The 45,469-nt window shown below is 63.1% G+C and carries 34 protein-coding genes and 2 pseudogenes; 17 read left to right on the top strand and 19 right to left on the bottom strand.

Features of this window, described 5'->3' with window-relative positions; all coding sequences use genetic code 11:
- From ACQZ2L_RS24350 to ACQZ2L_RS24315, 8 genes and pseudogenes are all read left to right on the top strand, one after another.
- Positions 1–770: pseudogene (locus tag ACQZ2L_RS24350) on the top strand (hypothetical protein); the annotation flags it as partial.
- Positions 770–1,975 carry a DUF6708 domain-containing protein gene (locus tag ACQZ2L_RS24345; RefSeq protein ID WP_430328201.1) on the top strand — a complete coding sequence of 402 codons (1,206 nt, stop codon included), beginning with the start codon at positions 770–772 and terminating at the stop codon, positions 1,973–1,975. The pseudogene ACQZ2L_RS24350 and the gene ACQZ2L_RS24345, both read left to right, overlap by 1 nt.
- On the top strand, positions 1,941–2,198 hold the full coding sequence (locus ACQZ2L_RS24340) for a PAAR domain-containing protein (protein WP_430328200.1): 258 nt from the start codon (positions 1,941–1,943) through the stop codon (positions 2,196–2,198). The genes ACQZ2L_RS24345 and ACQZ2L_RS24340 overlap by 35 nt, the downstream gene beginning before the upstream one ends.
- Before the next feature lie 68 nt (positions 2,199–2,266).
- Positions 2,267–2,950, top strand: coding sequence for a class I SAM-dependent methyltransferase (locus ACQZ2L_RS24335; protein ID WP_430328199.1), 684 nt, complete (start codon positions 2,267–2,269; stop codon positions 2,948–2,950).
- Positions 2,951–3,087: 137 nt separating this feature from the next.
- Positions 3,088–4,068, top strand: a complete 981-nt coding sequence (locus ACQZ2L_RS24330; protein ID WP_430328198.1) for an aliphatic sulfonate ABC transporter substrate-binding protein — start codon at positions 3,088–3,090, stop codon at positions 4,066–4,068.
- 18 nt (positions 4,069–4,086) lie between these two features.
- Entirely contained in the window at positions 4,087–5,451 is a 1,365-nt protein-coding gene (locus ACQZ2L_RS24325) for an LLM class flavin-dependent oxidoreductase (RefSeq protein ID WP_430328197.1), read from the top strand.
- Positions 5,452–5,584: 133 nt separating this feature from the next.
- Positions 5,585–6,421, top strand: a complete 837-nt coding sequence (locus tag ACQZ2L_RS24320) for a bifunctional allantoicase/(S)-ureidoglycine aminohydrolase (RefSeq protein ID WP_103437516.1) — start codon at positions 5,585–5,587, stop codon at positions 6,419–6,421.
- A gap of 159 nt (positions 6,422–6,580) precedes the next feature.
- Positions 6,581–6,907: a hypothetical protein gene (locus tag ACQZ2L_RS24315; protein ID WP_430328196.1), complete on the top strand. Its 327-nt coding sequence runs from the start codon at positions 6,581–6,583 to the stop codon at positions 6,905–6,907.
- Positions 6,908–6,923: 16 nt separating this feature from the next.
- On the opposite strand, the gene ACQZ2L_RS24310 is transcribed toward ACQZ2L_RS24315, so the two are convergent.
- The 3 genes from ACQZ2L_RS24310 to ACQZ2L_RS24300 all read right to left on the bottom strand — a co-directional run bounded on the left by ACQZ2L_RS24310 (position 6,924) and on the right by ACQZ2L_RS24300 (position 9,281).
- A complete protein-coding gene (locus ACQZ2L_RS24310) occupies positions 6,924–7,190 on the bottom strand; it encodes a DUF1652 domain-containing protein (protein WP_430328195.1) in 267 nt (88 codons plus the stop codon).
- Positions 7,191–7,406: 216 nt separating this feature from the next.
- On the bottom strand, positions 7,407–8,291 hold the full coding sequence (locus tag ACQZ2L_RS24305) for a pirin family protein (RefSeq protein WP_430328194.1): 885 nt from the start codon (positions 8,289–8,291) through the stop codon (positions 7,407–7,409).
- 108 nt (positions 8,292–8,399) lie between these two features.
- A complete protein-coding gene (locus ACQZ2L_RS24300; protein WP_430328193.1) occupies positions 8,400–9,281 on the bottom strand; it encodes a LysR substrate-binding domain-containing protein in 882 nt (293 codons plus the stop codon).
- Between the two features lie 157 nt (positions 9,282–9,438).
- On the opposite strand from ACQZ2L_RS24300, the gene ACQZ2L_RS24295 reads away from it, so the two are divergent.
- Both ACQZ2L_RS24295 and ACQZ2L_RS24290 read left to right on the top strand, forming a co-directional pair.
- The gene (locus ACQZ2L_RS24295; RefSeq protein WP_430328192.1) at positions 9,439–9,840 is read left to right on the top strand and encodes a MerR family transcriptional regulator; all 402 of its coding nucleotides are present in this window, start codon (positions 9,439–9,441) and stop codon (positions 9,838–9,840) included.
- A 20-nt stretch (positions 9,841–9,860) separates the two neighbouring features.
- The gene (locus ACQZ2L_RS24290; RefSeq protein ID WP_430328191.1) at positions 9,861–10,760 is read left to right on the top strand and encodes a hydroxymethylglutaryl-CoA lyase; all 900 of its coding nucleotides are present in this window, start codon (positions 9,861–9,863) and stop codon (positions 10,758–10,760) included.
- Between the two features lie 542 nt (positions 10,761–11,302).
- Here ACQZ2L_RS24290 and ACQZ2L_RS24285 read toward each other — a convergent pair.
- The gene (locus ACQZ2L_RS24285; protein ID WP_430328190.1) at positions 11,303–11,824 is read right to left on the bottom strand and encodes an MgtC/SapB family protein; all 522 of its coding nucleotides are present in this window, start codon (positions 11,822–11,824) and stop codon (positions 11,303–11,305) included.
- Between the two features lie 127 nt (positions 11,825–11,951).
- On the opposite strand from ACQZ2L_RS24285, the gene ACQZ2L_RS24280 reads away from it, so the two are divergent.
- The 4 genes from ACQZ2L_RS24280 (at position 11,952) to ACQZ2L_RS24265 (ending at position 17,303) form a co-directional block, all read left to right on the top strand.
- Entirely contained in the window at positions 11,952–12,191 is a 240-nt protein-coding gene (locus ACQZ2L_RS24280) for a DUF3203 family protein (RefSeq protein ID WP_103437523.1), read from the top strand.
- 120 nt (positions 12,192–12,311) lie between these two features.
- Positions 12,312–13,721 carry a cytochrome c oxidase accessory protein CcoG gene (gene ccoG / locus ACQZ2L_RS24275; RefSeq protein ID WP_430328189.1) on the top strand — a complete coding sequence of 470 codons (1,410 nt, stop codon included), beginning with the start codon at positions 12,312–12,314 and terminating at the stop codon, positions 13,719–13,721.
- Positions 13,722–13,760: 39 nt separating this feature from the next.
- A complete protein-coding gene (gene mapR, locus ACQZ2L_RS24270; protein ID WP_430328188.1) occupies positions 13,761–15,170 on the top strand; it encodes a GntR family transcriptional regulator MpaR in 1,410 nt (469 codons plus the stop codon).
- Between the two features lie 57 nt (positions 15,171–15,227).
- Entirely contained in the window at positions 15,228–17,303 is a 2,076-nt protein-coding gene (locus ACQZ2L_RS24265) for a PAS domain-containing protein (RefSeq protein ID WP_430328187.1), read from the top strand.
- A gap of 24 nt (positions 17,304–17,327) precedes the next feature.
- On the opposite strand, the gene ACQZ2L_RS24260 is transcribed toward ACQZ2L_RS24265, so the two are convergent.
- The 9 genes from ACQZ2L_RS24260 to ACQZ2L_RS24220 all read right to left on the bottom strand — a co-directional run bounded on the left by ACQZ2L_RS24260 (position 17,328) and on the right by ACQZ2L_RS24220 (position 30,155).
- On the bottom strand, positions 17,328–18,074 hold the full coding sequence (locus ACQZ2L_RS24260; protein ID WP_430328186.1) for an SDR family oxidoreductase: 747 nt from the start codon (positions 18,072–18,074) through the stop codon (positions 17,328–17,330).
- Positions 18,075–18,132: 58 nt separating this feature from the next.
- The gene (locus ACQZ2L_RS24255; protein ID WP_430328185.1) at positions 18,133–19,668 is read right to left on the bottom strand and encodes a DHA2 family efflux MFS transporter permease subunit; all 1,536 of its coding nucleotides are present in this window, start codon (positions 19,666–19,668) and stop codon (positions 18,133–18,135) included.
- The gene (locus tag ACQZ2L_RS24250) at positions 19,665–20,858 is read right to left on the bottom strand and encodes an HlyD family efflux transporter periplasmic adaptor subunit (protein WP_430328184.1); all 1,194 of its coding nucleotides are present in this window, start codon (positions 20,856–20,858) and stop codon (positions 19,665–19,667) included. Before ACQZ2L_RS24250 ends, ACQZ2L_RS24255 begins: the two co-directional genes overlap by 4 nt.
- A 30-nt stretch (positions 20,859–20,888) precedes the next feature.
- Complete coding sequence (locus tag ACQZ2L_RS24245) at positions 20,889–21,362, bottom strand: MarR family winged helix-turn-helix transcriptional regulator (protein ID WP_430328183.1); 474 nt, start codon at positions 21,360–21,362, stop codon at positions 20,889–20,891.
- A gap of 194 nt (positions 21,363–21,556) precedes the next feature.
- The gene (pgm, locus tag ACQZ2L_RS24240) at positions 21,557–23,194 is read right to left on the bottom strand and encodes a phosphoglucomutase (alpha-D-glucose-1,6-bisphosphate-dependent) (RefSeq protein ID WP_430328182.1); all 1,638 of its coding nucleotides are present in this window, start codon (positions 23,192–23,194) and stop codon (positions 21,557–21,559) included.
- A gap of 86 nt (positions 23,195–23,280) precedes the next feature.
- Positions 23,281–25,542, bottom strand: coding sequence for an ATP-dependent DNA helicase (locus tag ACQZ2L_RS24235; protein ID WP_430328181.1), 2,262 nt, complete (start codon positions 25,540–25,542; stop codon positions 23,281–23,283).
- The gene (locus tag ACQZ2L_RS24230) at positions 25,539–27,191 is read right to left on the bottom strand and encodes a VRR-NUC domain-containing protein (RefSeq protein WP_430328180.1); all 1,653 of its coding nucleotides are present in this window, start codon (positions 27,189–27,191) and stop codon (positions 25,539–25,541) included. The genes ACQZ2L_RS24235 and ACQZ2L_RS24230 overlap by 4 nt, the downstream gene beginning before the upstream one ends.
- A 25-nt stretch (positions 27,192–27,216) precedes the next feature.
- Complete coding sequence (locus ACQZ2L_RS24225) at positions 27,217–28,626, bottom strand: hypothetical protein (protein WP_430328179.1); 1,410 nt, start codon at positions 28,624–28,626, stop codon at positions 27,217–27,219.
- 506 nt (positions 28,627–29,132) lie between these two features.
- Positions 29,133–30,155, bottom strand: a complete 1,023-nt coding sequence (locus ACQZ2L_RS24220; protein WP_430328178.1) for a zinc-dependent alcohol dehydrogenase family protein — start codon at positions 30,153–30,155, stop codon at positions 29,133–29,135.
- Positions 30,156–30,367: 212 nt separating this feature from the next.
- On the opposite strand from ACQZ2L_RS24220, the gene ACQZ2L_RS24215 reads away from it, so the two are divergent.
- A complete protein-coding gene (locus ACQZ2L_RS24215; protein ID WP_430328177.1) occupies positions 30,368–31,282 on the top strand; it encodes a LysR family transcriptional regulator in 915 nt (304 codons plus the stop codon).
- Positions 31,283–31,660: 378 nt separating this feature from the next.
- On the opposite strand, the gene ACQZ2L_RS24210 is transcribed toward ACQZ2L_RS24215, so the two are convergent.
- From ACQZ2L_RS24210 to ACQZ2L_RS24195, 4 genes are all read right to left on the bottom strand, one after another.
- Positions 31,661–34,039, bottom strand: coding sequence for a TonB-dependent siderophore receptor (locus ACQZ2L_RS24210; RefSeq protein ID WP_430328176.1), 2,379 nt, complete (start codon positions 34,037–34,039; stop codon positions 31,661–31,663).
- 20 nt (positions 34,040–34,059) lie between these two features.
- Positions 34,060–34,767: a siderophore-iron reductase FhuF gene (gene fhuF / locus ACQZ2L_RS24205; protein WP_430328175.1), complete on the bottom strand. Its 708-nt coding sequence runs from the start codon at positions 34,765–34,767 to the stop codon at positions 34,060–34,062.
- The gene (locus ACQZ2L_RS24200) at positions 34,764–36,431 is read right to left on the bottom strand and encodes a cyclic peptide export ABC transporter (protein WP_430328174.1); all 1,668 of its coding nucleotides are present in this window, start codon (positions 36,429–36,431) and stop codon (positions 34,764–34,766) included. The genes fhuF and ACQZ2L_RS24200 overlap by 4 nt, the downstream gene beginning before the upstream one ends.
- 112 nt (positions 36,432–36,543) lie before the next feature.
- Positions 36,544–37,476: a FecR family protein gene (locus ACQZ2L_RS24195; protein ID WP_430328173.1), complete on the bottom strand. Its 933-nt coding sequence runs from the start codon at positions 37,474–37,476 to the stop codon at positions 36,544–36,546.
- Positions 37,477–37,729: 253 nt separating this feature from the next.
- On the opposite strand from ACQZ2L_RS24195, the gene ACQZ2L_RS24190 reads away from it, so the two are divergent.
- Positions 37,730–39,058 (top strand): lysine N(6)-hydroxylase/L-ornithine N(5)-oxygenase family protein, encoded by a 1,329-nt coding sequence (locus ACQZ2L_RS24190; RefSeq protein WP_430328172.1) that lies wholly within the window; start codon positions 37,730–37,732, stop codon positions 39,056–39,058.
- Positions 39,052–39,672: pseudogene (locus tag ACQZ2L_RS24185) on the top strand (GNAT family N-acetyltransferase); the annotation flags it as partial. The gene ACQZ2L_RS24190 and the pseudogene ACQZ2L_RS24185, both read left to right, overlap by 7 nt.
- A gap of 136 nt (positions 39,673–39,808) precedes the next feature.
- Here the strand turns inward: ACQZ2L_RS24185 and ACQZ2L_RS24180 are convergent.
- Together ACQZ2L_RS24180 and ACQZ2L_RS24175 are read right to left on the bottom strand one after the other, a co-directional pair.
- Positions 39,809–40,756: an alpha/beta hydrolase gene (locus ACQZ2L_RS24180; RefSeq protein ID WP_430328171.1), complete on the bottom strand. Its 948-nt coding sequence runs from the start codon at positions 40,754–40,756 to the stop codon at positions 39,809–39,811.
- Between the two features lie 32 nt (positions 40,757–40,788).
- Positions 40,789–45,469, bottom strand: a 4,681-nt coding sequence (locus ACQZ2L_RS24175) for an amino acid adenylation domain-containing protein (RefSeq protein WP_430328170.1), incomplete at its 5' end; no start/stop codon positions are given.

The following is a 45,469-nucleotide window of genomic DNA, read 5'->3' as shown; positions in this document are numbered from 1 at the left end:
ATCTGAACGGCGCGCACAGCAACAGCTTCTACCGGCTGCGGGTCAGCAGCGCGCTGCTGTTGCTGGAAGCGAGTCTGTTGCTGCTGCAAGGCAGGCGAGAAGACAAGGACCGACGGTTCTGGAGCGAAGTGGCTGCGGGGGCGTTGACGAGCGCGGCGGCGGGGATGGAGTTGTTGGCAGTTGGGACAGAGCAGGCACTGGCATCTCTTGACCGGAGGAGTGCCTCGGCGAAGGGAGCGAGTATCAGCCTGGGGCGGTATCGTGTCTGGGGGGCCGCAATGGCCAGCGCAGGAGGAGCAGTGAGCATCGCGTGGGACATCAACGATGCCCTCAGCGCAGGCGCCAATTACAGAGACACACGCGATCTCAAAAAAGGCATGTTAGCCGGAGCCTACTCAACGAGGGCTTTCGCGACCTTTACCCTTCTGAGCGGGCAAGGGGGGATCGCGTTCTCCCAAGCTGGCGCCTACTTCCGGTGGCTAGCGCTAAATGCATCTAGTAAACACATAAGCGGCCCCGCAAAACTTTTGGCTGCATTCTCCAAGACGCTAGCAGGGAACCGCGCACTGCTATTGCTACTAAGTCGAATGGGGTGGATAGGTGGCGTACTAGCTATCGGAATGACGTTTACACTTTTGATAATAGATGAGAACGAACTGGAGAAATGGTGTGAAAAATGCTGCTTCAGCCGAAGCAAAAACACCAAATCTTATGAGCTAGACCAAGAAGAGCTTGCATCATTTATTAATGCCGTATCGGAGACCCTCTAATGTTCTTATTTGAATGGGGCTACTGGCAGACTGTAATACGATCCGAGACTGATGAACCACGAAACAAGCTCCCCAACGACATTGACATTACGGACATACCCGCGTATGAAGGCGACGAAATCGCAAGCCTTGCTGCCGCAAGATTGAGTGCTAGTTTGGCACCCGCTTCAAGGGGGGCGGTTTATGTATACGATGATACGAACATAGAAATGAGGTGCGGTATGGGAGAAGGTAAGCGCGGCCTTATCACCATATTGTCCTTAGCGTTGTTTGCCACTATCACAGCAGGGATAGCAGGCTCGGTAAATTTCGCCTTAGCCGTACTGTATGAAGATCCCGTCGACGGTTCTACCGTGGATTTTTTCGCACTTGCACTCAGCATCTACCTTGGACTTCTGAGCTCTGGCTTTACCATTGCATACGTTAAACTAGGATTACCAATATCGCGACTAGAGATATTCACGTCACGACATTTAATCATACGCTTCAATCGCAAAACTCAACAGGTCTATCTACATCGACCGCATTACTGCGGTGGTCTAGTGACACTCCCATGGATTGGCGTAAGCAGTTCTGGCGCTAATCACAACTCTGCAATCGCAGGAGGGGTTGGGTTTCCGCTATTCCTATATTGGTCACAATCGTTTACACGAAGCCACTATCCAGAGTGTGCGTGGGTCGGCAAAGCAGGAAACAACCAAGCTGAAATCCAAGCCGAATGGGAATTCATCCGCCGCTTCATGGACGAAGGCCCCGAGGGCCTACCCCGCCCACGCATCACTTCACACTTCCCTTGGCCATGGCAGGCATTCACTCCGCAGTTCGAGGGCCTTACCCATTACTTCTGGAATTCGTCGCGGATCATCAAGTTAGGCCTTGTTCTTATCTCGCCCGCCTTCCTCATCATCGGCCTGGGCCACTGGCTAAGCCTGCTGCTGTGCTGGAAGCCGCGCTGGCCAAAAATCATCCGCGAAGCAGGACTGCCCGGTAAACCAATCCCGCCGCTCACCACCTTGGCCGACAGGCCGACTCATATCCAGGAGCGCCTGCGTGCGAACGCCCATCTTTGGGCCATACGCCCGGGCCAGCGGCCGGCGAAAAAACCACGCGCCACCCGTAGGCGAGCCAAGCCCGGCAACCAATCCACTACAGCCAAGGAGTCCTCCACCGATGAAACCCATTGTGCTGATCGGCCACAAACATGACTGCCCTATTCACGGCATCGGCGAAGTGGTCTCGGGCACATCTGCGACAATGGTCAGCGGGCGCGAGGTCGCTTGTGTTGGCGACCGCACAAGCTGTGGCGCCGTCATTGAAAGCGGCTCGCCAAGTTATGCCATCGCAGGCAAGGCCGTGGCGCGACTTGGGGACACCACTGACCATGGCGGCACGCTGATTGAAGGCGACAGCGGCTGGCTGGTCGGGTGAAGCATCGATGTCGCTAGGCCTAGTGCACCGCCTAAGCTTGTACGTATCTATCACTACCGGAGCCAACCATGCCCTCCCCCAACCCTGAAACCCGCCTCCAGCAAAGCTGGCATGACAACGCCCACGCCTGGATCGAAGCTGTACGCAGTGGCTGCATCGAAAGCCGCCGCCAGGTCACCGATCAAGCGATCCTGCTGGCCATCCTGTCACGCCAGCCACAGCGGGTTCTCGACCTTGGCTGCGGTGAGGGCTGGCTGTTGCGCGCCCTAACTGCTCGGGGTATCGAAGCCGTAGGCGTGGATGGCGACTCAACCCTGGTCGCGGCCGCACGCGCAGCCGGCTCATCACCCGTTCACCATTGCAGCTACGAACAACTCGCCAGCGGCGATGTAGAAATCGGCAACGGCTACGACGCGATTTGCGCCAACTTCGCATTGCTCCATCAAGACATCATCCCGCTGCTCAGTGCGATGACCGCGCTACTGGCTCCGGGCGGCGCGCTTGTGATCCAGTCGCTACACCCATGGAGCGCCGCCAACGGCGTTTATCAAGATGGCTGGCGTGAAGAATCCTTCGCTGGGTTCGAGGGTGATTGGAAGCCGATGCCGTGGTACATGCGCACATTGACAAGCTGGCTCACCGCGTTGGACATGGCCGGACTAAACCTCATCCAACTGCAGGAACCGCAGCATCCTCAAAGCCCCGTGCCGCAATCGCTACTGCTGGTCGCAGCGCTGAAAAACAACGAATAACGCTGAAACCCTGAAAACACAAAAGGATATAAAAAGAACAAAACAATCTAACCAAATGGAATTAAAAAATTGAAAGCCCTGAGCCGCCTCCCTTACGCTGGAGCCCACCTTCCAGCCTTCGCTCAGGAGCACCCGCCTTGTCCAACCGTGCCTTTTCTCCTCTTCGCCGCCTCTTGCTCGGCGGCCTGCTGGCCAGTGTCGTCGGCTCCCTACTGCCCTGGTCACAAGCCATCGCCGACGATGCCAAGACCTTGCGCATCGGTTACCAGAAATTCAACAGCGTAAACATCCTTAAGGGCACCGGCGCCTTGGAAAAGGCCCTCGCAGCACAGGGCGTGAAGGTCAGCTGGCACGAATTCGCCGCCGGCCCGCAACTACTCGAAGCGCTGAGCACCGGTGCCATCGACCTGGGTCACGCCGCTGACGCACCGTCGGTGTTCGCCCAGGCCGCCGGCAAGCCTGTGGTCTATCTGGCGGCTGAACAACCCTACCCGCGCGGGATTGGGCTGGTGGTACGCGAACAGGATCACATCACCAGCGTTCAGGAGCTCAAAGGCAAGCGAGTTGCCACCGGCCGCGGCTGGAATGCCCAATACCTGCTGGCCGTTGCTTTGCAGCAAGCCGGCTTGAGCTACCAGGACATCACCCCCGCTTACGTCAACAACGCCGCCGATGCGGTCGCCGCGCTGCAATCGGGTAGCGTGCAGGCTTCGACGCTGTGGGACCCGTTCCTGGCAGCAGCCGAACAGCAACCGGGCTTGAAAAATCTGCGCGATGGCAGCGGCCTCACCAATAACCGCACCTTCTACCTCTCCACCGCAAGCTTTGCCGACCAGCACCGCGAATGGCTGAAGACCTTCTTCAGCGAGCTGGCCAAGGTCAGCCAGTGGGCCAATGCCAAGCCAGCGGAAGTCGCCAGCCTGCTGGCCCCGCAACTGGGGATCAAGCCCGAAGTGCTGGAAGTGGCCAGCGAGCGGCGCAACTACAACGCCGTGCCGATCACCCCGGCCATCGTCGCCGAGCAGCAAAAACTGGCCGACACCTTCCAGGGCCTGGGGCTGATCCCGCACAAGTTGAACGTAGCTGACGCGGTGTACCCGACCGCCGTCCTGCCCTGACGCCAAGGAACGCCTCGCATGCCCCGCCCGATTCGCTTCAACGCCTTCAGCATGAACGCCGCCAGCCATCAGTCCCCCGGGCTGTGGCGCCATCCGCGCAATACCAGCGTGGCGTTCAATCGGCTGGACTACTGGACTGACCTGGCTCGTCTGCTTGAACGTGGCCTGTTCGACGCGCTGTTCATTGCCGATGTCATGGGCATCTACGACGTTTACCAAGGCGGCCCCGAAGCGGCCCTGCGCGGTGGCGTGCAGGTCCCGGTCAACGATCCCCTGCTGCTGGTCCCGGCCATGGCCGGGGTCACCGAGCATCTGGGCTTCGGCGTGACCTTCTCACTGACCTACGAGCACCCGTATCCGTTCGCACGGCGCATGTCTACCCTGGACCACCTGAGCAATGGTCGGGTCGGCTGGAATATCGTCACTGGCTACCTGGACAGCGCTGCACGCAATCTTGGCCTGGCTCGGCAGTTGGGCCATGACCAGCGCTACGACCTTGCGGATGAATACCTGCAGGTGCTGTACAAGCTCTGGGAAAAAAGCTGGGATGACGATGCAGTACTGCTGGACCGCGAATCGGGCCGCTACATAGAACCCTCGCGGGTCCATCCGATTGGCCATCACGGCGAGCACTTCCAGGTCCCTGGGATGCACCTTTGCCAACCCTCGCCGCAGCGCACGCCTGTGCTGTTCCAGGCCGGCGCCTCCGCGCGCGGTCAGGCCTTCGCTGCAGAGCACGCCGAGTGCGTGTTCATCAGCGGGCCGACGCCGACCGTACTGCGGCGCTACGCCGACGGCGTGCGCCAGGCCAGCGCCGCGGCAGGACGTGGCCCTGACGAGGTGCTGATTTACGCGCAGGCACTGCTGATTGTCGCGGACAGCCATGAGCAGGCGCAGGCGCGCTTTGCCGAGTACCGCAGCTATGTAGATCTCGACGCCGCGCTGGCGCTGCTGTCCGGCTGGACAGGCATCGACTTCGCCGGCCTCGACCCAGATGCGCTGATTGAATACGTCGAGAATGATGCGGGCCGCGCGGCCCTGGCCGCCTTTACCGCGGCCGACCCAAGCCGGCAGTGGACCGTGCGCGAAGCCGCCGAATTCATCGGCCTTGGCGGGCGCGGCCCAGTCTTGATCGGCTCTGCCAGCGAGGTTGCCGACCAATTGGAGCGCTGGCTCGACCAGACCGGCGTCGATGGTTTCAACCTCACTTACGCCGTACAACCGGATGATTTGAGCAATGTCGTAGAGCTGCTGATTCCAGAGCTGCAGCGGCGCGGCCGCTACCCGCTGACCTATGCTGAAGGCACCTTGCGCCACAAGCTGTTCGGCCAGGGTGATCGCTTGCCCGAACAACACGCGGGGCGCAAAGTGAGCATTCAGTAATCGAATAGCGGGTATTTCAACATTTAATTTGTGGATGGCTGTGCACGGACCCTATCCTGTCCGTGCATCCCCTGCGGCGCACCGGCCGGTGCGGTTTCCGGCACGGGGAGAGAACAACAAGTCGAGACTGTCCATGTCGAACCATTCCTACTTCGCCCCTCACGGTGGGCACCCCGCTCAAACCGAGCTGCTGACTGACCGTGCCATGTTCACCGAAGCCTATGCCGTTATCCCCAAAGGCGTGATGCGTGACATCGTCACCAGCCACCTGCCGTTCTGGGACAAGATGCGCATGTGGGTTATCGCTCGTCCGCTGAGCGGCTTTGCCGAAACCTTCTCGCAGTACATCGTTGAAGTCGCCCCGGAAGGCGGCAGTGAGCGTCCAGAGCTGGACCCGAATGCCGAAGCGGTATTGTTCGTGGTCGAGGGTGAAATCGACATCACCCTGCAGGGCAAGCATCACACCCTGGCTCCTGGCGGTTATGCGTTCATTCCACCAGGCGCCGAGTGGAGCCTGCGAAACCACAGCAAGGCCAACGTCACCTTCCACTGGCTGCGCAAGCATTACCAGCGCGTCGAAGGCCTGGATATTCCAGAAGCGTTCGTTACCCACCGCGACAACGCGACCAAGATCGAGATGCCGGGCACCAACGGTGGCTGGATCACAACGCGCTTTGTCGACATGGCCGATATGCGCCATGACATGCACGTCAACATCGTCACCTTCCAGCCCGGCGGCGTGATTCCGTTCGCCGAGACGCATGTGATGGAGCACGGTTTGTACGTGTTGGAAGGCAAAGCCGTGTATCGCCTGAACCAGGATTGGGTCGAAGTCGAAGCTGGCGACTTCATGTGGCTGCGCGCGTTCTGTCCGCAAGCTTGCTATGCCGGCGGTCCGGGTCCGTTCAGCTACCTGCTGTACAAGGACGTCAACCGCCACGTGCACCTGACACTCAATCCGCAGCGCTGAATCTCGCAAGGTTGAATACAGGTACATCGGGGCTGCACAGCAGCCCCAACATTACCCAGCCCCACACCTCATCTTCAACAAACGCTCATTTAACTGAACGTCTGCCCGCCCCCAGCTTCAATATCCTGATACATGCCTCAGCCAGTCAGGAGTCTCGAAATGCCTGCTTCCGAATGCCCACCCGAGCACCGCCCTGCGAGTAAAAGCACCTACCGCGCCGCCAGCGCCTGCCTGGAGCTGAATTACGTGCGCGACACGCTGTTTGGCCCCGTGGCACACCGCGCCGAATGCCATGTGCAATTTGCCCCGGTTAACCTGCAAGGCGCGCCAGCACTCAGGCTGCATGTATCGCCGCCGCTGCCCGCGAAGTTACAGAGCGCTCACAGCGTAGCGTTCAGCTTTGACGGGCGCAGCTATCACGGAGTGGTACGCCGACACGGCAAGTGCGGCGACGGCGGGATCAACCTGCTGGTCGAACTGCAGTGACTGGAAGCAGTTGCGATCAGGCGATCCGCTTGGTCATGACCGGCTGCTGAGCCTGACGTTGCTGAGCACGAAGCTCCTCGACCAGGCCTACCAGGTCACGGCAGCTATTGAGGCTGTCGATCGGTACATCAGTCAAGATCACGCAGTCCTTAAGGCTTGGACCTTCGCCCAGGCGAATGGTCAGGCTGGCCCCATCAGGGCAGCTGACCTCGCACCGATCAGGCAGGCAGGCCTGTTCGATGATTTGCCGCATTTCCAGCATTGAAACACCTATCAACGACATGGTACGACCCTCTACATGGGATGGCCTGTTGTCTTTGAGTACGCCGTCTAGGGCGAGGCGTCAGCCGATGTTGCTCGCGTTCAAGCGGCGGTCCATTCGCCAGAACATCCAATGCGCAGCAATCCACTAGCACCTTAGTGGAAGATCGTCAGGCGGCGGCGACCGTTCGTTCTGCCAGAGACATGGCGCGACGGGCGGTCCGCCTGTGGCTGGCGATCAGTGCGCAGGGCCGTGTCCACCACCCATCTGCCCAAAGCGGCCAGCCTGATAGTCGTCGAAGGCTTCGGCAATCTGCGCCTCGCTGTTCATCACGAAAGGCCCATAACCGATGATCGGTTCGTCGATAGGCTCACCGCTGAGCAGCAGCAGTACCGCCCCTTGCTGCGCCTCAAGGTGAACCCCGGTACCGGCTCGGTCGAGCAGTACCAGGCTGGCCGGACCCGCCTCGCGGTCGCCATTGACCGTTACACTACCGCGCAGCACGACGACAGCGGCGTTACGTCCGGCGGCTACCGGCAGTTGCAATGCTGCGCCGGCATTCAAGCGCACATCCCACACGTCCATCTCGGTAAACGTGCGCGCGGGGCCGGCGGCGCCATCGAACTCGCCAGCGATCACCCGCAGGTTGCCTGCCTGGTCGGCCAGCGGCACAACCGGGATATTCGCTGCCAAAAGCGTCTGGTAGCCCGCCGGGGCACGCTTGTCCCGCGCTGGCAGATTGACCCACAGCTGCACCATTTCAAGTGCTCCGCCGCTGCGGGCGAACGCTGGCGAATGGAATTCTTCGTGGATGATGCCATCGGCAGCGGTCATCCACTGCACATCCCCTGGCCCGATCAAACCGCCGGCACCCGTGGAGTCGCGATGCTCGACTTCGCCCTGGTAGACGATCGTCACGGTCTCAAAGCCGCGGTGCGGGTGTTCGCCCACCCCGCGCCGAGCGGTTGTGGGCGAAAAGTCATATGGGCCGGCGTAATCCAGCAATAAAAATGGGCTGATATGCCGGGCCAGCTGGTCATAGGTAAACAGGCTGCGTACTGGAAAACCGTCGCCCACCCAGTGCCCGGCCGGGGCCTGATGAACACCCAGAATGTCTTTCATGAGAGGTCTCCTTTTTGACTGGCTACAAGCTTACCCGCGGTGACAATCGTGCAGTAGACAGCGTGAATAGCACTGATTGTCTCGCTGACAGGACAATCTACGTGCCTGTCAGATGGCATGAACCACTAACAGCTCGGTAAGCACCTGCGCCAATGAGCGCACCATCTGCTCGGCAGTTGGCCGGTGCACGATGACGATCTCGTAGCTGTCTACCTCTGGCAAACCGTGCTCGGTACCCAGTACGCGGTGCTCAGAGGTTGCAGCACGGGGCGGCAGCAGGCTCACACCCATACCATCGGCAACCGCCGCTTGAATCCCGCTCAGGCTGGAGCTGGTAAAGCTGATGCGCCAGCGCCGGCCCATGCCTTCGATGGCGTTGATCATGTCATCGCGGTACAGCCCACGCGGGGGAAAGGTCACCAGCGGAATCGGGTCCAGCTCGAATGCCGGCAGCCGTGCACTGTCGATCCACTGCAGACGCTCGGGCCAGCAGGCCACTCCTTCGCGGCTGTTGCGCCGTTGTTTGAGCAGCACCAGGTCCAGCTCTCCATTGTCGTAGGCTTGGCTGAGGTCGCGACACAGCCCGCTGGTCACCTCGAGTTTGACCTGCGGATGGCGCCGGCTGAAATCAGACAGCGCATTGGTCGTGCGCCCGCCGACAAAATCCTCCGGCACGCCAAGCCGCACTGTAGTGCCGACCATCGCGCCGGCCAGGGCCTCGAGCATCTGATCGTTGAGCGCCAGCATGTGCCGGGCATAGCCGAGCAGGGTCTGCCCGGCATCGGTAGGCAACACATCACGATTGCCACGCACCAGCAAGCGGTGGCCGACCATTTCTTCCAGCCGCCTGACTTTTTGGCTGATGGTCGATTGAGTCGAGTGCAAGCGGGCTGCAGCAGTTGTGAAGCTGCCGCAATCGGCCACCACGACGATCGCCCGCAACAAGTCGAGATCGAACAACGCCCTATTCGATTTAACGCTGATAGACATCAGAGGATTCAATTTATAAATGATCAACCTGACTTGTAGCACGCCTGCCAGCGCTGAACCACCCGCGTACTGCGCCAAGCGCCGATAAGGTCAGGACACCTTGACGTAAACGTAAAGCTCCCAGTAGCTTAGTGCGATGAATCTTCCGAGCCCAAGCATGAGCACCCAGACCTACAGCATCTCCGACCTGTCCCGTGAGTTGGACATCACGACACGGGCCATCCGCTTCTATGAAGAGCAAGGCTTGATCAGCCCTGAGCGGCGCGGGCTGGAACGCATCTACAGTGCCCGCGACAAGGTTACGCTCAAGCTGATTCTGCGCGGCAAGCGCATCGGCTTCTCCCTGGCCGAGTGCCGCGAGCTGATCGAGCTGTACGACCCACGCGGTGGCAACTTCAAACAGCTCAACAGCATGCTGGTGAAAATTGCCGAACGCCGCGCGCAGCTGGAGCAGCAAATGCTTGATATCGAGCAGATGTACCTCGAGTTGGATACCGCTCAGGAGCGCTGTGAGCAAGCGCTTGCCGCCACGCCCAAACCTTCCGACAGCCCTTGCTGACCCGCCACAGGAACCCTGCCATGTCACTGCCTAAACACGTCCGCCTGGTTGAAGTCGGCCCGCGCGACGGCCTACAGAACGAAGCCCAGCCGATCAGCGTCGCCGACAAGGTGCGCCTGGTCGATGACCTGAGCGAGGCCGGTTTGTCCTACATCGAAGTGGGCAGTTTCGTCTCGCCCAAGTGGGTTCCGCAGATGGCCGGCTCGGCCGAAGTTTTCGCCGCAATCAAGCATCATCCCGAAGTCACCTACGCAGCGTTGGCGCCGAACCTGCGTGGGTTTGAAGACGCGGTTGCTGCGGGTGTCAAAGAGGTAGCGGTATTCGCCGCTGCTACCGAGGCGTTCTCACAGCGCAATATCAACTGCTCGATCAGTGACAGCCTGCAGCGCTTCGAACCGATCATGGAAGCAGCGCGCAGCCATGGCGTGCGCGTGCGCGGGTACGTGTCGTGTGTGCTTGGTTGTCCTTATGAAGGGAGAGTCCGCGCCGAGCAGGTCGCTCCGGTCGCCAAGGCGCTGCATGACATGGGCTGCTATGAAGTGTCACTGGGCGACACCCTCGGTACCGGCACTGCCGGTGACACACGCAGATTGTTTGAAGTGGTCTCGGCGCAGGTGCCGCGTGCACAACTGGCCGGGCACTTCCACGACACCTATGGCCAGGCCCTGGCCAACGTCTACGCCAGCCTGCTGGAAGGTATCCAGGTGTTCGACAGCTCGGTCGCCGGGCTTGGCGGCTGCCCTTACGCCAAGGGCGCGACCGGCAATATTGCCACTGAAGATGTGCTCTACCTGCTGCAGGGGTTGGGGATCGAGACCGGCATAGACCTCGATCGGCTGGTCGCCGCCGGCCAGCGCATCACCCAGGTGCTGGGGCGACCGACAGGCTCACGTGTCGTGCGGGCCCGTAGCGCACAATGAGTCACACTAATGTCATCAATGTGTGGGCCTGGTGTTACCGGCCCCACGTTCCGCAGCGAAAATTCGGGTAACAGGGAAACAATTCGACAGAATTTCCCGCAGCGGCAAGACGCATGAAATGACCAACCCCCTGATTTTTAAGGAATTTAAAAAGTTGGCACGCCACCTGCTATATCTCTGACATAACAAGAACAAAAACGTGACACCCAATAAAAACAACAGGTAACGGCTCTGACATAACAAGAACAACACGGCAGAGGCGTAGCAAGCAGATTTTTTTGGAGTAGAACTGGTTTCCTGGGGATTAACCCCGCGGCCTGACACAGAACAACAAAACTACCTCCAGGTAGCCACAGTCACGGTCGGATCAACATGATGAAAGCAGGTCAGCGCTCAAAAAAATACGTTTGCTCTTGACCCCGCATGGGGGTTGCTCGCGGCACCGAGGCAGGCTTACAAAAACAACAAAAGGCCAGTCTTCAATAATAACAACAGAGCAGGCAGCAACGATTTGAGGGGAGCTTCGGCTCCCCTCAGTGCTATCAGCCCTCTTCTTCCCGCTGCTTCTGATCGTTACCTCCCTCGACCTTGTCTACCAGCTTGGGCATGGTGCTCAGCACCAGCAGCGCCAGGATCGTACTGATCAGCGCGGTCGCCTCCCGCCCCATCCCGGCAGCCGTACCAATGGCTGCAGTCATCCATAAGCCCGCCGCAGTAGTCAGCCCTTTGACGTGGCTGGGATCCTTGCCATTGCCTTTGAGAATGGTGCCCGCACCCAAAAAGCCGATACCGGCAACGATACCCTGAATGACCCGGCTCAGCGCCTGAGCATCTGCGCCGGCCATACTCGGCGCCAGCACGAACAGCGCTGCACCCAGTGATACCAGCATGTGCGTGCGCACGCCGGCAGACTTGCCGCGGTGCTCACGCTCAAAGCCCAGCACGGCGCCCAACAGCGCGGCCATCAGCAAGCGCACCAGAATGCGTGTGACCTCCTCGACGTTGGTCACATCGGCAAACTCGGCCTGGATAGTACCCAGAATCCTCTCCCAGCCGCTGTCCATCAACACCCTCCTCTGCCTGTGTTGACGGTTGACACCTCAGCCCACGCCGAAGTGCCGTTTGATCAGCCAATGCAGCAACCCGGGTACCCGTGCGGTCACTACTAGCAACCACCCAGAGGACGCTGACATGCCTATAGAAGTTGACCAGAACAGCCGCCACTGCACGCTCATCGGCGACAAGCTGCGGATCGAGGGCACGGGCCCGGAAGTCGAGATTGTCACTGACGAGCAGCTGCGCATGTCTGTCGCCGTGCTTGCGGGGGAGCGCATACCGATCACCGAGGCCGAGGCTGACGCGCTCACTGTTATCGGTGCGGTGGATAGCCGCAGGCATCTGAAGGCAAGTGAGCCTGGCTCGGTAATATAAGGGTTTGGCGCTGACCGCGAGGTACCTGATACGGTTTTTATCGGCTTAGCTGAGTCTGTGCTGCAAACAGTCACCGGCCCATAGTGCCCGGGTCTGTTGAAGCCTGATGAGCCACGCGACATGAGCGATAAAATTCCGTACCACGTGATTGAGGTAACACCCCCAGCAGCCCACAGAGGCAGCGGTTACAGCGGCGGCGCCGTTCACACGCGCAGCTTCAGCGGCATCTACCGTAATCTTCGGATCGGTTTTGCCGGTGCCTTGTTTGCTTTGTTCTTTGGTACGGCCTGGCTGGACTGGGACGGCCGCCAGGCAGTGCTGTGGGATCTTGCTGACAGCAAATTCCACGTGTTCGGTACCACCTTCTGGCCGCAGGACTTCATCCTGCTGTCGGCGCTGCTGATCATCAGCGCCTTTGGACTGTTTGCCATCACCGTCTTCGCAGGCCGAGTCTGGTGCGGTTACAGCTGCCCGCAGAGCACCTGGACCTGGCTGTACATGTGGTGCGAAAAAATCAGCGAAGGCGATCGCAATCAACGCATCAAGCTGGCAGCGGCGCCGTGGAGCGTGAACAAGGTGGCCCGGCGGAGCTTGAAACATGCGCTATGGCTGGCCATTGCCGTACTCACCGGGCTGACATTTGTCGGCTACTTCACCCCTATCCGCCCCTTGGCACAGGAGCTGCTGAGCCTGCAGCTAACGGGTGTTGCATTGTTCTGGGTGCTGTTTTTCACCGGTGCCACGTACCTCAATGCCGGTTTTCTGCGCGAAGCCGTGTGCATGCACATGTGCCCTTACGCGCGCTTTCAGGGGGTGATGTTCGACAAGGACACCCTGGCCGTCGCCTATGACCCGCGCCGCGGCGAAGCGCGAGGCCCACGCAAGAAAGGCAGCGACCCGCGCGCGCAGCAGCTGGGCGACTGCATCGACTGCACGTTGTGCGTGCAGGTCTGCCCGACCGGTATCGATATCCGCCAAGGCCTGCAGATGGCCTGCATCGGCTGCGCCGCTTGCATCGATGCCTGCGACGGGGTGATGGACAAGATGGGCTACCCGCGCGGCCTGATCGGCTACAAGTCAGAGCACACCTTGCAAGGCGGCTCCACCCACTGGCTGCGCCCACGCCTGCTCGGCTATGTGACTGCGCTGGTGGTCATGATCGGTGCACTGGTGCTCGCTCTGCAGGAGCGGTCGATGGTTTCCCTAGACGTAATCAAGGACCGCGGCCTGTTCCGCGAAAACGCCTTGGGCCAGATCGAGAACATCTACTTGCTCAAGGTCATCAACAAGACCCAGCAGCCACAGCACTATCAGCTGCGCCTGGTGGATGCGGACGGCTTCGAGCTGCACGGCAACACTGAATTCACCTTGCGCGCCGGCGAAATGGGCGAGCTGCCGGTATCGGTCGCGATGCTTGCCGAGCGTCCGAGCAGCAGCGCCCAGGACCTGACCTTCGAGATCCAGGACAGCGACGAGCCAAGCATTCGCAGCAGCGCCCGCAGCCGCTTCGTCGCGCCGTTGAACCGCTGATCCCTTACACTGAGCCATTACCATGCCTGCCGAGCGCCCATGAAACGCTACGAACGCTTTGCCGATGACATTGCTGAACTGATCCGCTCCGGGGTACTCGGCCCCGGCCAGCGGGTGCCATCTGTACGCTACGCCAGCCAGACCCACGGGGTCAGCCCGTCGACAGTGTTTCAGGCTTACTACCTGCTCGAGCGGCGAGGTTTGATCCGTGCCAGGCCGCGCTCAGGCTACTTCGTCAATGCGCATGCGCCGCAGCAGATGAATGAGCCACAGATCATGGCGCCCGTCAGCGAGTCAACCGAGGTTGACGTCAGCGGGCTGGTGTTTTCCATCCTCGACTCGATCAAAGACCCCAACACGGTCCCGTTTGGCTCGGCATTCCCCAGCCCTGCGTTGTTCCCGCTACAACGCCTGTCGCGCTCACTGGCCAGCGCCAGCCGCGCGATGGACCCGCGCATGGCGGTCACCGACCTGTCGCCAGGCAACCCGCAACTGCGCCGGCAAATCGCCCTGCGCTACATGGTCGCCGGGCTGATGTTGCCGATGGAAGAACTGTTGATCACCAATGGCGCACTCGAGGCATTGAACCTGTGCTTGCAGACAGTCACCGAGCCAGGCGATCTGGTGGCCATCGAGGCGCCGGCGTTTTATGCGTGCTTGCAGGTACTGGAGCGGCTCAAGCTCAAGGCTGTGGAAATCCCCGTACACCCGCGTGAAGGCATGGACCTTGGCGTGCTTGCGCAGACCCTGGACAAGCACCCGGTCAAGGCGGTGTGGTGCATGACCAACTTCCAGAACCCGGTTGGTGCGAGCATGCCCGACCACAAGAAACAGGAGTTGGTCGAGCTGCTGCGGCGCCATCAGGTGCCGCTCATCGAAGACGACGTGTATGCCGAGCTTTATTACTCGCAACAAGCGCCCAAACCGGCCAAGGCCTACGACACCGATGGCCTGGTGATGCACTGCGGCTCGTTCAGCAAAAGTCTGGCGCCAGGCTATCGCATCGGTTGGGTCGCTGCCGGGCGCTTTGCGCAGAAGGTCGAAAGGCTCAAGCTGATGACCTCGCTGTGCGCATCCATGCCTGCGCAGGCGGCCATCGCCGATTACCTGCAGCACGGCGGCTATGACCGCCACCTGCGCAAACTGCGTTATGCGCTCGAGGGTCAACAGGCGAGCATGTTGGCAGCGATTGCGCGCTACTTCCCGGCGCAAACGCGGGTCAGCCAGCCATCTGGTGGGTATTTCCTGTGGCTTGAGCTACCAGAGCAAATGGATGCGTTGAAGCTGTTTCACATGGCTGCCGCACAAGGCATCAGTATTGCACCTGGGCCGATCTTTTCGCCGACCCGGCGCTTCGGCAACTGCATTCGCTTGAATTACGGCAGCCCATGGGATGCAAGCGCCGAGCAAGCAATGGAGACCCTGGGGCGAATTGTGCGCTCGTTCTAGCAGTGACCGACCAGTCAGGCTACAGTTGCGCGGTGATATATAGCGCAGGATGCACATATGCACGACCCTCAACTGCGTGCCTTGCACCAGCAACTGGATGCTTTGCAGCAACGCAACATTGACCTTGAAGCACAACTCGCGCAGCGCCAGTCAAACGAGCACAGTCTTTATCGCTTCGTCTTCGATAACATGGACATCGGTTGTTGCATCATCGAGTTCTTCGACGGCCCGCATGGCCCGCTGAGCGACTACAAGCACATCCTGACCAATGCTGCCTGCATGACCCACGCCGGGCTTGATCCGGCGGGCAAGAGCATCCGCCAGGTAGCGCCCGACCAGGCCGACTTCTGGGTAGAGTGTTACAGCCAGGTGTTGCGCTCAGGTGAGCCCGCCCAGCTGGAACATTGCTTGAGCGCTACAGGCCGGGTCCTGGCCCTCAGCTGTTTCCGCATAGAACCGGCGACGGCTTACCGGGTTGCCGTGTTGTTCAAGGACGTTACCGAGCAACGCCGCGCCGACGCAGCTCTGCAACTGCTGAATCAGCAGTTGGAGCTGCGCTCCAGCGCAGCGCTGGCGGAGCGTCGTCTGTTCGCGGAACTGGTCGATCACAGCATCGCCAACGTGCATGTTATCGACCGTGACAGAAACTGGCTGGCAATCAATCGCCAGGCCCGCCTGGACTTTCAGCAGCTGTGCGGAAAAATGCCGCGCGTCGGCCAGTACATGCCCGACTTGATGACCCGCAACGCCGCTGACCGCGACCTGATCATGCCCCTTTGGGAGCGCGCACTGGCGGGCGAACGGATCACCGTGATCGAGGGTTTTGGTGAGGCAGCACAACGGCGCCATTATGAACTGCGCTTCAATGCTTTACGGGATCCAGCCGGTACGATCCAGGGTGCTTATCTGTTCGCCTATGACGTCAGCGAGCGCGTGCGTGACCAGCAACGCCTGCGCGAAGCAGGCGAAGCGCTGCGCCAAGCACAGAAGATGGAAGCCGTAGGGCAGTTGAGTGGCGGCATTGCCCATGACTTCAACAATTTGCTCGGCGCAGTGCTGGGCGCTCATGAGTTGATGCAACAACGTATCGACCAAAGACGCTTCAATGCGCTGCAACCTCTGCTTGCCACCGCCAATGGATCGGCGCAACGCGCCTCTTCGCTGGTCCACCGCTTGCTGGCCTTTTCGCGCAAGCAGACCCTGTTGCCGCAGGCGATCAGGATCGACCTGCTGGTGGGCGACATTCAGGCTCTACTCCAGCAAAGCATTGGCCATTCCATCGAGCTACGCAGCCGTTTCCCCGATGACCTGTGGGCGGTCTTTGCCGACCCACCGCAGCTCGAAAGCGCTGTGCTGAATCTATGTATCAACGCCCGTGATGCCCTGCCCGCTGGCGGCCAAGTGCTGATCAGCGGAGCCAACTGCAGCAGCCCCGAAGCCGAACAGATGCGGTCGCTCGACCTGCCCACTGGCGACTACGTGCGGCTTACGGTCAGTGACAACGGCACAGGTATGAGTCAAGAAGTCTTGCAGCGGGCTGTCGAGCCTTTCTTTACCACCAAGCTACTCGGCGAGGGCACCGGGCTCGGCCTATCGATGGTGTACGGCTTCGTGCGCCAGTCAGGCGGTCAGGTGCATATCCAGAGCCTCCTTGGTGAGGGCACCAGCGTGCACCTTTACTTGCCCAGGCGACCAGTCCAGACGCCCGCCCCTGCGGTTGAACACACTTCGCAACCGACAATCAGCGAAGTCCAGCCCAGCCGGATAATCATGCTCGTCGAAGACCAGCCGACCATGCGCATGGTCATCGTCGAAGTGCTGGAAGACCTCGGCCACCACGTGCATGTATTCGAAACCGGCACAGCGGCGCTGGACGCGCTGCAAGGCGGCCTGCAACCAGACCTGCTGATCAGTGATATCGGCCTGCCGGGCGGGCTCGATGGTTGCCAGTTGGCTGAAGCCTGCCAGCAGTTGTATGCCCAGACCGTGGTGCTGTTCATCACCGCGCAAGAACCGCAGACATTGCCCGAGAGTTCTCCGCTCGACGAGGCGCAGATATTGCTCAAGCCGTTCACCCTGGCAAGCCTGGCTCAGCGCGTTACGCAGTTACTGAATACGCAGGAACCGCCTTGATACGCAGCAGGCAAGTATTGAATCTCAGCGCCCACCGCCCAGCTCGATGAAGGTGCCGGTCGAATAGGACGCCTTGTCCGACAACAGCCAGAGGATCGCTTCAGCGACTTCCTCTGGCTGGCCGCCACGACCCATCGGTAGCCCGGCCTCAAGTTTGTGCACGCGCTCGGCGTCCCCGCTCAACGCATGAAAGCCGGTATGGATATACCCAGGCCGCACCCCATTGACGCGCACGCCTTCGCCGGCCACTTCCTTGGCCAAGCCAATGGTGAACGTATCCAATGCCCCTTTCGACGCAGCGTAATCAACGTACTCTGCGGGCGACCCAAGGCGCGCCGCCAACGACGACACATTGACGATCGCTCCACCCTGCCCGCCGTGCCGACGGGCCATGCGCAGCAGCGCATGCTTGGCACAAAGCATTGGCCCGACCACGTTGGTTTTCATCAGGTTGAGCAGGCGGAACTCGGACATGTCTTCCAGGCGGCTTTGCGGGCCAATCGTCCCAGCGTTGTTGACCAGTGCCGTCACCGGCCCCAGCTCATGGTCAACGCGATGGAACAGTTGGATGACCTCGTCCTCGACACTGGCGTCGGCACGCACGGCGATCGCCTCGGCACCGCGTTCGCGGACCTCGGCAAGGATGCGCTCGGCAGGCTGATCGTCAGCATGATAATTGACGCAGATACGGTAGCCTTGCTCGGCGGCAAGCCGCGCTGTAGCGGCACCGATGCCGCGGCTGGCACCGGTAATCACGATAACCTTGTCCATCGATTGCCCCTGGGCGACTGATGGCACAAGGCTAACGCGGGCCTGCCCGCGTTGACAACTAATGCCCCGCTGAGGCCGGGCCGGCCTTGGCCGTAAACGGCGGCTTGGCGAACCACACCAACAGGATCAGGCCGGCGAATACCCAGGTCATCAGGGTGAAGTAGTCCACCGTCGACATCATGTAGGCCTGGCTGTTGACGATCTGCTCAAGCTGCGCGTAGTTCTGTGGGCTGGCGCCCCCGAGTTGCTCAAGTGTATGCCGAGTAGCAGGGTCGTACTGGCTGATGTGCTCACTCAAATAGGCATGATGCTGATCGGCCCGGCGAATCCAGATCCAGGTTGTCAGCGATGCCGCAAAGCTGCCGCCCAGGGTCCGCAGGAATGTCGCCAGCCCCGAGCCATCGGCGATCTGCTGCGGTGGCAGGTCAGACAGCAGAATGCTCAAGGTTGGCATGAAGAACAACGCCACGCCGATGCCCATGAACAGTTGCACCAGGGCAATGTGCTGGAAGTCCACCTCGCTGGTGAAGCCGGCACGCATGTAACAGCTTGCACCGATCGCGAGAAATGCCAGGCCGGCCAGCACCCGCAGGTCGAAGCGGTGCGCATACTTGCCCACGAAGGGCGACATGATCACCGGCAGCAAGCCAATCGGCGCCACAGCCAGCCCGGCCCAGGTGGCGGTATAGCCCATCTGCGTCTGCAGCCATTGCGGCAGGATCAGGTTGATGCCGAAAAAGCCCGCGTAGCCGCCAACCAGGACGATGGTGCCGACGCGAAAATTGCGGTGGGCGAACAGCCGCAGGTTCACCACCGGGTGGCGGTCGGTGAGCTCCCAGATGATGAAGATGGCCAGGAACACAACCGAGATCAGGCTGCCCACAATGATGAACGACGACTCGAACCAGTCCAGGTCATTGCCCTTGTCGAGCACCACCTGTAGCGCGCCCACACCAATGATCAGGGTGATCAAGCCGATGTAGTCCATCGGTTGCCGGCTGGTCACTACCGGTCGCGTGCGCATCTGCTGGCGCACCACGGCAGCGGCGAACAGGCCGATTGGCACGTTGATGAAGAAAATCCAAGGCCAGCTGTAGCTGTCAGTAATCCAGCCGCCCAAGATCGGCCCGGCAATCGGTGCAACAACCGTCACCATCGCCAGCAGCGCCAGCGCCATCCCCCGCTTGGCCGGCGGATACACAGCAATCAGCAAGGTCTGGGTCATCGGGTATAGCGGCCCGGCGACCACGCCCTGCAACACCCGAAAGCCCACCAGCTCAGGCATCGACTGGGCGATCCCGCACAGAAACGACGCCATCACGAACAACAGCGTTGCCCAGATGAACAGCTTGACCTCACCAAAGCGCCGGCTCAGCCACCCGGTCAGCGGCAAGGCAATCGCGTTGCTCACCGCAAACGAGGTGATCACCCAGGTGCCCTGCTCGTAACTGACGCCCAGATTGCCGGAAATGGTCGGCAAGGCAACGTTGGCGATGGTGGTGTCGAGTACCTGCATGAACGTCGCCAGCGACAGACCAATGGTGGTCAGCAGCAGGCTTGGCGGAGTGAACTGCGCAGCGCCGTTGTTGTTCATCGCTGCGCCGTCTTGCCTGCGGCGCTGTTGTCATGGATCAAGCGCGCGATCAGCCGGTCGGCATCGACCAGTTGGCGCTCATACACCTGAGTGCTGTAGCTGGCTTGTTGCGGAGGCTGTTGCGCCAGGATCGGGCCGGTCTGATCGTGCAGATCGACTTCAACCACGGTCGACAAGCCGATGCGCAGCGGATGATCGCGCAGTTGCTCAGGGTTAAGGTGCACACGCACTGGCACCCGCTGGACGATCTTGATCCAGTTGCCGGTTGCATTTTGCGCAGGCAGCAAGGCAAAAGCGCTGCCGGTACCGGCGCCGAGGCTGTCGATGGTGCCGGTGTACTTGATGTCGCTGCCATACAGGTCGGCGCTGATCTCGACCGGCTGGCCGATGCGCATATTGCGTAACTGGGTTTCCTTGAAGTTGGCATCGATCCACACCTCATCCAGCGGGATCACGGCCATGGTCGCAGTGCCCGGCTGCAAGCGCTGGCCCAACTGCACGGTGCGTTTGGCAACATAGCCGGTGACCGGCGCGACCAAGGTAGTACGGGCGTTATCCAGGTACGCCTGGCGTACATCAGCAGCGGCAGCCATCACCTCCGGGTGCGAGGCCAGCAGCGTGTCGTCGACCAGTGCAGTACTGGTATTGAGCTGCTGCTGGGCGCTGTCCAAGGCACTTTGCGCGGAACTCAGGTCATCCTGGGCATGGGAGATCTCTTCACGGGAGATTGCCCCGCTCTCGGCCAGGACCTTGCGCCGGTTGTAGTTGTCGCGGGCTTTCTTCAGTTCCGCAGCACGGCTTTGCATCTGTGCCTTGAGCGAGTCGACGTTGCTGTACAAGCCGCGGACCTGACGCACTGTACGCGCCAGTTTGGCCTCGGATGACTGCAAGGCAACCTCGCTGTCGGCGGGATCGAATTGCAGCAAGACCTGACCGGCCTGCACCAGATCGCCATCGTCAGCGCCAATGCTGGTAACGGTGCCGGTCACCAGCGGTGTGATTTCCACCACGTTGCCGTTGACGTAGGCGTCATCGGTGCTCTCGTGCCAGCGCCCGACCAGGCTGTACCAGGCCCAGGCAGCAGCGCCACCGAGAATCACCAGCAGGAGCACGGCCAGCAGCCAGGTCTTGCGCTTGCGCGAATTTTCGGGAGCCGGGGAAGATTGGGTTGTGTCCGCAGGAGTGGCCATGACAGTACCTTGGGGAATTCGTAACAGGGATCAACGATCGCCGAAGCGGCGGATCGTCAGAGGGTCGCCGGCATTGAGCAGGACCTTGGCCAACAGGCCTTCGAGGGTCTGCAATTCTTCAGGCTGGAGCACGCCGACCAGTTCGTTCATTGCTGCAGCGCCGACTTCGGGCACGCGATCGGCCAAGCGCTGGCCGTCGGCAGTCAGTGCCAGGCGCACCTGACGGCGGTCTTCGGGGCAGCGATTGCGCAAGATCAGCCCTTTGAGCTCGAGACGGTCGAGCATGCGGGTCATCGAGCCGCTGTCCAGGCCTAGGTAGCGACACAGCTCGGCTGGAGTGTCGACCTGGTATTGGGTAACGATGATCAGCACCTTGAATTGCGCGGCGGTGACCCCTTCGCCTTCGAGGTGCGTGTCAAGAATGCGGTCCTTGAGCAGCGCCGCTCGGCCCAGCAGCATGCCGATCGTGCAGGTCTGGAAGTTTTCAGGACTGAAATGCGACATCGGCTTGCGCCCCAGCTCAGACAAATGTGTGTATAAATATTACTGCCTAGGCAGTGAATGTCAAAGCCTTGATTAGGGGGCTATGTAAATTGCCGATGATTGGCGTGAATGCCACTTCTCTCTAGGCCGAAACTTCCACAAAAAAGGGGCACAAGGCCCCTTCTCTGCTTTCGATATCACAATCAGGTCGCTTGTCAGGCGATAGCTGCATCCACCAGCACCTGAGCCTCCTTGACCAAGCGCTGCAAGTGCGCCTCGTCGATAAAGCTCTCGGCGTAGATCTTGTAGATGTCTTCGGTGCCCGAGGGCCGTGCGGCGAACCAGCCATTGGCCGTCATTACCTTGAGCCCGCCAATCGCCTGAGCGTTACCCGGCGCGTGACTGAGGATCTGCTCAATCGGCTCGCCAGCAAGCTCGGTCGACGTCACCTGCTCCGGCGCCAGCTTGCTCAGCAGGGCTTTCTGGCGTGGATCGGCCTTGGCCTCGACGCGAGTTGCGTAGGGTTTGCCCAGCTTCGCGGTGAGGTCTGCATAGATCTGGCTCGGATTACGTCCGGTGCGCGCCGTCATCTCCGCAGCAAGCAAGGCTGGGATAAGGCCGTCCTTGTCCGTGGCCCAGACCGAGCCGTCGCGACGCAGGAATGACGCGCCGGCACTTTCTTCACCGCCAAAGCCCAGCGAGCCGTCGAACAGGCCGGGAGCAAAGTACTTGAAGCCGACCGGGACTTCGTAAAGCGTGCGGCCCAGCGCAGCCGTGACCCGGTCAATCAAGCCACTGCTGACCACGGTCTTGCCCACTGCCGCATCGCTGCGCCATTGCGGGCGATTGCGGAACAGGTAGTCGATGGTCACGGCCAGGTAGTTGTTGGGTTGCAACAGGCCATCGGCGGTGACGATGCCGTGCCGGTCGTGGTCAGGGTCGCAGGCAAAGGCCACGTCGAAGCGATCGCGAAGGCCGATCAGGCCCTGCATGGCGTACGGCGAGGACGGGTCCATGCGGATCTGCCCGTCCCAGTCGACGCACATGAAGCGGAAGGTCGGGTCGACCTCGGTGTTGACCACTTCAAGATTGAGTTGGTAGTGGTCGGCAATCGCCTGCCAGTAACGCACCCCGGCACCACCCAGCGGGTCGACGCCCAGGCGCAGGTTGGCCGAGCGGATCACGTCGAAATCGATCACGTTTTCCAGGTCGGCGACGTAGTTGCCCAAATAATCGTGGCGCTGGGTAGTCGACGCTTGCAGCGCTTGCGCATAGTCCATGCGCTTTACCCCAGCCAGGTCTGCGCCAAGCAGTTCGTTGGCCTTGGCCTCGACCCACTTGGTCACGTCGCTGTCGGCCGGGCCGCCGTTGGGCGGGTTGTACTTGAACCCGCCGCTCTGTGGCGGATTGTGCGACGGGGTGATGACGATGCCATCTGCCAGGCCGCTCTGGCGGCCGCGGTTGTAGCAAAGGATCGCGTGCGACACCGCAGGCGTTGGGGTGTACTCATCGTCTTTCGACAGCATCACCTGCACGCCGTTGGCGGCCAGCACTTCCAGCGCGCTGGCGGCCGCCGGCGCGGACAGCGCATGGGTGTCGGCGCCGATGAACAGCGGCCCGTCGATACCTTGCTGCGCACGGTACAGGCAGATGGCCTGGGTGATCGCCAGCACATGCGCTTCGTTGAAGCTCAGCTCCAGCGACGTACCGCGATGCCCCGAGGTGCCGAAGGCCACGCGCTGGGCTGCCACGGACGCATCAGGGCGGCCGGTGTAATAGGCGGTCAACAGGCGGGGAAGATCGACCAGCACACTGGCCGGAGCCGGCTTGCCTGCCAAAGGACTGAGCGTCATGCAAAAACCTCGAGTTCAACGAATGTGAGTGTTGGAACACGCAGTGTACTGGGAGTTGCAATGCCGTGCGATGGGGCCTGCCGGGATTATTCGCTAGCTATCTGCCACCACGTGGGAAACATCTGCTGTACCCGCTCTTCAGCGAAGCGCTCGTCGATCAACAGCAACACACCACGGTCTTGATCGCCGCGAATGACCCGCCCGGCAGCCTGAATCACCTTGCGTACGCCAGGGTACAGGTAGGCGTAATCAAAGCCAGCGCCGAATTGCCGGGCCAAGCGCTGCTTGAACTGCTCGTTGATCGGGTTGACCTGCGGCAAACCCAACGTGGCGACGAATGCGCCGATCAAGCGGGTTCCCGGCAAGTCGACCCCTTCGCCGAATGCGCCGCCAAGCACCGCAAAACCAATCCCCTCACCCTCTGGAACGAACCGCGCCAGAAAGGCTTCGCGCGCAGCTTCGTCCATGCCGCTGGCCTGCTCCCAGCGGGGCAACTGCGGATAACGCTCGGCAAGCAGTTTGGCCACCTGTTGCAGGTACTCGAAGCTACTGAAGAAGGCCAGATAGTTGCCAGGCTTGCTGCGGTACTGCTCGGCGATCAGCTCGACGATGGGCGCCAGCGAGGCGTGCCGTTCGCGGTAGCGCGTCGACACCTGGCTGATGATGCGTACCTGCAATTGCTCGGCCTGGAACGGCGCGGCCACATCGAGCCAGGCCGTGTCGGCCGGCATCCCAAGCAGATCGGCATAGTAATGCCGAGGGCTGAGCGTGGCAGAAAACAACGTCACACTGCGCGCAGCGCTCATGCGCGGTCCGAGCAGGCGAGCCGGGACCACATTACGCAGGCATAGCGTGCTCAGGCGCCTGTTACGCGGGCCATTACGCACGCTGACATCAAACAGAAAGTGCTCGTCGAACAGCTCGGCAATGCGTGTGAACTGCAGGGCCTGGAAAAAGAACTGCAGCAGCAGCGGATCAATGCCCAGCGGCGACTGGTTGAGCTGCTCCTGGATCAAGCCAACACATTGTTGCAATGCCCCGATAAAGGCATCCGGCAGGCGCTCGCTGGCTTGATAGGGCGCGCGCTGGTCTTTATGCAAAGCATTCCATTGGCGGTTGAGCCGATCCAGCGCGCTGCTCAGCCCCTGCGGTTTGCTTTGCCGAAGCGTCAGCAACTGGCCCTGATCGAAACTGGCGCTGTACATCGCCCGGCCACGCTCGACCAGGTTGTGTGCTTCGTCCACCAGTACTGCCACGCGCCACTGATTGAGCTGCGAAAGGCCAAACAGCAATGCATGGCCATCAAAGTAATAGTTGTAGTCGGCCACCACCACATCAGCCCAGCGCGCCATCTCCTGACCCAGGTAATAGGGACACACCTGATGAGCCAGCGCGACCTCGCGCAACGCCTCACGATCCAGCAGCGGCGCAGCACCAGCGGCCTCGCGCGCAGCCGGAAGGCGATCGTAAAAGCCTTTGGCCAGTGGGCACGACTCGCCATGGCAAGCGTTGCCTGGATACTCGCAAGCCTTGTCCCGAGCGATCAGCTCAAGGCTGCGCAGGGCCGGCTGCGGGCTGGCGGCGGTGAGCTGGCGCAGGGCATCCAGGGCCAGTGCCCGCCCCGGGGTCTTGGCGGTCAGGAAGAACAGCTTGTCGAGCTGCTGCGGCACCACCGCCTTGAGCAATGGAAACAACGTGCCAAGGGTCTTGCCAATACCGGTACTGGCCTGGGCCATCAAACAGCGACCGGTGCTGACGGCCTTGTACAGCGTCTCGGCCAACTGGCGCTGGCCCTGGCGAAATTGCGGGTAGGGGAAACTCATTGCCTGCAAGCCCTGATTGCGCGCTTGCAAACGCTGCTCCTGTGCCTGGGCCCAGGCCAGAAAGCACTGACATTGAGCCTCAAAAAACAGCTGCAGGTCTGCAGCGCTGTAGTGCTCGCTGATCAGCGTCTGGCGGTCGCTGTCGACATCCAGATACACCAGCGCCACGTCGATACTCGGCAGCTGCCGCGCCTGACACAGCAACCAGGCGTAGACCTTGGCCTGCGCCCAATGCAACTGGCGATGGTTGGCGGGCTGGCGCGACAGGTCACCGCGGTGGGTCTTGATTTCTTCGAGACGGTTGCGCGCAGGATCGTAACCATCAGCACGGCCACGCACCTGCAAGCTGAGGTATTGGCCTTGCAGGCTGACTTCAGCTTCATAACCCATCTCGCGGCGCGCCACTACTCGGCGATGGCCGGCGATGCCCTCCTGCGCAGTGGGTGATGGGGTAAAGCGCAGGTCGAGGTCGCCGACCTTGGCGCTGAACTCGCACAAGGCGCGTACGGCGACGGTGTAACTCATGCCTGGACAGGCGCCCAGCGCACATGGCAGACGGTAACCGGCAGGCCGTGTTCGCGGCAGAATTCGATCCAGCGCAGCTGATTGTCCTGGAGCCGATCGCCCGGTCCTTTGACCTCGATCATGCGATAGCTGCCCTGCTCCGGCCAGAACTGAATCAGGTCAGGCATGCCTGTGCGGTTGTTGCGGATGTCCTGCAGCAAGCGCAGGAAGCACTGTTTCAGATGCATTGCCGGCAGGCAGCACAGGGCCAGTTCAAGCAGCTCCTGGGGTAGCATTGACCAGAACACGAACGGCGACTGCAGGCCGTATTTGGCCTGATAACACGCGCGGATCAACTCGCCATGGCTGGCATCATCAAGCCGCCCCAGGCAGCTGTCGAACAGCGCACTGCGGCGCTCGCGAAAGTCAGCGTCATGCAAGTCCTGCGGCGCGCTCTGAAACGGGTGAAAAAACGCCCCGGTCACGGGCGCGAAGATCGGCTCCCAGCACAGCAGCCCGAACAAGCTGTTGAACAAGGTGTTCTCGACGTAGTGCACCGAACCACCCTCCTGTGCCAGATACTCCTGCACGGCCCGCTCGACACCCAGCGCAGCCATCTCGGCGGGCAGTTCGAGTTCGAGCAGGGTAACCGCGCCAGCCCGCCGCCGCGGCGTCGGTGGCCCGCCGAGCTTGCGTACCAGGCGCGGCAGCATGCGCGCCAGGGCCTGTGTTTCGAGCGGGTTGGCAGGCGCACTGGCCATCTGCTCAGCAAGCCTGTGCGCCCTGCTCCATTGCTCGCTGCGCTCGTGCACGCGCACCTGGCGAATACGCGCCTCAGGATGCTGGCTCTGCTGGTAGACCGCCAATGCCAGCTCCCATTCGGCCAAGCGTTCGCAGTGCTGGCCAACGCTGAACAACAACCGCGAGCGCCGCCGCGCCAGCCAGGGGTTGTCACTGTGCAGGCCGTCGAGTTCCGCCAGCAGGGTTGCCGGCGCCTCGCCCTGCTCCAGGCGCTCGGCGCAGTGATGCAGGGCCATGGCCAGGTCGACTTCGGCACGTTTACGCAGGGCGCGCGAGTCATCACTGAAGGGGACTTTTTCAAAGCGCAGCACGCCGGTATCGGCGAGCACGAAGTCCGACCAGTCCTGGTAGAGGTTGCCAAAAAACAGCAGCCGCAACCGATCACACAGCGGCTGCAATCGCCAGTGGATGACCTTCACGTCATAGCCGACGAACCATTGTGCCAGCGGCCTTGGTTCCAGCTGCAGGGCTTGCAGCTGCAGCAGCAGATCAGCCTTGGCTGCCCGTGGCCTGGCCAATTGCGCGGCAAAGCATGTTGCCAGTTCGTCCTTGCGCAGCAAGGCAAACAACTGCTCAAGGGTCAGAGGCGCGCGCTCGCAGATCCAGCCCAGCTCCCCCAGCGGTCGCAGGGCTGAGTGAGCATCACCAATCTCGGCATAGGTCAGCTTGTCAGTGCGAAACAGCTCACCTTTGCGCATCACCATACGGACCAGCAGCGCCTGAGCGGGCTGCGGCAGGCGCTCGAACGCCGTCAAAAAAGCCTGCTCGGATTCATCGAGCAGATCATGGTAACGCTGGGCGACCCACCCCAGCACCTGGCGAAAATTATGCAGGTAGTAGAGCGGGTCTTCGACGGAATGGGCAATCACGGTACGGGTCAGGCAGCGGGGACAGCTACTGTTTATACATACAGATAGCCGACCCTGGCAAGCACTCCGGATCAGTGGTCGTCAGCTCATCGGCCCTGCGCAGCAAGCGCAGGGCCATGTCGCGTCGAGCCAGGTACTCCAGCATGCGCCTGGCCGGCTGCCCCACCTGCCGCCCATACACCGCACGCAACTGCACCAGGCTCAAGCCGCTGGCCTCGACCAGCCAATGGAGGACGCCATCGGGGCATGTTTTGCCCAGCAGGCCCCGATGCAGGTAGGGCATGGCCACCAGCATCCCTGGGTGATAGCACTCGATAAAGCTCACCAGGCCAGCACCGTGACCTGCGAATGGGGCATGCAGCAAGCAGATCAACTGCTTCTCAGTCAGCTCCAGCACCTCCGTCAGCCGCGCTTGCGCCAGCTCGTCGGCGGCCTGCGCTGTGCGGGGTTTGAGGCCCAATCGCAGGTTTGCGCCCTTGACCCGACGATGGACAATGCGCTCGCGCAACTGGCGAAGCTGGGTCAGGGCATCCACCTCAAAGCACACCGCCAGCGGTGGCAAACACTCAGCCGCGACGAGGGGCACTTTCAACAGCCGCTCGAACTCAAGGTCTGCCGGCCTTTGATCGAGCAGGTCGTCAACTGCGATCACCTGCAAGGACGCACCCTCGCCGCTATCAGCAGGCGCAAGCGCAGCGTGCGACGGCATAGCGACAACGTCATGCAGCCAGGCCAGTGCCCTGATCAGGTAGGCGATATCCAGCGAGAGTGGATGCAAACCGGGCTCCTCAGCCAACCGCAAACAACGCCGGCACCACGCCAGGTAGCGGTAGCGCTGGCGGGGCGGCAGCATGGTGATCAGTGCCAGTACGCCTTGCGCATCGCTCAGCACCTGGTTACATGCGCTGGCCATCTGCAAATGCAGGCGGCTGCCAAGCAGCGCCTCTGCCGCGCCGCCATTGAGGTGACCAAACAGCAATAACGCATCGCGGGTCGGTATCCAGTCCACGTGCTGGGTTTGCGGCCTGCGACTGAAGGGCACCAGGTGCTGGCCCTGGATCATCAGCAACTCCACGCGCGGATCGTCCTGCAGAAACAGGGTGCTGAAACACCGCTCGTGATAATCCAGCACGGCCTCGCTGGCCGCCGGCAGCGAGGCAACCAGCACTTTCAGCCTGAACGTCTGCGGCGCACGCTGGGCGATGGTCAGTTGAGCTGCGCGCAGCGTGCTCAGCAACAAAGCGCTGTCACGGTCTGCGCCGTGAATCACCAGCAGTTGAAATTGGCCAAGACAGTCAACCCCTCCCGCTGCGACCATCAGCCGTTGAATCAGCAACTGCATCGAAGCGCGCAGTGCTTGCGACATATGCTCCATCAAGTGATCAAGCACTTGCGTGTAGACATATTCCAACGCTTGTTCATGGATATTGCTCATGACGGCACTCCCTGTTTCAGACCACTCATCCTCGAACTACCAAGTATGGGCAATCTCAATGTGTCGATAAACTTTTGGGAAATTTCCCACAAGCAATTGCGAAACCATGATTTAGTTGCTGAGCTGCACACCTTCTAGAAACACGTGCTCGCTCGCCCCTCTTCCGGACCGGCACCTGAGCGCCTGCGAGCGCGGCGTGTCCTGTGAGCCTCGCAAGCTGATGAGTTCGTCCTGGGCGATTAACGCCACAGCTCTGGGAATAACTTCATTCAAGAATTAACGAGAAAACCATCAGCAAGCAAGCACAACAATCAAGCAGCTCAATCGTAAATTAGACGGGGAAGTTTCAGCGACAGGGTAAGCTGTAGGATATTTACTTAAAGCGTGTAGGATTTATCCGAAGTAACGCTTTGATACGAAATTAGTCGCAATCAACAACGAAAAAGGGCCGCAATGCGGCCCTCTCCAAGGTGGACTGAAAACCGCCAGCCTGGCGGCAGCAGGTTTCAGACCTGGCCCATGTCCAGCACCACCCGGCCGCCGCATGGGCACTCGTCCATGTAGCGATGAGCCTCGACCACCTGGCTGAACGGATAGACCTTGATGATCTGCGGCGTCAGCAACTGGTCAGCCGTGAACTGGTTGATATCGCGCAGCGCGCGCTGCAATGCCACCTGATCCTGGCTGATCCCCAGCTCCGGCTTGCCGGTAAAGTTGCCAATGCAGTGCACGTAGAACTGGATGTTCTTCTGAAACGCCGCACACGCCGGGAATGGCGTCTGGTTGCCGCCCTGCAGGCCATACAGCACCAGACTGCCACGCGGCGCCAGCACATCACCCAACAGCGACATCTGCGGCCCACCCAGGCCGTCGAGGACCATGTCCACGCCGCGCCCGTCGGTGTACTTGCCGATCTGCATGAGCAGATCCTGCTCCTCGGTGACGATGACCTTGTCGGCGCCCAGGCCCAGCAGATACTCACGCTGTTCCGGCTCCTTGGTTGCAGCAAACACCTTCAGCCCCAGTGCCTTGCCCAACTGGACAAACGCCGGCCCGGCGCAGTGGCTGGCATCAGTGACCAGCGCGGTTTGCCCAGCCTTGGCCCGCGCCAGATCAACGTAGGCGAAGTAGGCGATCAGCAGCGGCGTGTAATGCACGCTCGCTTCGACCGGGGAGAGAATATCCGGGTAGCGGGTGATCGCCGTGCGCGGCAAGACGATGACGTCACCGTACACCGGATGATCATTGGCGCTGGTGGCCGGGAAGCTCGCTACCCGATCACCCACGGCTATATCGTCGACGCCAGCACCTACAGCGGTGACCACACCGGCCATTTCATGGCCGATGCCTGCTGGCAAGCGCGCCTTGGACGGTGCCAGGTTCTGCCGCCAGAGCACGTCGTACCAGCTGACGCCAATCGCTTCGACGCGGATCTGCAGCTCGCCGGCAGCAGGCGACGGCGCGCCCTGCTCCTCGATGCGGAGCACATCGGCGGCGCCGAAGGAGTGGAATCGGATCATGCGGGACATCGCATACCTCGCCTGTGTGAATCTCGTATTACCACGAACTTTATCCGGGCTTTCACCGTTAGACCATCAGTGGCGATTAATAGTCGACATGCCTGTCATTGATTGGGCCCCCTGCAAAATTGCAGATTGGCTCCCGGAAATCGGTGCAGGGTAACAGCCTTTGGCCGTAAGATTCACCCCTGCCCACCTCTGGCGATAGGCTAAGCGCATCGATGAACCGTAACGACCTGCGTCGTGTAGACCTCAACCTGCTGATCGTGTTCGAGACGCTCATGCACGAACGCAGCGTGACTCGCGCCGCCGAGAAGCTGTTCCTCGGCCAGCCCGCGATCAGCGCCGCGCTGTCGCGCCTGCGCAATCTGTTCGACGACCCGCTGTTCGTGCGTACCGGCCGCAGCATGGAGCCTTCGGCGCGCGCGCAGGAAATCTTCGCCCTGCTCTCCCCCGCGCTCGACTCGATCTCCACCGCCGTCAGCCGCGCCGCCGAGTTCGACCCGGCTACCAGTACCTCGGTGTTTCGCATTGGTTTGTCCGACGACGCCGAATTCGCCCTGCTGCCGCAATTGCTCAAACGCATCCGCGCCGAAGCCCCGGGGATCGTGCTGGTGGTGCGCCGGGTCAACTACCTGCTGATGCCGACCCTGCTCGGCTCAGGCGAAATTTCGGTGGGTGTGAGCTACACCAGCGACCTTCCGGCCAATGCCAAGCGCAAGGTATTGCGCCGCAGCAAGCCCAAGCTGCTGCGCGCCGACAGCATGCCCGGCAGCATCACCCTGGACGACTTCTGCGCCCGGCCGCATGCGCTGGTCTCGTTCGCTGGCGACCTGTCCGGGTTCATCGATGAAGCGCTGGATGAGATTGGCCGCAAGCGCCACGTGGTGCTGGCAGTGCCTCAGTTCAATGGGTTGGGGAGTTTGCTGGGCGGGACTGACATCGTTGCCACAGTGCCGGATTACACCGCGGCAGTGCTGACCGCTGGTGGTGGGTTGCGGGCCGAGGATCTGCCGATTGAAGTGCGTAGCTTCGAGCTGCATATGGCTTGGCGTGGGGCTCAGGATAATGATCCGGCGGAGCGGTGGTTGCGGTCGCGGATTCAGATGTTTTTTGGCGATCCTGAGAGTCTTTAACGTCCCCTCCTTCAGGCAAACCTCTGGATGAGCCCGATTGCTGCCTTCAACACCTTAGTCACCCTCGAGCAACGCTTGCGAACGACTGGAAGCTCATGCTCTCTTTGGAACAACATGTACAGTACCCGCGGCGATGTATCTTCTGATTAGCTTTTTCCTCGCCGATGGGAACGTAAAGACTACCGGGCACTTCGTTACGGGCGTCGTGCTCAGTAAATCACTCCGGTCTCTCTAAATGCCAGATGACCGCTGCTGCCCTACGACCTCACCGCCTTTCTGCCCGAAGACATGGGCGGTGACCCGTACGAATGCGTGATCAAGGGCGACCTGAACGTCATCATGTGATGGCTGCGCAGCCGCCCTTGCCGGTGCGCCGGCTTACCAGTTGTAGGTCACAGTGCCGTACAAGGTGCGCTGCTGGCCATACTGGCAACCCACGTTGCTGAAGCAGCCGGCCACGTAGTCCTCGTCGAACAGGTTGGTGGCGTTCAACGACACCTCCAGCCCGTCCAGCGACTTGTCCACCTTGCCCAGATTGTAGGCTACCAGCGCGTCGACCACGGTGTAGCTGTCGACCTTGAAGCTGTTGGCCGAGTCACCGTAGGTGCTGCCCACGTAACGGGCGCCGGCGCCAATGCGCAGGCCTTCGAGCAGGCCGCCCTGGAAGCTGTAGTCACCCCAGATCGAAGCCATGTGCTCAGGGATGCGGAACGGCGTATTGCCCTTGGTGCCCAGGTCCGACTTGGTCACCTCGACATCGTTCCAGGTGTAGCTGCCGATCACGTTGAAGCCCTTGCTGATCTCGGTCTTGGCTTCCAGCTCCACGCCCTGGGAGCGTACTTCGCCTTCTTGGCGCGAGAAGCCGTTGACGTTCTCGGTGGCGTTCTGCTTGGTCAGGTCAAACACTGCCAGGGTGTACAGGCTGTTGCCGCCCGGCGGCTCGTACTTCACACCCACTTCGTACTGTTTGCCGACCTCCGGGTCGAGCTGCGAGTTGTTGGCGGTCACGCCCATCACCGGCAGGAACGACTCGCTGTAGCTGGCATACGGGGCAATGCCGTTGTCGAACAGGTAGACGATGCCGGCACGGCCGCTGAACTTCTCGTCCTTCTGGGTCTGCGGGTCGCGGTCGTCCTTCTGGTTGCTGGCCCAGTCGTAGCGGCCACCGAGCAGAAACACCCACTTGTCGATCTTCAGTTGGTCCTGCAGGTACACACCGGTCTGCGACAGCTTCTGCTCGTAGCTGGCACGGCTGAACGGGGTGAAGCCGAGCGGCTGACCATACACCGGGTTGTATACGTCAAACAGGCCGTTGATCAGGTTCAGCGACTGGTCCTGGTCGAACTTGCCGTTGTTGTAGTCCACGCCGGTCAACAGGGTGTGCTCCACCGGGCCGGTGGCGAAGTTGGCCTGCACCTGATTGTCCATGGTGAACAGGCGCCCGTCGCCCTTGCGCGCATCGGCGTAGCGCATGTACTGGTCGGCGATCGGCATGAGGATGGCGATCTCCGCGCTGGACTGGCGGTAGTCGCTGTAGCGCACGTTCTGGCGCAGGGTCCAGATTTCGTCCAGGTGGTGCTCGAACACATAACCCAGCGAGGTTTTCTCGTTGGTCATGTAGTCGTAGGCGCTGTCGCCGACATAGGTGTCACGGTCCAGGCGCCCGCGCGGGTCATGAAACACCGTGCCCTGGGCCGGCAGCGGGTTGGCGAAGTTGCCGGTCTGCTTCTGGTATTCAGCCAGCACAGTCAGTTCGGTGTCGGCGTTGGGCCGGAAGCTCACCGCCGGGGCCAGGTACTCGCGGCGGTTGGTGATGTGGTCGGCCTGGGCATCGGCTTCGCGGAACAGACCGGTCAGGCGGTAGCTCCACACGCCCTCCTCGTCCAGCTTGTCGCCCAGGTCGAAGGCCGCCTGCTTGTAGTCATGGTTGCCCGCCTGCAACTGCACCTGGCGCAGCGGCTCGGTGGTCGGGCGCTTGCTCACCAGGTTGATCTGGCCACCAGGGTCGGAGGCGCCGTACAGCACCGAGCTGGCCCCGCGCAGCACTTCGATGCGCTCCAGGCCATAGGGCTCAGGGGCGTCCCACCCTAGAAAGTCCGGCAGAAAGGTGCGGGTGCCATCGCGCAGCATGCGCCCGGTGCCCTGCTGGAAGCCGCGAATGGTCAACTGGTCGGTGACGAACTGCGGGCCGGCAAGCTCCGAGTTGATGCCCGGGGTGTAACGCAGGGCCTGGGCCACGGTCTTGGGTTGCTGGGCCTGGATCTGCTCGCGGGTCACCACCGACACCGAGTACGGGGTTTCCAGAATCGGCGTGTCGGTCTTGGTACCGGCCGAAGCGCGCTTGGCCACGTAGCCATCGTCCGGGGTCACCGAGCTGTAGGCCTGGCCGGAGATGCTGGTGCTCGGCAGCATCAAGGCCGCATCGTCACTGCTGCCCTGCAGGGTGACGTGGTTGCCTTCGATGCGGTAGGCGATCGAGGTGCCCTGCAGCAACTGGCGCAGCGCCTCTTCCGGCTCCATCTGCCCGGACACGCCGCGGCTGCGCAGGCCCGAGACGGTGTCCTGGTTGTAGATGATCTGCAGGTTGGCCTGGTTGCCCAGGTCGGACAGCGCCGAGGCCAGCGGTTTGGCCGGGATGTCGATGCGCACGGGCTCGGCCTGGGCCGGCAGTGCAGCGGCGATGGCCAGGCCCAGGGTGGCGGCGGCGATGCAGCGGCGCAGCCGTATGGCCGGTTGATTCAACGAAAAAGCGCTCATGATGCTCCTGACAATTATGGTTATGTTGGCGTATTGATAAGGTTCTGGCGCCTGGCCAGCGGGCAGACCACGCAGCGCTGCAACGGCAGGCGCTCACGCAGGCAACAGACCCGCCGCGTCACCCCGGCAGCATCGCGCCGCAGGGCTGCACGCAAGGCACCGCAGGCATCCTGCCGACGGGTATCGCGAAAATGCGCGCGTGCTTCCCCCAGCGCACGGTCGGGCAGCCAGCCCTGGGCCATGTCCAGCACCCAGTCGATGCACAGCGCCACGTTGCCCCACAGCAGCCGCGGTGCCAGCCCGGTGTGGGCGGCGAAACGGCTGACCAGGGGGTGCAACAGTTGTTCTTGCAGCAGGTCCAGCAGGCGCGCGCCATTGCGCTCGCCAGGTACCGCGCCTGGGGGCAGCGGCAGGTGCAGCTCGGCCGGCGCGCCCTGGGCGTCGACGGTCATGCGCAGGCGGGCCGGGTCCAGGCTCGGCGGCTCGGGCTCCAGCAGCCCGCCCAGCAGCAGCGGCGGCAGCAGCAGCGCGCAGCTTGCCTGGTGCCAGTGCGATGCCACCGCCCGCGGGTCGGCCTGCGGCCAGGTGCGGGCATAACGCGCCAGGGCAGCGCCCAGCAGCTCGGGCTCCAGCCAGCGGCTCAGCGACGGCGCATCGCTGTGCGGCAACTGCCGCCAGCGTGCGGCCAGCGGCTGCAGGTCCGCCGGCAGGCGCTCGGCCAGGGTCACGTCAGGTCGGCCTCGGTGGCACCAGCGTGCTGGCGTACCAGGCGGCCCTGCTCGATGCGCAGCAAGGTGTCGGCAGCGTCGAAGTAACGGTCGTCGTGGGAAATCACCACGATGGTCTTGCCCAGGCGCTGCAGGTCGGGCAGCAGCTCGGTGTAGAAGATGCGGCGGAAGGTCGGGTCCTGGTCGGCGGCCCATTCGTCGAACACCAGCACCGGGCGGCCTTCGGTCCAGGCCTGCAGCAGTGCCAGGCGCTTGCGCTGGCCGGTGGACAGGTCGAGGGTGGAGAAACGGCCATCGTCGAGGCTGACCTTGTGGGCGATCTCCAGGCGTTCCAGGTAGGCCATGGCATCGGCCGGCACATCGCCGCCGGCCTGTACCAGGTCCTCGAACAGGAAAAAGTCCGACAGCACGGTGGTGAACAGCTGGCGGTAATCGTCACGCTGCTGTTCCCCCACCGATGCGCCGTCCAGCAGCACGCTGCCGCTTTGCGGCACGTACAGGCCCAGCAGCAGCTTGATCAGGGTGGTCTTGCCGCCGCCGTTCTCGCCGACGATGAACACGATCTCGCCCTTGCGCAGCGACAGGTTCACCGGGCCAATGGCAAAGCCCGGGGCACCGTCTTCAGTGGCGTACTGGTAGTGCACGTCGCGCAGTTCGATGCTGTCGATGGCGGTGCGGGCCGGGGCATCCTTGGCTTCACGCAGGCAGGGCTCAGGCGAGCTGAACAGTTCCGAAAGCTCCGCTACCCGGCGGAACGCCACCTGGGCGCGGCCGATGTTCGGCAGCGTGCCCAGCAGGTGCTCCAGCGGGCCTTTCATGTACAGCAACACCAGGATGAAACCGCTGAGGGTGGCGGTGCTGGTACTCGGCCACATGGCCTGAAAGCCCAACGCCACGCCGATGACGATGAAGAACAGGGTCGAACCCACGCCCTTGGCCACGACGAACTGGTTGATCGAGTTGACCTGCTTCTGGCAGATCGCATCGGCAGTGCCTTCGATGCTCTCGCCCAGCAGGCGCAGGCGGCGCGGGCGGTTGATGCGCAGCTCCTTGGCGCCCTCGGCGATGGAGCGGTAGTGCTTTTGCAGGTCGTCTTCCAGGTCGCGGGCCTCGAAGAAGCCCTTGATCCCCCGGGAGCGGGCATAGAACTGCGCCACCGAGCCCAGCAGAATGGCCACGGTGGTAGTGATGAACATTGCCGGCGACAGTTGCACCAGGTACACCAGGCAGCCGAGGGTCACACTGGCCGACACCGCCAGCGGTGCGAAGGCGAAGGCAAAATCGCTGATGGTGTCGACGTCGTGGGTCAGCACCGGGATCAGCCGGTGGCTGCGGTAGCGCTCCAGCTGGTCGATCGGCGCGCTGAGAATCTTCAGCCCAAGTGTTTTGCGCAGCCGGGCGATCACATGCTGGCCGACGTAGTTGGTGCCGATGTCCGAAACCACCGAACCCAGCAGCGCCAGCAGGCACAGGCCGGCAAAGCCCAGCAGCAGGCCGCGGCTGGCGCCGCCTTCGGCGTGCAGAGCATGGTTGATGGTGGCCAGCAGGCCGGTGATGCTCAGGCCGCCGAGAATACCCAGCACGGTCGAGACCAGCAGCAGCGGCCAGAACGGGCGCAGAATCTGGGTCAGTTCACGCAGGTTGGTTTTTGGAGGAGTGCTCATCGTCGGGGTTCCAGGCGGGTCTTGCCTGAACGACGAATGAGGTTGGTTTTTGTTCAGCGAATTTTCTGGGGGCGCCTATCTCGTGTTGCCTGTACCGGTCCCGGCGTACGCCTCAGCGCGACGAGATCATGATCACGCCATCACCCTGGCGCAGTTGCACCGGCAACACCCGTGGCAGGGCTTTGACCAACTGGCTCAGGTCGCGGGTGTCGTAGATGCCGCCAAAGCGCAGCTCGCCGACCGTGCTGCTGGCGTCCAGTTGCAGCGGCACCTCGAGGTAGCGGTTGATCCGCGGCAGGGCGTCGCGCAGGCTGATGTCATCGAGCATCAGCTTGCCGTTGCGCCAGGCCAGGACCCGCGCCGGATCGGTGCGGCCCAGCTGCAACATGCGCCCGTGACGTACCACCGCCTGCATGCCGGCGGTCAGCTCGGCGCCGTCGTTGCGCCCCTCGCCGCCGTCGTTGCGCGACACCAGCACGGTGCCCTCGGTCACGGTGACGGTGGTCTGCACCTCGGCGGTCCACACATTGAAGTGCGTGCCCGTCACCCGCACCCGGGCATTGTCGGCGCTGATTACAAAGGGTTTGTCGAGGTCGCGGCGCACGGCAAAGTAGGCCTCGCCATCGCGCAGCAGTACCTGGCGCTGGTCGCGAAAACCCAGGTACAGCAGGCTTGTGCGCAGGTTCAGCTCCACCTCGCTATGGTCGGGCAATAGCACCTGGCGGCGGCCCTGCTCGGCCATGTAGTAACGCACGCTGCCGGGCAGCACGCCCCACGACCAGCCTGCGGCCCAGGCGCCACCTACCGCCAGCAGCACCGCTGCGGCACGCGCCAGCATGGCGCCAGTGCGCCGGCGGCGCACAGGCAGCGCTGCGGGTGCTGCCGGGCGCGGCGGCAGCTGTTCGCTGACCTGCCACACCCGGCACATGTTCAGGTACTCCTCCGCATGCACCGGGTCGGCGTCGTACCAGCGCAGGAATGCGATGCGGTCGGCGTCGCTGCACTCATCATCGAAATGCAGGCGCACGCACCAGTCGGCGGCCATTTCGCTGGGAGTCTTAGGGGCTTGGGGAGGGGTTGGCATATGCGGCTGGCGGTATGGAAATTTCGCCAAGCTTACTCCATGTCAATGGCTTGTGGTGGCCTGGGGGGGCCAATTCTGCGTTTTTAAGAATTAACCCCGTCGCCGGTACAGGTATCGCTGAACATCCCTGCCGCTCATTCGTCAACGCTGATGAACGGCCCTGCACCGCCCCCTGTTGGCGACCCAGGGCAGCCCATCAAAGGAGGATCCGCGCATGCCCAGCACCCAGTTCTTCGACGTTATCGGCGTCGGCTTCGGCCCATCCAACCTGGCCCTGGCCATCGCCCTGGAGGAGCAGGCCGAAAACGGCGCCCGCCGCGCGCGCAGCCTGTTCCTCGACCGCCAGACCGACTACCACTGGCACGGCGACACCCTGGTCAGCCAGAGCGAACTGCAGATCTCGTTCCTCAAGGATCTGGTCACCCTGCGCAACGCCACCAGCCGCTACAGCTTCGTCAACTACCTGCAGCAGCACGGCCGCCTGATCGACTTCATCAACCTCGGCACCTTCTACCCCTGCCGCATGGAATACAGCGACTATTTGCGCTGGGTGGCCACCCACTTCACCGACCAGTGCCAGTACGGCGAGCGCGTCGAGCGCATCGAGCCGGTCAACAACGGTGGTGGCGACATCGAGCTGCTGGACGTGATCTCGGTCGACAGCCATGGCCGCGAGCACCGCCGGCGCACCCGTTCGGTGGTGGTCGGCACCGGCGGCACGCCGCGCATCCCCACGGTGTTTCAGGGCCTGCGCGACGACACTCGGGTGTTCCACCACTCGCAGTACCTGAGCCGCATCAACCAGCAGCGCTGCGCCCGTGGCGAGCCGATGCGCATTGCCGTGGTCGGCGGCGGGCAGAGCGCCGCCGAGGCCTTCATCGACCTCAACGACAGCTTCCCCAACGTACGCGTCGACCTGGTGCTGCGCAGCGAAGTGCTCAAGCCTGCGGACGACAGCCCGTTCGTCAACCAGATTTTCGCCCCGGAAAACACCCACCTGTTCTTTGACCAGCCCGAAACCGAGCGCGAGCGGCTGATCAGCGAGTTCCACAATACCAACTACTCGGTGGTGGACCTGAACCTGATCGAGCAGATCTACGGCATCTTCTACCGCCAGAAAGTCTCGGGCAAACAGCGCCACGCCTTCCGCTGCCGCACCCAGGTGCTCAACGCCAGCAGCCAGGAGCACGGCGTGCGCCTGCAGGTGCGCGACATCGCCACCGGCCAGGAAGAGGCCCACCACTACGATGCGGTGATTCTCGCCACCGGCTACGAGCGCAAGTCGCACAAGGCCCTGCTGGCGCCGCTGGCCGAGTACCTGGGCGACTTCGACGTGGAGCGCAGCTACCGCGTGCGCGCCACCCCGGCGCTGAAAGCCGGCGTGTTCGTGCAAGGCTTCTCCGAGGCCAACCACGGCCTGAGCGATACCCTGCTGTCGGTGCTGCCGGCGCGCGCCTGGGAAATCTCCGAAGCTCTGCTGGCCAACGCCGAGGCCACCGAACTACGCGACGAACGCCAGCGCCTTAAGGAAACTGCCGCATGAACATGAGCACCGGGCCACTGCGCCCCGCCCTGCCCCGCAGCAAGCCCAGCGGCGAGCTGTACCGGCGTTTCGACGAGCGCGTGGGGGCGTGGTTCTCGCTGCGCACCCTGGACATCGAGGCCGATCTTGAGCGCTTCAACCGCTGGCAGAACAGCGCCCGGGTGGCGCACTTCTGGCAGGAGCAAGGCAGCCTCGACGAGCACCGCGAATACCTGCAGAAGGTCGCCGACACCCCGCATATCTTCAGCCTGATCGGCTGCTTCGACGACGAGCCGTTCGCCTACTACGAGGTGTACTGGGCCCAGGACGACCGCATTGCGCCGTTCTACCCGGCCGGCGAATTCGACCGCGGTATCCACATGCTGGTGGGCGAGGAACACCACCGCGGGCCGGCCAAGGTCGACTGCTGGTTGCGCTCGCTGGTGAGCTGGCTGCTGCTGGACGAGCCACGCACCACCCGCGTGGTGGCCGAGCCACGAGCCGACAACGCGAAGATGATCGGCTACATGGAGTCGGTGGGGTTCAACATGGAGAAGGAATTCGACTTCCCGCACAAGCGCGCCGCGCTGATGCTGCTCGAGCGCAGCGATTTCGGGCCGGTGCTCGCCGGCTGATTCATCGCGGGACAAGCCTTGGCAGCGCATGAGGGCTGGCAGGGGTTCGCCGAGGGTTCTTCAGTGCCTATGAGATCGAGCGCCGCCCGCGCGGCGCTCGATCTCATAGGCGCTGAAGATCTTTCGGCGAACTACCTCAAGCCCTGAACGCCTCCCCCAGGCTCCCCGCCATCTGCCCATACACCTCATCAATCCCCGGCATGATCGCCGCCATGCGCAACAGGTCGTGCGTCGCGGCATAGCGCTGGCAGTTCACCGCCACCCCCGCCTGCTGCAAGCGCTCGGCATAGGCCTGGCCTTCATCCAGCAGCGGGTCATACTGCGCCAGGGCGACGAAGGCCGGCGCCACACCGCTCAGGTTTTCACACAGCAACGGCGAAAAACGCCAGTCCAGCCGGTCGTCCGCGATGCGCTGGTACTGCTGGTAGAACCACTCCAGCGTCGCGCTCTCCAGCAAATAACCCTCGTCGAACAAGTCGTTGGACACCGTGGTGCGCGACGCATCGGTGCTGGGGTAGCACAACAGCTGCAGGCGGATCTGCGGCGTGCCGGCCTGCGCCGCCTGGATCGCCAGCACGGTGGCCAGCGTCGCCCCGGCGCTGTCGCCGCCCACGGCCAGGCGGGCAACGTCCAGGCCATGGGCCGCGCCCTCGGCCAGCAGCCAGGCCAAGGCGTCCTCGGCATCGAACACCGCGGTCGGGAAGCGCTGCTCCGGCGCCCGGCGGTAATCCACCGCCAGCACCGCGCAAGGCGTGCGCGCGGCAAGTTCGGCGCAAATACCGTCATGCGAATCCAGGCTGCCGACCACATAGCCACCACCATGGAAGTACAGCAACACCGGCAACGGCCGGTCGCCGGCCTGCGGCGGGCTGTACAGGCGCAAACCCAGCACCGCGCCGTCGCGGCTGCGGGCGCTCAGCGTCTGGCGCTGAACCTGCGGCCAGGCCCAGACCAGCCCGCGCGAGGCCTGCTCGAACTCCTCACGCGCGGCCTGCGGGCTCAGGGCATGCAGCGGCGGGCGGCCGGCGAGCCGGCCCTCCTCCACCAGGTCCAGGAACGCGCTCAATTCAGGGTGCAAAGACATACCGGTTAATCCTTCAATAGCAGGCGAACGGCTCATGTCGGGCGCCCGCACAGGTTGATCAGCTCGTGCAGCTGGGCCTCGAAGGCCTCCATCAGCGCTTGCACGGTTTGCGGGCGGTAGCGCTTGCGGCTGTATATGCAGCGCATGGCCAGCTCACCGTCCTGCACCTGGCCGATGATCTCCAGCCAGTTGGCCAGCGGCGCCGTCGGGCTGTGGAAGTCGCCCAGGCTTTCGCCGGCAGCGCCAAACAGCCCCTGGCCATCGCTGGCCTGGTCCAGTTGCCCCAGGTAGTTGAAGGTGATGCGCGGCTGCGCCAGGCCCGCCAGGGCTTCACGCACCTGGCTGCGGCCCAGGTAACGCAGCACGCCGTAACCCAACCCGCGCCCGGGCACCTGCGCCAGTTGCTCGCGCACTGCCCGCAGCGACTCGCCCGGCGTGCCGGCACCGGGGTTCAGGTGCAGCGGGAACATGCTGGTGAACCAGCCCACGGTACGGCTCAGGTCCAGTTCGTCGAACAGGTCCTCACGGCCATGGCCCTCCAGCTGCACCAGCATCGAAGCCGCCTGGCTCCAGCCGCACACGGCCCGTGACAGCGCGGTCAGCAACAGGTCGTTGATCTGCGCCTGCAGTGCTGCCGGGGCCACCTTGAGCAGGCGCGCGGTGGCCTCGCTGTCCAGGCGCAGGTGCGCCTCGGCCTGGGTTCCCACCAGGTTGCGCCCGCGCGGGTTGTCCACCGGCAGTTCGGCTGGTGCATCGCTGCCCAAGTGCTGCTGCCAGTAACCCAGCTCGGCCTCGCCCTCGGGGCTGCGGGCCAGCTGTTGTAGGCGCCGGGCCCAATCGCGGTAGCGGCTGGTCGGCGCCGGCAGTTGCGCCACCTGGCCGCGGCTCGCCGCCTGGTAGGCCGCCAGCAGGTCTTCGACCAGCACCTGCCACGACACCCCGTCCACCGCCAGGTGGTGCACCACCAGCAACAAGCGCTCGCCGCCCTCGGCCAGGCGCGCATGCAGCACGCGCAATAGCGGCCCCTGGGTCAGGTCGAGGCTGCGCTGGGCACGCTGGATGGCCGCCTCCATGGCGGCGCTGTCGGCCAGTTGCTCCTGCCACAACACCGGCACTTGGGCCGCTTCTTCTACGCTGGCATAGCGCTGTAACCCGCCCCCTGCTCCTTCGACGAAGCGCAGGCGCAGGGCCTCGTGGCGCACCAGCAACTGCTCCACAGCCTGTTGCAGGGCATCGCCTTGCAAGGGCTGCAGCACATCCAGCAACAACGCCTGGTTGAAGTGCCCGCGTTCGGCCATCGGCACCTCGAACAACCACTGCTGGATCGGCAGCAGGTTGAACAGCTCGCCATCGGCCAGTTGCACTTCGCCCTGCTGCGCGACCTGCGGCGACGCATCAGCCAGCAACTGGGCAATGGTCGGCCGGCGCATCAGGTCGCGCAGGCGGATTTCCCGTTGCAGGCCGGGGTGGTTGCGTACCCGCGACACCACCTGCAGGCTGAGGATCGAATCGCCGCCCAGCTCGAAGAAGTTGTCCTCGACGCCAACCCGCTCGACACCCAGCACCGCTTGCCAAATGCCAGCCAGGACCTGCTCCTCTTCGTTGCGCGGGGCGACGAAGCGGCTGTCCTGGCCAATGACCGGCGCCGGCAGCGCCAAGCGGTCGACCTTGCCGCTGGCGTTCAGCGGCAACGCCGGCAGCAGCACCACGTGGGCCGGCACCATGTAGTCGGGCAAGCGCGCCCGCAGGCGCTGGCGCAGCGACTCGCCCAGCCCTTCGCTGGCCGCGGCGGCCACGTAGGCCACCAGTTGCTTGCCGCCCTGCCCGTCGCGGGCCACCACCACGGCACTGTGCACGTCTGGCTGGTGGCGCAGGCGCGCCTCGATTTCGCCCAGTTCGATACGGAAGCCACGCACCTTCACCTGGTGGTCCAGCCGGCCCAGGTAATCGAAGGTGCCATTGGCGCGACGCCGTACCAGGTCGCCGGTGCGGTACAGCCTGCCGCCGTCGCTGAACGGGTCGGCGACGAAGCGCTCGGCGGTCAGCCCCGGGCGGCCGTGGTAACCACGGGCCAGGCCCTGGCCACCGATGTACAGCTCACCGGCCACGCCTTCGGGCACCGTGTTCAGCTCGGTATCCAGCACATGCAGGGTGCGTGCGCCAACCCGCTCGCCAATCGGCGCGTAGGCCGCGCCGCAGGTAGTATCGCCCTCGGCGCGCCACAGCAGCGGGGTGATCACCGTCTCGGTCGGGCCGTAGCCGTTGATGATCGCCCGTGGCCGCAAGGCCGCGCGGGCACGTTCGAAGGCCGCGTCCGGCACCGCGTCGCCACCGAAGCAATACACCCGCACCGGCGGCGCCGTGCCGTCGGCCTCGGCCTGGCTGGCCAAGGCCTGCAGGTAGGCCGGCGGGAACGCCGCCACGGTGACTCCGTGGCGGCCCATGGCGGCCAGGGTCTGCTCGGGGGTCCACAGCTCATCGTCGCGCAGCAGCACGCTGCCGCCGAACAGCAGCGGCACCAGCCAGCGCTCGTGGGCACCATCGAAGGCGAATGACATGAAGTGCAGTTCGCGGTCCGACGGGCTCATGCCGTAGCGCTCGCCGATGGCCTCGCAGTGCATGGCCAGCGGCCCATGGGCCACCGCCACGGCCTTGGGCTGGCCGGTGGAGCCGGAGGTGTAGATCAGGTAGGCCAGGCTGTCGGCGTGCAGGTCCACGGACGGGGCGGTGGCCGGCAGGCTATCCAGCGCCAGGTGGTCAAGCTCGGCGCGCGGTACGTCGCCCAGCGCGGGCAGCTGCTGCGCAAGGCTCGAATGGGCCAGCAGCAGGTGCATGCCTGAGTCGCGCATGATGAACGCCAGGCGCTCGGCCGGGTGGCTGGTGTCCAGTGGCAGGTAGGCAGCGCCACACTTGAGCACCGCCAGCAGTGCCACCGGCCAGTCGGCGCTGCGTGGCAGGGCCACGCCGACCACCTTCTCCGGACCTGCGCCTTGCGCCTGCAGCCAGTGCGCCAGGCGGTTGGCGCGCGCCTCCAGCGCGGCGAAGCTCAGGCGCTGCTCGCCGCACAGCACGGCGTCCGAGTCCGGGCTGCGGCGTGCCCATTCGGCGATGCCCTCGGTCACCGTCGGCAACGGGCGCGTCGCCGGCAGGCGGTTGGCCTCGGCCCGCGCCAGCAACTCGCCCTCGGCGAGCATGGCCAGCTCGCCCAACGGGCGCTCGGCGCCGGCGCAGAAGCCTTCGAGCAGTTGTTCCAGGTGGCGGCGAATGCCCTCCACTTCGGCCAGGTTGAAGTGCTGGCGCAGGAACATGTACTCGATTTCCAGGCTGTCGCCGAGGGTCACCATCAGGTCCATGGCGTAGTTGGTCACGCCATAGCCGCGCACGGTCTCGAACTGCAGCTCACCGTCGTCCCACTCGCTGAGCAGGCGGTCTACCGGCTGGTTTTCGAATACCACAATGCTGTCGAACAGCGCCTGCCCGCCGCGGCCGGCCCAGCGCTGCACCTGGCTGAGCGGCGTGTGCTCGTGCTCGCGGGCCGCCAGGTTGTAGGCCTGCAGGGCTTGCAACCATTCGCCCAGGGGTTGCTCGGGGCGTGGCGCCTGGACGATCGGCAAGGTGTTGATGAACAGCCCCAGGGTGTCCTGGGCGCCGGGCAGTTCTGCCGGGCGGCCCGACACGGTGGCACCGAAGGCCACGCAGCGTTGGCCGGTGTAGCGTTGCAGCAGCAGCAGCCAGGCCGCCTGTACCAGGGTGTTGAGGGTGACCCGCTGGCTGCGGGCGAACTGTTTCAGGCGCTCGGTACGGGTCTGGTCGAGGTGGCTGTAGATGGCCTGGTGGGCCGCCTCGCCACGCTCGCCGGCCAGGGCCTGGGCCAGGAAGGTGGGTTCTTCCAGCGCTTGCAGGCGCTCGCGCCAGAAGCGCTCGCTAGCCAGCGGGTCGCGGCTTTGCAGCCAATCCAGGTAGTCGCGGTAGCGGCCCGGGTTGGGCAGCGCCTGGCCCAGGTAACGGCGCAGCACCTGACCGATCAGCAGCGACAGGCTCCAGCCGTCGAGCAGCAGGTGGTGGTAGGTCCACACCAGCCGGTAGCGGCGCGTGCCCAATTGCACCAGCAGCAAGCGCTGCAACGGCGCCTGGGCCAGGTCGAAGCCGCGCTCGCGCTGCTCACGGGCAACGGCCTCGGCCTCCTCGGCAGTAAAGGTGCGGCCCTGCCAGTCGAGTTGCTCCGTCGGCAGGCTGACGCATTGCTGGATCACCTGCATGGCGTCGGCAAAGCCTTGCCACACGAAGCTGCCGCGCAGGCTGTCGTGGCGGTTGCTGACTTCGTCCCAGGCCGCGATGAAGCGCGCTGCGTCGAGGCCGTCGATCACCACATCCAGCTGGTTGACGTACAGGTCGGTGCCGCTGTCCAGGGCGTGGAACAGCATGCCTTGCTGCATTGGCGACAGCGGCACGATGTCTTCCACGGCCTCCAGCGCCACCGGCAGCGCGGCGCGCTCGGCGTCGCTCAGGGTGCTGAGGTCCAGCCGTGCCACAACCTGGGTGGCGGCCTGTTGCAGCGGCTGCGCCTGGGCCGCCAGGGCGCGAACGCTCTGGTGCAGGAACAAATCGCGCGGGGTCAGGGCCAAACCGGCGTCGCGGGCACGGGCAACCACCTGTACCGAAACGATCGAGTCACCGCCCAGTTCGAAGAAGTTGTCCTCGGCGCCCACCTGT

Source organism: Pseudomonas shirazensis (assembly GCF_050496565.1).
In the GTDB taxonomy this organism is placed as follows: domain Bacteria; phylum Pseudomonadota; class Gammaproteobacteria; order Pseudomonadales; family Pseudomonadaceae; genus Aquipseudomonas; species Aquipseudomonas shirazensis_A.
Note: the sequence above shows the minus strand (reverse complement) of the source record. Positions and strands in the feature narration are given on the sequence as shown.

Excerpts from the sequence above, each read along its gene's own strand:
- pgm (WP_430328182.1), bottom strand. The coding sequence starts at position 23,194 with ATGACGCTCAGTCCTTTGGCAGGCAAGCCGGCTCCGGCCAGTGTGCTG.
- ACQZ2L_RS24200 (WP_430328174.1), bottom strand. The coding sequence starts at position 36,431 with ATGAGCACTCCTCCAAAAACCAACCTGCGTGAACTGACCCAGATTCTG.
- ACQZ2L_RS24320 (WP_103437516.1), top strand. The coding sequence starts at position 5,585 with ATGTCGAACCATTCCTACTTCGCCCCTCACGGTGGGCACCCCGCTCAA.
- ACQZ2L_RS24315 (WP_430328196.1), top strand. The coding sequence starts at position 6,581 with ATGCCTGCTTCCGAATGCCCACCCGAGCACCGCCCTGCGAGTAAAAGC.
- ACQZ2L_RS24250 (WP_430328184.1), bottom strand. The coding sequence starts at position 20,858 with ATGGCCACTCCTGCGGACACAACCCAATCTTCCCCGGCTCCCGAAAAT.
- mapR (WP_430328188.1), top strand. The coding sequence starts at position 13,761 with ATGAAACGCTACGAACGCTTTGCCGATGACATTGCTGAACTGATCCGC.
- ACQZ2L_RS24340 (WP_430328200.1), top strand. The coding sequence starts at position 1,941 with ATGAAACCCATTGTGCTGATCGGCCACAAACATGACTGCCCTATTCAC.
- ACQZ2L_RS24255 (WP_430328185.1), bottom strand. The coding sequence starts at position 19,668 with ATGAACAACAACGGCGCTGCGCAGTTCACTCCGCCAAGCCTGCTGCTG.
- ACQZ2L_RS24225 (WP_430328179.1), bottom strand. The coding sequence starts at position 28,626 with ATGAGCAATATCCATGAACAAGCGTTGGAATATGTCTACACGCAAGTG.
- ACQZ2L_RS24280 (WP_103437523.1), top strand. The coding sequence starts at position 11,952 with ATGCCTATAGAAGTTGACCAGAACAGCCGCCACTGCACGCTCATCGGC.
- ACQZ2L_RS24295 (WP_430328192.1), top strand. The coding sequence starts at position 9,439 with ATGAGCACCCAGACCTACAGCATCTCCGACCTGTCCCGTGAGTTGGAC.
- ccoG (WP_430328189.1), top strand. The coding sequence starts at position 12,312 with ATGAGCGATAAAATTCCGTACCACGTGATTGAGGTAACACCCCCAGCA.
- ACQZ2L_RS24285 (WP_430328190.1), bottom strand. The coding sequence starts at position 11,824 with ATGGACAGCGGCTGGGAGAGGATTCTGGGTACTATCCAGGCCGAGTTT.
- ACQZ2L_RS24300 (WP_430328193.1), bottom strand. The coding sequence starts at position 9,281 with ATGTCTATCAGCGTTAAATCGAATAGGGCGTTGTTCGATCTCGACTTG.
- ACQZ2L_RS24310 (WP_430328195.1), bottom strand. The coding sequence starts at position 7,190 with ATGTCGTTGATAGGTGTTTCAATGCTGGAAATGCGGCAAATCATCGAA.
- ACQZ2L_RS24235 (WP_430328181.1), bottom strand. The coding sequence starts at position 25,542 with ATGAGTTACACCGTCGCCGTACGCGCCTTGTGCGAGTTCAGCGCCAAG.
- ACQZ2L_RS24180 (WP_430328171.1), bottom strand. The coding sequence starts at position 40,756 with ATGTCTTTGCACCCTGAATTGAGCGCGTTCCTGGACCTGGTGGAGGAG.
- ACQZ2L_RS24210 (WP_430328176.1), bottom strand. The coding sequence starts at position 34,039 with ATGAGCGCTTTTTCGTTGAATCAACCGGCCATACGGCTGCGCCGCTGC.
- ACQZ2L_RS24220 (WP_430328178.1), bottom strand. The coding sequence starts at position 30,155 with ATGTCCCGCATGATCCGATTCCACTCCTTCGGCGCCGCCGATGTGCTC.
- ACQZ2L_RS24215 (WP_430328177.1), top strand. The coding sequence starts at position 30,368 with ATGAACCGTAACGACCTGCGTCGTGTAGACCTCAACCTGCTGATCGTG.
- ACQZ2L_RS24260 (WP_430328186.1), bottom strand. The coding sequence starts at position 18,074 with ATGGACAAGGTTATCGTGATTACCGGTGCCAGCCGCGGCATCGGTGCC.
- ACQZ2L_RS24265 (WP_430328187.1), top strand. The coding sequence starts at position 15,228 with ATGCACGACCCTCAACTGCGTGCCTTGCACCAGCAACTGGATGCTTTG.
- ACQZ2L_RS24290 (WP_430328191.1), top strand. The coding sequence starts at position 9,861 with ATGTCACTGCCTAAACACGTCCGCCTGGTTGAAGTCGGCCCGCGCGAC.
- ACQZ2L_RS24335 (WP_430328199.1), top strand. The coding sequence starts at position 2,267 with ATGCCCTCCCCCAACCCTGAAACCCGCCTCCAGCAAAGCTGGCATGAC.
- ACQZ2L_RS24195 (WP_430328173.1), bottom strand. The coding sequence starts at position 37,476 with ATGGCCGCCGACTGGTGCGTGCGCCTGCATTTCGATGATGAGTGCAGC.
- ACQZ2L_RS24325 (WP_430328197.1), top strand. The coding sequence starts at position 4,087 with ATGCCCCGCCCGATTCGCTTCAACGCCTTCAGCATGAACGCCGCCAGC.
- ACQZ2L_RS24245 (WP_430328183.1), bottom strand. The coding sequence starts at position 21,362 with ATGTCGCATTTCAGTCCTGAAAACTTCCAGACCTGCACGATCGGCATG.
- ACQZ2L_RS24305 (WP_430328194.1), bottom strand. The coding sequence starts at position 8,291 with ATGAAAGACATTCTGGGTGTTCATCAGGCCCCGGCCGGGCACTGGGTG.
- ACQZ2L_RS24345 (WP_430328201.1), top strand. The coding sequence starts at position 770 with ATGTTCTTATTTGAATGGGGCTACTGGCAGACTGTAATACGATCCGAG.
- ACQZ2L_RS24190 (WP_430328172.1), top strand. The coding sequence starts at position 37,730 with ATGCCCAGCACCCAGTTCTTCGACGTTATCGGCGTCGGCTTCGGCCCA.